Consider the following 44,287-nt stretch of genomic DNA (forward strand, 5'->3'; position numbering starts at 1 on the left):
AATCCGGCCCGGGGAGCCAGATTCAAAAGGGCTGCGTCACAAGCGCAGCCCTTCTTTTTTCCTGCGTTTACAAACACTTAGCGTCACGCCATCGAGCTGGATCAAGAGCTGCATTTGCCCGCCTCTTGCTGTTTTGGCTACATTTTGGGATACATTGCGGACTACATCGGGACTAAAGCCGAAGGAAGCCACCCCTCATGGCCAATGACGATATCTCGCGATACGTGGTCAAACACCCCACCAGCGGCATTTATCGGTACTACAGACGCGTTCCGATCGAGGTCGCGCCGCTCGATCGCCGCGTTCACGTCAAGCAATCCCTGAAGACGAAGAACCACAAGGAAGCGCTCAGCCGCGCCGAGGACGTCCACCAGGCGCTTGAGACGCTTTGGAAAGCCCTTCTGCATGGCGAGGGCAAGGAATCGTCTGTGGCGCGATACGAGGCCGCACTGAAGGCAGCCCAATCGCTCGGGTTCACCTACAAGCCGGCGGCCGACGTCGGAGAAGCTGACCTCGTCGAGTTCGAGCGTCGCATCGCGGTGGCCGAAGATGCCTTCGGCCAGTCCGAGACGATTGTGGACGCGGTCATGGGAACGGCCGACGAGCCCGCCCCTACCCTGAACGATGTCTGGACGCTCTACGAGGAGCATAACGAGGCGGGGATGACAGGTATGTCTCCCGACCAGTTGCGCAAGCACAAGAACTCACGCCTGCGTGCAATCGAATACGCCAAGAGCCAACTTGGCGAAGACATGGAGCTTGGCCGGATCGTTCGCGCTGACATTCTCCGCTACCGCAGCTGGTGGACCCAGAAGGTGAAGACAGAGAACCTGAAGGCTTATACGGCGAATCGCAGCTTCAGCGACATGCTCGGCATGCTGACGGTGATCGATGAAGCACTGCACACGAACTACAAGGAAGTCTGGACAAAAAGCCGGATTAAGGAAACCAACGCCAACAAGCTCGACAAGCGCCGGCCCTTCTCAGTCGACTGGATACAGAGCAAGATCCTTGCTCCCGATGCCCTGCAGACCATGAACCTCGACGCGCGCTGCATCGTCTACATCATGATCGAAACAGGTATGCGGCTCGGCGAGGTCTGCAACCTTCGCCCCCAGGACATCGTCCTCAATGACGAGGTGCCGCATCTGGAGGTCGCGGAGCGCACCGATCGGCGCCAGAAAACGGAGTATTCGATCCGCCGCATCCCGCTCGTTGGCGTCGCGCTATGGGCCGCGAAGCAGTATCCGGAAGGTTTCCCGCGCTACCAGGACAAAGCTGATGTCGCGTCTGCCCTGATCAACAAGATGATGAAGAAGGAGGAGCTGCGCCCTACCCGGCTTCATACGCTCTACTCCTTCCGCCACACGTTTCAAGATCGCATCGAGAACGCCGGCGTCTCCGATCGGATGCAGGCCGACCTCATGGGGCATGAGTTCGGCCGTCCGGTCTACGGCGACGGCTCGGAGATGGAGCGGCGCCGAGCGCTGCTAGAATCGATCAAGTTTGAGTGGGAAGAGCTCGAGCTGGCTCGCGATTAGCGGTGGAAAAGGCTCGCCTCCAGACGTCTATCCCGCTACCGGTGATGGCTCCAAATTGGTCAAGGCGTTCCAAACTCCGCTCGTTAGTGAGCTTGTGTGATGCGTTTTGCTTTATAATCGAGAAGTTGCGCGTTAACTTTTCTTCTGAGTTCGTTTCGCGTCCTCCATGTATCCAGCTCGGCCGCATCGGCCTCACTTGGAGTTACCGATACTAAAAGTGCGCCCCAAAAATCCATTTCCTTGACCTTGCTGACGCCCTTCGCGAAAAGATCAGCATCGCTTGTACTTGACACGTTGCCGTATGCCGTTGCCGCGTCCATCGTATCAAGCAGGGCGATAGCCTCTATTAGGCGCGCTTCCTGCGGCGTTGGATTGTCCGGCAGTTTCTCCCACGCGCTGGCTGGAGTTTTGTCGCCTGCAAGCAAGATCTGATTTATGTACGCTATTGTCGTAAGTCGATTTGAACGGTCATTTCGCGGCTGAGGGCTTTGAACCATTTGAGCGCGTTCCTTTTTACTCTTCGTGGAAACACGAGGTTTCGACGTAAATTTCGCCGATTCAGGTACGCTCAGAAGGCCGTCCACTAATTGATAGGTCTTCAAAGAGAGATCGAGAACTTGAAGACCCATCAGCACGTCGGCGCGCCAGCCCTCGGCCTTAGCCCGCTGAATCGCGTCCTGAAGCTTTGCATCCGCCTCCGCGATTGCCTCCCAGGCATCCTCGCGGTTCTGCTCCATAACGGAGATGGCTTTGACCGACGCTATCTCGCGATCAATCTGTGCAATTTTATTGAGTGAGGATTTCGGCGCATTGGTGTCTGCTAGTAGATCCGCAAGATTTGATGCCAAGCCGCTATCCCAATTCGCGGCGAGTGCACGGCTAAGCGAGACTACGGCCTCAAGCCCCCGAAGGCCTTGGATGGCCTCAGCTCGTAAATTGAACTGGTTGACCTCCTTCAACAACGTCTCATGATCAGTCCGATGCTGTTTGCTGGCGTCGTTGATATCCGGTGTACCGGGAGCGCCTGGCAAATCGCCAGCGATCACCTGGCCTCCATCTTCAGTCAATTCGATTTTGAAGAGATCTCCCGCTTCAATCGGCACCTTTTTTAACGCGCGGCTCCAACTTTGGTGCTCCACACGCCTGGTAACGTCTATATCTCCGGTGCAATCAATCCCCGGCAGGGGACCATCTAAAGGCCTATCCACCCGTAATCCTGATCGAGGTTCGCCGCAATCGACCTTACCCCTTTCACGAGTCGTGACTGTTCTTACGAAGCTCATCCAAGGGTAAGATCCGTCTTCAATTACAGAATCCTTCTTACCTGAAACTCTCTCCATGATGAGCTTCTCTTCTGCCGATTGTGTGCCCTCAAGTTGCCCTCTGATTGATACGAGGCTTCCGACGGTTGCGCCCTCAGCCAGCCGAAACCTCTGGTCATATTCGGAAACGATAACGCTTATCTCTTCGTCAGGCTCGTTGATTGACCGCGCCGCTGCTATTTCGATGAGCATTGCACTTGATATTGTCGGGACGACGAAATCACTTCGCCTGAATAGCGCATTCCGTTCGCTTCGAAGATTGAGCATAAGCGTTCGGATATCTGCTTGAAGCTGCGAAGCCCTTGCCTTCTTGCCCTCAGCCTTCGCGCGCTTCAGTGAATCAATGAGCCCGTGCATTGTGTCGAGCTGGCCGAAGACGGTCTCCGACCTGGAGATGTCTCGATCTTCGTTCATGATTTCTCTGGTCTGCTCGGGCAAATCCTGAACTAGAACGATTATAGTCTCGATCCCCTTCTCGATGCCATTCAGACGCTTGTGCACGGCACGCAACATTTCCAATGACGCGAGGGTGGCCTCAAGATTGAGATCCGGCCCCTTGTTTCCCATCGAAACGATGCCTTGGACGACGCTAATTCCCATCCCTACAGTCACAGGGTCGACGAAAGCTTGGGCTGGCGATGAGAAAAAAAATGGAGTGGTGGCGGTTATCATCGCCATAACCCATATGTGCCGTTTTAGCTGAGGAACCATTCTCCCTCCCCCTCAGAAGCCAAGTGCTCAGGAAAGCATGTTACCACTTCTCATCGAATTACCAACGTCACCTTTCTTGCTATGCGCGAAAGATCACGAAAGGCGCCACACGCTCGCATGACTTACGTTGGGGTTAGTTCCGACCAAGTTTTGGGACTTCCCGGTGCGATACCCAAAAGGAACGGTTGAGCACTTATCGCCCAGCAGCCTGCGTGATTGGACCACCGACCTGACCCTACTAATTGGAAGCACCAGTTTTCCTGAACGCTCAGCGCTGCCATCCGCGCAGTCCCGCATTGTACGCCGCTGCATGGCATGGCAGAACAATGCCATTACGCCTTCGACCCAAGATTGGAGCTGGTGAAGAGGGTTTAACTTTGAATGCGCTAATTGTTTTTCTTTAATAATTGGCCCCACTACAACGAATCTGTGGCTCAATTCGGGGCCCATTTTGGGGCTCAGCGCGCGCTATATAGTCGAACCCCAATTTCCTGCTTGGCAAGCTCGGTTGTGATCAATTGACTTTGTATGATAGCGCTTGATCAGGGACGATCACGGGGACTCATATGCCGGACTGGCTGACGAACATCTTTTCGCTAACACATCAGATCAGTTCGAGGGTAGCGCTGCCAATCCTCATAACGACGGCCTTAATCCTGTTTCTGCCGGATCCCTATGCCGGGGCGCTAGGGATAGATCAATTTCGAAATACCTATCGGATCTGGATTGGTGTTTTTCTCCTGCTATCTGCTGCCGCCCTCCTTACCAATTTCGCCTGGGCAATTTGGGATTTGGTGAAACGCCCTATCTGGGACTGGTATTTCATCCAAGCAAACAAGGGGCTGCTGCGCCAATTGACGGCAGATGAAAAGATTGTCCTACGACGGTTTATTCACGACGGAGAAGCCTCAGTCTCAGCGCAGTTGTCAAATGGCACTGTAAGCCTGCTTGAACATAAGAGGATCTTATCTCGAGCATCCTCGATATCCGCGCCGTTCGGGGCGTTCCCCTATATTATGCAGCCTTGGGCGCGGGAATATCTAACGAAGTATCAGTATCTTTTGGACTAAAACAACGCCTTCGATGCGATTAAGAAATCGAACCAGCTTATTTCTGTCCTCGATCTTGAGACGTAGCCCTGCCTTCAGCCAAGGCGGCCTCCTTCTCGGCAGCGATTTGTTTTACCTTAGCAAGTCGCTCCAACCGCTTTTCGCGTGCAACGTACCATTCCTCAAAAAGCATTTCTAAAAGGTCGATCAACGCCTGCGCCTCCCCTGGATCGACCTCAACAATTTGATTGATGTCGCGCTCCATATGGGCGCCGATGTTCCCGACGCCTCTGACTGCGTCGATGGCTTCGATCGTCTCAGGCTCAACCCCTTTCGGGGCATGGCCGTCATCCAATTGCCTTTTCAGCTCTTTGATTTCATCAACAAGCCGTGACTTGGTTATGCCACAGAAATCTCTGATCATTCCCTGTAGGCAACGCCGCGCTAGTGTCGCCGATGCCTTGGGGCTCGTATCCCGAATGAGGCACGCTTCATAGTAGTCTTCCCTGATCGGCCTTGGAATGTAGTCCGGTTGAGGCACCGACGAACTATCAGGCCGGAGATTCCAACTCTGTATAGGAGTGGCTATCTGCATTATGCCGTTCGGGTTTGATCTCAACGGCCCCATTTGCGCCTTCACGTAAATCTCGTTGCAGGCGGGATTGACGCACCGCAGCGCAGACACCTCAAGCCCAACATGGCCGTGCTTCGTCTGGCCGACCCTTAAGATGCTGACTTGGTGGTGGCTCGTGTCGTCTATCGCAACCTGGTGATGCTTGCAGAAAGGGCAGGTCCACTGAAATGGCTTCATATAGCAAATTTTTCTCTTCTGAATTTCCCGCGACAATTTCCACTTGATAATCATAGAAAGCAAGCGGCCACGGCGATAGCCTCCCGTCCCGAACGTCGACGGCTTCGGCAAAACCCAGCAAAACCGGGATAGGCGCATCTTGTTTGTTCGCGCCTGTTCCGCTTCTGTCCATTGAAACGGTCCGCAATCGGCCCGTTAAACTGCAGATAGCGCTCTTGCCTTAGGGGGTGGCGCAGATATGCCCGTTAGACCCCACACGAGGCCATCGAGTTCGTCTAGGGGGATTCCAAGTTCCCTACCGATATCATTTTTCGTAACGCGCTCGTGCCAAAGCTGAGCAAACACTTTCTTCCAGACAATTGAAGTTTCGCGTTGAATACCGTTCGGCTCTCCGTTTCGGTATCCCCTCTTCCCCAGTTCGATACATATGGATTTATATTGCCATTCGGACAGGCGCCCTAGAACATGAAGGCGATACGCCATGGCCATCGCCGAAACTCGCCATCTCGACTTCATCTTGATCACAACGCTCGTATCGATGAAACGAGGCGCTCTGGCACGAACGTCGTTCGCAGGCATCAAAAAGGCAGAGGCGAAAGCGTTTGCCTCACGCTCGGCAACCCTCGAATTTCCTTGTGGACCACCGTGCTGATGCAAGACTAGGTGACCTAGCTCATGCACAGAGTCGAACAGACTATGCTCAGCAGTCTTGAAATTGTTCAGAAAAATGTACGGGCGCTCATCTCGCCAAAACGAAAAGGCATCGACTGTCCTGGTATTTTCGGAGAGTGAGAGAACGCGAATGCCCTGTGTTTCCAACAGGCCAATCACATTTCCTATAGGCTTCTCACCTAGACCCCAATGTTCTCGCAGTGATCTAGCGGCAGCCTCAACGTCTGTCTCGTAGCTGAGGTCCAATAGGTTAGGTGCTGGAAGGGAAAAACGCTTCTCAACCCATTCGCTAAGCTGCAGTCCTAGCGACCCAGCAGAAATCGCCGCATCACGTTCCCTGGCGCTCATTTTCGTCAAGCTTCTAAAGCTGACGGCTTCGGTGTTGAGTTCTTCGGGGTCGTCTGCGTAAAAGAAACCTACCGGATAGGCGAGCGCAGCGGCGATGCGAGCGACTGTACCCTCATCGGGCTGATTGTCACCCTTCTCAAGACGCGTAATTGTCATCGCTGACAGCTTGGTTAGGTCGGCTAAGCCCTTTGCCGTGAGCCGCCGACGCATTCTGGCGAGACATAGCCTTTTACTGTTGAACATTCCCGTTCCCGACTAGCTTCGAGCGATCACGAACGGATCGAAATCGTCTGCCCGCTCTCCATCATCCAGAGCAAGTTTGTCAAGTTCCATGTCAGAGCCATCGGAGAGATAGATGCGCTCCACGTAAGCACTGAAGGTCCGGCCCTCCACGACGGGACGCGTCAACTCCGCAGCGCCGCGCTCGTCGACCATCAGATAGTACGTAGCAAGGCCATCCGCTTCGAGCTTGGCAAACTCGGGCAAATCAACGCCGAAAAGGTTGCCCATGCATGCCCGTTCTGCGCCAGCGCCTTTTGGCGAGCGCGGCTTGGGTTTTTTTTCATCGTGAGCGGCGATGTCCACGTTGGAAAAAACCAACCGAAGGCCACGCTTCGTGTTGCGAATGGCTTCGATACCCTCGCTGCGATCGACTTCCCACTCCTCGCCCACAAAGCGGTCCCGCAGGCCCCACGATCCCTCTTGATAAGCGAATGTGCCAGCAGCATTCGCTGGATGAAAATCTGTAGCGTTGGACGCCGCGCTCCGCGCCACATCGCGCACCTCAAGAAGGAGATGCCGGTCGAGGCCAAGCTCAACAAGGCGCGCATCTACACTCCACTCGTCACGTACAATGCTGGTTTCAACAATCATGCTTTTTCCGCCATGTTGATTTTCTTTCCCTACTAGTAGGTTACAAAAATCAACATGGCAAGGGGCTGATGGAAAATCGCCGACCTCTTTGTGGGGATAACATTGCGCTTGGAGCGGGCATAGCAGTCTGATATGCATCCTAAACGCACTCAGCAAGTCTAACTTAATGAACATTTCCGTTTGCAAACAATACGATATTGCATGTCTCGCGCTCGCAGACGAGACGTTGGGCGTCCTCGGATGGGTTGGCTTCGTCCTAGGGGTTTTGGGCCTCGGCGTTACAATTTGGCAGCTGCTCAAGTTAAAGAGCGCCTCGGAGCATGTGAAGCACGCCGTAGATAGGCTGTCTGCGCACGTCGATAGCGTCAACCTCGCTTATCTAAGCGCTCAGATGAATACCATTACACATCTCGTTCAGCGGGGAGACTATGGACTTGCACAGGTCGTATTCATTCCGATTAAGCGGACACTCAGACTGCACGCGAATTCTAGGGATTTGGACGCCGACAGTCTTGATTCGCTTAAACGAACGCTAGGAAAAATCGATAAGCAGATCGAGTGGGGCAGGATCAGCCACCCGAAATTCAGCCAAACAGCGGCAAATAGACTTATAGACGACCTCCTTTCCGAAGTGACCCTTTGGGAAAGCGCGGTTTCCGGTAAAAGTCGGAAGGAGATTCAAATTGAAAACGCTTGAAGACCTCATCCCAAAGCTGTCCGACAAGACGCGCGACGGCTCGATCAGGTGGATGCCCGGACCCAATACACAATACAAAACCGAATTCGGGAAATTCCGGGTGCATGTATGGAAGTGGCAGGAACCCGAGGACGAAACAGAAGGCATTTCTATAGGGCTTAGGACCGGCGACGACAACAATCCATTCCTCGATGTGATTGCCTTTGATACCTACTCTTCTCGTTACTCGCGCCTTGATGATCTCTATTCAATGGCTCGGAGAAGTGCACTGCAGATTGACCTCATCATCGAAGATGCTGATGCTGAACTGGACAAGATGTTTCCGTCTTAGGGCACTTTAGATGGCGCCCCATGCCGGAGTGCGACAAGTAAGCGAAATCATGACGTTGCAGAATTGTGAGGCATCATAGATGCCCTTTTGATAGTTATCCGTTTCTTTCGTGATGTCTCACAGATTTACGGACCATGAGCACTTACGATCCGAAATATAAATGGCGCCGAACGAAGATCGACGACAACGACGTGCCGACCGATAACGACTGGTCCGGGGTTGACGGGGAGATTGACGTTGGGCGAATTCAGAAGCAGCCGCACGGCCCGATGAAAGGCAAGTGGCTCTGGTCGGCTCATGGGCCGAGAGTGGCTAAGAGGCTGCTACCGCATCAGGGCTATGAAGCCCAAGGCCGGGAGGCGATGCGGAAGGTCGAGGACTATTATGATCGGCTGCTGGCAGCCAATGGCTTACGGCCGTGTGTCTAGCGACCGCTGCCCGCGATTGGCCTTGGGACGCCTCTCGCCCCGTAACTGTATGTATTCTTCCTTGACCATCAGCATCTCAGCGGCCAACGCTGCGGCTACGAAAGCCGCCCGTGCTTGCTCTGGATCTCTGTGCCCTTCCATCGCCTCAAGGCACATGGTCTGCGCAACCACCCATTCCTTGCCACGATGATCTTCCGGCCACCGGTAAAGCAGGCTGTAGGCCAGATCGCTTAGCGTGCAGTGCCGGCGCATGTTGATGCCCTGGCGCTTCTCGACGCACACCAACACGTCGCGGATTGAGATATGTTCACCTACGTATTCAGTCATCCCGTCACCTCTGGCCGAATCAGTTGAGCATTAAATCCGGACAGTCAAGACTCGTTTTTAAGATTGTTCTAATTTGTCTATTAGATGACAAGACAACGCTTTGGTTGGCGTTTGCGGAAGGGCTCGCCAAGACATGGCACCCCGATCGCCGAAACGATTGGTGCGACTATCAGGAAGAGGTACCCTGCTTTTCGATACAGGAAACAATCGCAGAGCCAGACGTAGTTGAACCCTTGGCGGTCAGAAGGTGCGGTTTATCGGCAATGCCGTCATCAATCGCGATCTGTTTCTTCGCTGAAGCGAACGCCTCGACAAACAGCTTGGCCTGATCACCTTCCAATTCGACTTCGGATGCAGCGAGATTATTACCGACTGAACCCGTTTCGCCTTCAGCGGTGAAGAGCAGCTTTCCGTCGAATGCAAATTTCATCGTCGGCTTGAAATCAGCGAGACGCTGATCGTAATCGAATCCCGGGATTGCACGAACCCTCAGACCCTTCTTGGCGCTGTCGCAAAGCACGAGAACGCCGGAGCGAAAGGTTGTCATGAAGTTCACCGAAACACTCTCGCCGCCCGAGAAGGGATCGGATTCCTTTTCGACAGACCAGCTTTGAAGGCCAGCCTGACTTTGGAAAGTTGTCGCGAAAATGATTGCTGCTGCCAGCGGAAGAGTACGAAACATCAAAACCCCCTATCGATGTATCCGCATAGTGCGCTAGTGGTTCTAATAAAATCAACTACCAATAGCAGTAAATTCTCGATACTCACCGGCCCAAAGCAGCCATCAAGACGCGACGGATTACATCTGCGAACGTCACGCCGAGCGCTACACCGGCTATACCGATAACGCCGAGCGCCCCAAGACCCATCAGCTTCCAGCGCTGAACTTCCTCGACGGTTGGTTTCATTTCCTTCACGTCGTCTTGAACTGATGCCGTAGAGAGTTCCATCTTACTTACGCGGTCGACAATCTCATCCATGCGCCGATGCGTCGAGGCGCGGCTGACGTCCGCCTTCTCTTCCGATCGCCGGATACCCTCCAGGATCATGTCGACCTTTGCGGTTAGCATGCCGATCTCGCGATGCATCGTACCTTCGTCCGTTGGCGTCAATTCCCCTGCCCCTTCAAATGCAAATGCTATGGGTTCAGCGAGTGCCGAACTTCGTCTGGATGTCTTCGTATAAGGCCGCGCAGCGCCCTGTCCGAGCGTTCTGCCGATCGAGCGCGCCTCGTTCCCGAACAAGCACCGACCGCAATTCAGAGCCAACCTCAATCGAAGCATGAGGCTCCTGCTTCCGGCAGTCATCAGGCCATTCAGGTAAGGCAATGCCGGCCTGGATCTGGCCCTGAGCCGTCACTGCCTTGTTCAGGCGCTCAGTGGTGCAGGATGAAATCCCGATCGGCAGCATCAGCAAGGCAAGCACGGTTCTTCTCGGATAGCTGAAGCTCATAGGCTTTGATCTCGTTCTCGAGGGTATCTTTGGCAGCTTGCTCGGAAGCCTCGGCAGCAGCCAGCCGTTTGCGGTGATCATCCAGCGCCTGGGAGGCAGCGTTGCGCTGTCGTTCCATCTCGGCGGCTTTTGCATCCGCCGCTGTCTTCTCGGACAGCAGGACATATCCAGAGAGGATCGCCTTATCGTGCGAGAAGAGCCACAAGCGGAAGCCGAGGAAAGCTGCCGCGACGATCAGAGCAACCCCGGCGATCTTCCCCAATGGGCTGGCGAGAAACGCAAGCATCAACCCGCCCCCTCATCTTTCTTGGTCGCCTTGGGACCGGCGATTGTCGTCTGCTTGCTGATCCAGTCGAGACCGAACGCACCGGCGAAGATGATGCCGATCGGATAGATGAAACTCTCAAGGATCTGAACCTTGATCGGCTCGCTGCTGACGATGATGACATAGGTCGACATGCCGAGCAGCCACAGCATGAGAATTGAGGACGCCTCACGCTTGAGGGTGCTGCGCCTGATGTAGCTAATCATGGAGCGCTGCCTCGAACTTCTTTGCATATGCGGCGATCTCCTGCGCCCGATCCAGGCCATTGATGATGCGGCGAGCGTTCACGTAGTCCGTGCCAGCGTCATTCAAATAGTCGGCCAGCTTCTTGGTAGTGAACGATCCGTCGCGCATCCCGCGAACCATGATGATGGCTGCTGTCGGGAGGGTTGCGGCACGATCAGGATCACTAACCACGCCGAACTTGGCGTAGTTCGCGCGGCCGGTTATCTGGCAAAGCCCTCGACCCCGGAACGTCCAACCATCGGTGCTTGCGTTATTGCCGAGATGCATGCGACCCCAGTCACTGCCGTAGATGCGATTGGCGATCTCGAGCTGATTCGCCGGATGCTGTGACGTTCGTCCAAAGCGGTCGGCGTCCGCGGCCGATATGCGGCCCGAGAACTTGCTCTTCAGCACCGCGGCAGAATAGTTGAGGCTTTCGACGCCAGGCACAAACGAACCGCCGGTCTCGATCATTGGGGTGGCGAGGATATAGGCAACGTGGCGCTGATCGGGCACCTGCAACTCGGCGCAGGCATCCAGCAGCGCTTCCATCCCCTGAACTTGAAATGACGTAAGCGAGCCGCCAAAGATCGACGTTCGCACAGCACCGAAGAAATGCTTGCGGTCCATAGGACGCTCCAGATTGTATTGGGTGTTAGAGAGGCTTGGCCTTGAGCAGATAGCGACCCGCAATGGCTTCGTGCTCCACCCGAACCAACGGCCCTTGTGCCGATAGCCAAAGATGCGGCGACCGCTCTTCAGTTCGATCACGGTCCAGTAGGACACAGGCGGGTAAGGCTCGCCGCTCTTGAAGATCAGCTTTGAGCCGTCCGAAAGATAACCGAGCACGAACCCATTGAACCGGCCACCGGGATTGCGGCAGATCCAGCAGACCCGTTGCCACCAAAGCTTGAAGCCCTTGGCGCTCGGATCGTAGCCGTCGATCGACTGCTCTATCCCGCCATCGAGGCTGGCGTCGTGGGTGTAGAGATAGGCGAGCAAGCCGCCGACCTCCTTCTTACCGGTTGCCATGGAGATGCCTGATATCACCGGGACAGAGCCCACGCGGTCAGCGTCACCAGCCAAGAGATAGGCATAAGGAAGGGATAGGCCGCGACCGAGAACGGCGCGAGCCGGAAGATTTTCCAGAACATGGCTTGAACTCTCAGTTGGTTATCGGCCAGCCGCTATCAAGGTCGACGGCGGCGAGCGCTTCTTCAGTCGCAGCCGCCATGACCGCGTCTTTCAAAGTGCGTCCGTTTTGGCGAATCCGTGCATAATAGTCACCGACGCCAGCCGCCAATGCGAGCCCATCTGATGGTGTGGGAAGCGGTATGCGAGTATTCTCGATGCTTATCCAGCCTTGCACATAGCTGTCGGGCCACGGCACTGCGCCGCCAGCGGCCGCCAGGGCTGTCGTTGCCATGGCGCCCATGTCGGCTCGGCTGCTGTCGTCGAGAGCAACGTGCAAGCTATTGGAAACCGGTGCGCCCTGGTTCAAAAAGGCGGAGACCCTGGCGTTCGTCAGCGATTCTTTCGACGCCTTTAGATCGTCAAGCGTGGGAGGCTCCGAAGTCGGAACAACAAATGCGCCGTTCTCGAAAGCCCATCCGATCTGCGCTTCGTCGTCCTGATGCCAGGTATCGCGGTCGGGCCAATCGTCCGGCATCTCCTCATCGAACACCGCCCGGTTCGTCACGACCCCATTTTCAACTTTGCAATAGAACATGGCGCGACCTCTTACGCGTAGCAATATTCGGTAATGATGACGATACCCGCGAATCCGGCTCCGCCAGCATTTGCTCCGGCGCTGTTGTAACTGGACGCTCCACTACCCCCTGAACCAGGCGTCCGACCTGCGGAACCAGGTGTGCCCGGTGGGCCGCTTGGGGTCTGCGTTCCGAATACCGGAGAGGCACCGCCAAAACCGCCAGCGTTGAAGAATGCGGAGACAGACCCGTTTCGACCATTTGAAGCGTTACCGCCTTGCAAAGTAATATCACCAACTGCGCCTGTTGTGCTCGCTCCGGGGCCGGAACCGCCAGCACCGCCATCCGCTGCGCCGAAACCACCCCCACCGCCGTTTGCGACACACAAGGTGCCCACACTTGAGGCTCCACCATTGTTGCCATTGTTATTTCCTGCCGCGCCATTGGCACCCGCCGCACCCACGGTAACGGCTTGTGAGGCGCCAATGGTCGCTTTTGTCACAGTCTTACGAGAGTAAGCACCGCCACCTCCACCGCCCGAGGCATTCCACGCACCGGTTTGAGTGTTATTAGCTGCACCGCCAGCGCCCCCGCCAGCACCGATACACTCGATTACTGCGTAAAGAAGCTTAGAATCCGGGGTGTACGTGCCGGACGCGTTAAAGACCTGGGTCTTGACGACGCCAACCCTCGCAAGCCCAAGCGCGGAAAGCGCAGCTTGAGTTTCGTTGTCGAGCTCTTGAAGTGCCGCTTGCACATTCGCCGCTGCTATAGTGCCGGCCGGCGCGAAGGTGACGTCCGCCGCCCCGAACTTCGAAATGAAATCGGCTTTGATAATGAGACCGATAATTTGCGCCACCGACAGCTTGACAGTGGTGTTGTCCTTCATCGCCGCCAGTTCGTGCGTACGCGACGGGGAAATGGTCGGATTCAGGTCCGAGATTATTTTTCCCATGGTCACGCCCTCGCTGCCCAGGCGATGCGCATGTCACTATCCCCCTGCGCCCAAAGCTCAACCTGGTACCGGTTGCGAGCACGAACGCCAACGTTACGCTCATCGGCCGCGACTGTCGTATCCTTGACCCAGAAGTCGTTGAAGGCCGAGAGATACGCATCCGGCCTACGAGCAAAGTTGATTGCGACGGGCGTGAAATTGACAATCGCCGAGGGCATAGTCGCATCTTCCCAGCTGCCGAAACCCGCTCCAAACGTACCAGGAGCCAATGCCTCGCCACTTGCCGTCAAAACGTTCTTGTTGATGAGATTGGTGATCGTCGGCACGTTACCGGCGGAGGTCACGACGCGCGCCACTAACATGTCGTCGTATGTCGAATCGAAGGTGACCGCAGTCTCCGCCGCAGCTGAGGGATTGTAGGCCACATCCGCCAGATCTTTGAGGACAAAGCCACCCGATAACCGCCAGCGCAGATGGTAGGTTTTACTGGCAACCGTCGCGAAGTCGGTCTGTGCCGTCGTGGTGACATAGATGCCGCGATGGAGAAAATCATAACCTGCAGGTACCCGAACGGCGCCGGCCGCCGGCGAGATGACCGGAATGATGCCATCAGATGTCAACACTTCCGGAAAGATCGGCAGGCGAGCCCGCGCCTGCGGCATCAGCACGAAATTGCTCGTGTCACCACCACCGGTCGCCGCCGAAATCAGATGCTGGATTGCCTGCAGCAGTTGCGTCAAGTCGGCCCTAGACGGCGTTAAGCCGCCGGCTGCGATGACAGCGGCGATCTCGCGCATAGGATGCTCGATGGCAGCGGCCGGCACCGCCGAACCAGCTTGGCCAGCCGAGCTGTTGCGGTCGATATAGGATGCATTCGTGTCGGGGTTTCCGAAAGGCTGGATATATTGCATGCGGGATATCCCTTGCGATTAAAGGGTGATGAGAATTTCGTTGCCGTATTCGTCGGTCAGCGGCGTGCCGTTCTCGTCAACGAGCGGCGCCGTTTCGACCCATTCGCCGAGCACTGGCAGGCTCCAGGCGGGAGCGTATTTGCGAAGCAGGCAGAGGAGTTCTGCTGTCTCCCCCAAGGAGAACAAGAGATCGTCGCCACACCGCCCGGCGCCAGCCTCGAAATAGGAGATGCCCTGTCCTGGAACGCGGACAATCCAAAAGGTTTCGTCGGTGTAACCGCCGACATGCTGGCCGCTCGCGCACTCGGAAAAACCGCAGCGGAAGAGCGCCGGCTCCTCGATCTCAATTGTGAAGCCGTAGTCCGCCGCCAGCGTTACGAACTCCGCCGGGTTTAAGGTGGGTATGCCGGATACCTTTCGGGCCAGCGCTTGCAGCCGTTGTGCTGTCGTCTGGGTGCCAACGAAACAAGACTCCGGCAGCCCATAGTCCCTTTCCCATTCGGGAAGCGTCTCGCTGACGCCGGACATCGTCGCCTGTCGCGCAAGCTGCCATGCGCGGCCATAGAGCCAGACGAAGCCGTCAACCATGACGCGCGTCAGCCCGGCAAGTGTGGACGAAAGCGACATCGCTTGCCCGTCCGGCGTGCCCCAGGCTGCACCAGTCGGCCACATCGACAACGATGCACCGAGCAGGTCGTCGTTTTCAGGGCTCGCCAATGCGTCATAGGGATCGGGAAGCGCCATCACTCCCGCCGGTGAAGCCCCGACTGTGGTGACGACGCTTTGATAACTGTTACGCGCCATAGGTGATTGCCCCGAGGACTGGATACTTCCCGTTGGTCAAAGTGACGTCGTCGAGCGGCCACGCCAGCACGTGTCGATCCTCTCCGGTTGCCGTCGAGATGGCTTCCTCAATCCACGACAAGGACAGGGTGAAGGTGTCGCCAGCAATGCCGGGCCTGCCTCTGTCGTAAAGCATGTCCGTCAGCCCGGCAGCGATTGCCGCGCGCACATCAGCCGTGTCACTCCTAAGACCGTTGATGGTGATATCGATCGGAAAAGCGACGGGAGCTGCTGCAACACTGTCATCGATCCTGATCAGTCGCTTCGCATCGATCGCCGACTGCACGACCAGGACGTCACCCGCCGTTGGTATGAGATTGGGCCGACCCTTGAACAGGAAGAGGACGACAAGAAACCCCGGCGCATAAGGATCACGGAAAGCCCAAGCCTTGAGCACACCGGGAACCGACAGAACGACATCTTCATAGTCTGTCAGCTTGCCGCCACCTGGCGGGTTCTGCTTGCGGTAGAGACCGCGCGCCTTCATTTCTTCGATGCTCTCGACATCGGCGCCACCGCCGATCCCTGCGTCACCAACCGTCCAGATGGTGGAAAGCTCCGGATAAAGAACTGGGTCTGCCAGAGCGAGCAAACCGCCTGCGTCGCGGTTGGCTGTCGCTCCGACCGTCTCGGAAACGACCGGAAAACTCACATTGCCGAGCGTGTCCGCCGTCGCAGGATTGGACGAAAGATAGGTGTTGCTACCCGAGATAAAGCGAATACCTGCCGGGTAGGTCGCCTCCGGCAAACCCGTACCTGTCACTGAAAGCCCGGTCGCCTTGGAAGCCGCCTTTCGATAAATGCCTACATCGGAACAAAGCTGGATGATGAACTGCTCCGACGTCGCGGAGGAAAGAAACATCTGTTTGGCGAGCCAAGCCATGCGCAGTTCAAACTCGTGCGCCATGCCGGCAAGCACCTTGCCGAGCACAGTCACGAAGTTGTTCAGAAGCGCAGAGTCTGTTCCTGGCATGTACTTGCGGAACGCACCTCGCACACGAGCAGAAGCATCAGGGAGCGAGCGGATTTGCCACGCCATCAATCTGTCTCCAAAGTAGTTCGAATTGCGAGTTGTAGACATGCGAGCCGTTCTGCCCGTAGAGGGAGACGGACAGGTCGAGGCGGTTGCTGCCGGCGATGGCCGTCACCTCCACCCGTGTGGCGGCGCCTTGGTCGAGCAGCGGCTGCAAGGCTTCTCTTGCGTAGTCCTCGGCCTTGACCTCGATTCCGGGGTAAAGCGCCGAGCGGCGCAGCAGCCAGAGGCGGGAGCCGAGCGGCGTTTCGCCTTCCATCATGTCAAAGCTGTCGCCAAACCAGCCGCGGTTCTCGTCACCGTCTCGCAGCTCACTTTGCTCAACCCGCCGATCGGTCATCAGGCAGATCAGCACTTGTGTCGCGAGACCCTGTTCAGAACGCAAGTCGCCAGGCGCCTCAGGATGCGAGAGCGGATTGAGGATGACGTCGCCGACGGCACCGTCCCAGCCGAGATCAGGTGCGCGGTATGACTCCTCGGCGTCGTCGACCGGAATGATCTTCAGCATGGTTTAAGTCCACCTTAGACAGGAACGTCTGTCGTGCCGCCACCAGGAACGACGCCGCCATGGATATGCGTGTCCCCGATGTTCTTGCCGTTATGGGTGATCGTGCCGCCGGTGATGGCCACGCCATCCGGAGAGATGACCATCTTCACGCCGCCGGACTGGATAACGATCCCCGATCCGATGAGCTTGATGATATTTCCGCTCGAGTCGTAGATGGCCGTCGCTCCGCTAGGCAGATCGGATGGCCTCAATCCAGGATGCTCTCCCCCGAAAACAAAAGCCTGATCCGCGTCACCGTTCGGAGCAACCAAGAGCGCTTTTGCTCCCTTGACCGGCATGGAGGAAAATCCGTGCGGCTCAATCCGATGGATGTTCGTATAGCCGTCGGACTTGAGGGCTCGGCCAGTGACGAACTGCTGCCCGCCCTTCTCCACATTGTTGCCGTCGAGTTCGATGCGTTTGCCGATCATTCGTCTTCGTACTCCACCGAGATAGCACCGGGCGCAGAATAGGCACCGGCCGTCTTGCCACGCGGGTTCTCTCCCCCAAGCGCACGAGGATCAGCCAGTGAAAGAACGGCAACTGTGCCTTGCCCTTCACTGTCCTGCGTGAGCGAGACTGCTTTGATTACCATCATGCCCTCGATGCCGATCCAGCTGTCACGGACATAGACGAGCCAGTTTCGGTTCCAGATCATCCCGCCCTCGTCGCGCCATCCGGTGACGGTGATAGTGGCGGTCGAGGCAAAGCCTGCACCGCGCTTGACGCCCCAGTCGGCACGCTTTTTCAGGCGATCGACAGTCGTTTCGCCCTCATGGGGCAGGATCAGTGGCCGCGGGCGGGACACGCTCACGTCGCGGGCCGTTGTCTCCGCCCGGAGCTGTTGCTTGCTAGTTCCTTCGCTGGCCTGGCCACGCACTTTGACAGCGCTGTAGCGACCGCGCTCGGTCAATTCTGATGATGCCTGCTCGATATTGACGCCCCAAAAAAGTCCTCCGCGATGGGTTCCCTCGGGCTTCGTCGCGAGCTTCAGCTTTCCCTTTGGCGTATCGTAGATCAGGATGCCGCGACCGCGTGCGCGTCGCTCGATCGTCGAAAACAATGTCTCGCCGACATGCAGCTTGTGGCGCGGCTCTGTCGGCAAGGTGCCATCGCTCTCCACGCCTATCCCGAGTCCGTCAAATTCTTTGGCGATCGCTGCGAGGTCCTTTTCCAACACCTCGCCAGTTGGGTGCTCGACCGAACACTCTGTCGCATCCACAGTCCGCGAACAGATCGTCACTGTCAGCGATCGCTCGTCGGCACTATGCGACGGACGAACGTCACGGACGTAACCGGTTAGCAGAAGATCCTTGCCAGCCTTGATAATGGTCGACAGCCCCGGCACCACTGGCACGCCGTCGCCCTGCGGCACGAGGGTTACTTCCGCCGTCCGCACTGCCTCCTCGGCTGACATATTGATGGTGACGGACTTGAAAAGCGGGAAGCCGTCGATCGTGATCTTCTCAAGCATCAGGAGGCCAAAGCATCAAACAGAACGGGCATGACGAACGGCGTTGCGGAGCCGGCGATATCGACAAGCCCCTCGGCCCGGTTCGCGTCGCCGTAGAGCTGGTAAGCCAGCACCGTCGACGGCATCGAAATGCCTGTCTCGACCTTGATTACAGGCGCGGCATCAGCGGCGAGATCGGAAATCACCCGAACGGAAATCGCGGTAACCGATGTCGACCAGGTGTAAAGGTCAGCACCGTCACCGCCGAGCTTGTCGATCGCGACAGTCGCAGCTTCGCCTGCAGCAGAAACGCGAGAACGAGCCCGGCGCGCCACCGGCCGAGATGGCCAATCAGGACGGCAACCGGCGACAGCCAAGCCCAAGCCAACCATGACGGCAATAGCATCGGCTGTTAGTCCGCCAGCAACAACAGGCTGGGCCAGTCGATCGAAGTCCGCAGGCTCGTCGACACTCTCGGCGATCACCCGCATCAGCGACAACGCCTCAGTGGCGAAGGCATCGGCGTCGAGATCCGGAGCCATCGCAATGCGTGCCGAGACATCTGCCAGATCGTCGATATCCGTGACGATGGCGACAGAAAGGTCCGCCAGCCACGAAAGGATCGTGTCTCTATCTGCCGCCATCATCAACCTCTAAGATCAGAAGAGTTTTGCGAACTGGGCTGCGGCCGCAGCAAAACCGCTGGCGACTGCCGCACTGACATCTCCGATCGACAGCGCCCGGCCACCATCTGTCAGAGAAGGAATGAAGGTCACATCGAAGCCGATGTAGCCGTTTCGCAGCTGCTCTCGCGAGCGGCGGAAGTCTTGTGCTGTCGCCATCATCCCGCCGTCGATCGGCAGGATCAGGTAACCGGGACCATCGGATAGCATGGCAGCCGAGAACAACTTCGCCTCGGCATCCGCCACGTCACTCACGAAATAGATCGTCAGTCCGTAAGCGGTGGTCGCAAGCCCAAGCTCCTCGACAAGAGTTTGCCGGCCACCTGCATATTGGTGAATGGCGAGCCGCTTGCCTCCGGACAGGTCCTCGTAGTCGACCCAGAATTCGACGCCACGATAGCTGGCGCGGCGCAGGGTTTTTGTCCAGTCGCGCATGACGCCTCCTTAGTACCCACCACCGCCGCTGCCACCAGCCGGTGCACCCGCCTGCGGCGGCATGGAGCGGCCCGTGTTCGCGTTGACGCCGGGCCTGTTATAAGCGCCCGCCCGCGCGAGCCCCGACACCGCTGCAGCAAGCTCTTTCGCCGCTGCCAGAATGGACGAGCTGACGCTGTTGCCGGCCTCGGTCAATGAGGCTGCAGATTGCTTGATCGAATCGCTGGCCTCACGGCCACCGTCCGCCACCTTCTGCCTTGCTTCGTCGCCACCTTCCTTAAGACCAGTAGCATCGACCTTCAGGGCATCCTGGAATTCTTCCTTCGAGGGCATGCGGAAAAACTTTTCCATCCACGACGACAGTCCAGGAGCGATCGGCGACGCCATTCCCGCGACCTGGGGGCCCACGCCGGAAGACTGCTCTGCCGTCATGCGGCTGCGGGCATACTGTCCATAAATATCCACAATCGAAGGCGATACCGAGGGTCGCGCGCCAGGCATAGGCACGCCTGTAGATGGCAGCTTGCGAGGATCGAGATTGCGGTCACCGCCGGGAAACTCCGGCATATGCGGCCCCTGTGGCATGTTCGGGCCCTGGCGCATCCGGTGCAGAAAGTCCGGATCGCGATAGCCACCCGCCAACGCCAGCTTGTCCGCATCGGCGCTATGCGAAAACGAACCGAATGGAAGGTTCATCGCCATCCACGTTTCCGTCGCCCAGTAGCCTTTACCCTGATCCTTCAGCGAGGAGCGCACCGCGTCGCCGTAATCGACATCCTTCGAGATCGCATCCATGACCGGAACAGCGGGCCGTGCGACGCCCTTGCCAATGCTGTTCATCAGCTTGTCCCAGCTGCTCGACAGCTTGTCGATGCTGGACTGCGTGTCGCCAGTGACGCGCGCCAGGTCGCGGAAAACCGTGCCGTCGACTTCCGAACTGTTCACTGTCTTGAGGAACTTTTCATAGCTGTCGGCGCTCGTCATCAGCGACTGCATGCCAAGGCGAAACTGTTCATCGGTGAAGAGCAACGGCAGCTTGCTGAGATCGCCGTCGATTGCCTCCTTCGAGATCCGGACGAAGGCAGCAACGGTATCCTCGCCGTTTTTGCGGGCTGCATCGAGTTCCTTGCGGAGGTCGACACCCATTTTCGAGAATTTCGTCGCGGTGTCCTGCGAATAGATCTTTCCGAAGACGTTCTGCGCATAGGTCGCCGCAGATGAAGCAGACCCGGTGTCCTCGCGGATCGTCTGCAGGATCGAGACTAGCTTCTTCAGGCCGTCCTCGCCAGTGTAACCAAGCGACGAAAAGGAATTGGCGAGATCCGGGATATAGGTCGCCATATCCTTCAGTTCGAACTGACCGGCCTTGCCGCCCGCTACCATGATGTCGAAGGCGTGCTGCATCTGGCTGGTTTCCAGCTTCAGCGCAGAAGCCGCCTTGATGGCGGTATTGGCGATATCCTCCGTCGCCGCACCCGAGGCTTGCGAGGTCTTCAAGACGGACGGCAGGAAATCCATCGCCTCTTTCAGGTCGAGGCCCGAAGCCACCAGCGTATCGAGCGCCGTGATCGCGTCGTCGACCGGCAGAGCGACCTGCTTGGAAATATCCTGGAGTCGGGTGAAGGCAGCATTGGTTTCTTCGACGCTGGCATTGGCGGTGATGCCGATGCGCGTCATCTGTCGCTCGACAGCTGCGAAATCGGTCACCGCCCGCTTGGCGCCATAAGCCAAAGCAGCGGGCGCGGCATAGCGGAGCATGGCCCCATAGGCAGCTTGCGAACCTCGGGCCAGCGCGCTTTGCTGGCGATTGAGCGCGTCGGCACGACGATTGATCTCGCCCATCTTGCCGGCGACAGACTTGAACACCTGCCCCGTCTTGTCGACGGCGGAGATCCGCAGCTGCGCTTCAACCGTACGCGTCACGACTTGATCCTTTCAGTAAAATCCTTGAGACGCCAAGCCCAGTAGTACAGTTGGCTCGGGGTCATCATCTCAACCCGCTCGGCCGGCCAGCCGAACTTGAAGACCAACCCGTCGGCAACCTTGTCGAGGTCGCCTAGATTGGAAAAAAATCGAGAACTGCTTTCTCCAAAGCCAGAGAGTCCACCGGGTTGAGATTCGCGATGCAATCGTAGCCAGGCTCGACGATGATCTGTTGCAGATAAGAATCAACGACCGCAGGATAGGTGACGACGACAGGACCATGCGGGCTAGGCTGCCACTCGCGCGGCTTTCCACGGCCCTCCATATAGATCTCATGATAGCGGGGCTCTCGAAGCGTGATCTTCGAGAACTGCTTGTCATGAGCGCTATATGACTTGGAAAGCGGAACCTCGACGTTCGCCATCAGCCGTTATCCCGGTTGTAGTTTTCAGCCGAGATCGAGCAGCCGGTGACCTCGCCATTCATGCGATTGATCTGCGGATCGCCAACCACGAAGGTGTTCGTGTAGTAGTGCGTCACGCCGGTGAAGTCCTCGATGAAGGTGACGTTGAACCGATCCGACTTCATGAGAGCATCATAGTCGATGCCCTTGCCGAGAAGTTCAGTTCGGCGCGTCGTGCCTGCACGGTCCCGACCCGGTCGACGGAGGCATCCTGATTGACGATAGCTTCGTTGGATTGACCGGACGGGTTGAGGTTGAGGGTGCCGCGCAGCGATAGCGTCTGTCCGGTAGAAAGGCGCACCGTCATGCGCCCGCCGAAATCATTACCCATGGGATATGCCCCTTAAAAAGAGAGTTGCCGAAAGGATGCGAAGGGAAACGGCGTCAGAGAGACGCCGTCGCTGCAGAGGTCGTGAACTGGCTGTAGACGTTGGCGAGACCCGCGAGGATATCGAGGGCGTTGACGCGATCCATCGGCAGCTGCGCATTGACCCGGTTCGGATTGTCCTGGTCGATGTTGACGACGATGTAAGGCAGGACCGACACCGAGTTCTTCAGAACACCTGGCATCGACTGGTACGTATGGAACAGCGTCGCCTTGATATCCTTCGGCGTGGTGATCGCGTCGAGGTTAGCCGGATTGTCCTGCGCCAGCGCCTTGTTCGAATGCTCGAAGGCAAGGTCGGCGCGAAACTTCTTCAACGCGTATGTCACCTGATAGACCGACTGAATGTCCCGGAACGTCGTGTCCGGCGCACCGTTCGTCGTCTGCTGGTGGGTGATGATCTTGTCGATCGCCACGTCGCCATTGCGATTGACCGACCAGGTGGAAACGCCGTTCTTCAGCATCGCGTCGCGCGTGGCGTAGTCCATCCAGTAAGTACGGTCGCGCGGGGCAAGGACATCCTGAACGACAAGTCCGGTCTGGTTGCGCGACACATCGCCGTTGGCGCCACCGCCAAGCCACGGCGCGATCCTCGCCACGAATGCTGCAACCCACTGATAGTCGGGCGTCCCGTTCCCCCCGCCGGCCAGAGCCGGGATCATGGTCAGGTGCCAGGTATCACGTGCCAGCGCGAAGGTCGCGAGGTTCGACGTGGTATCCGCCTTCGGATAGAACGCATGGCCATAGAGCTGCTGCGCATAGGACCAGCGTCCGGACACCGTATTCAGGAAAGCGTCAAGCAAACCAAGGTTGGTTGCATCGCCGAAAGCCGAAACGATGATCTCGAAGGGATCATCGTTCATCGCCGCGAGGACGTTGGCCACGGACGGCACCCCAGCGCCGGGCGTCGTGGTGGCAAAGGTGAACAGACCGGCAAAGGCGTTGGCGGTATCGAGCACCGGCACATAGATGTCGAGGCCCGTTGCATAGGTGCCTTTGTGTCGCGCCGTGATCGTGACGACATTGGTCGCGGCGGTCGCCGTGAACGGAAGCGACCGGCCAGTCAGGCGATTGTAGTAGGCATTGATAGCGGCAGAGAGCGATGCCGCGACAGCGTTTGCGTTAGCGCCGGCCGGGATCTCGACCGAGACAGACTCCCCGGCAATCTGCAGTACGCCATGACCACCAGCCGCGGGAACTGCGCCGACCGTGATGGTGCGAATTTCAGCCGTGCCCGTATCGGCGACGCGGCCAATCCAGATCTCCTGCGCCGGCGCATTTCGACGGGCGGCGATGAACTGGGATTCCAGCATCGAGCCAGCACCGGCGAGACGGCGTGCGTCCTCTTTTGTGTTGCAGAGCGCAATGCTGTCGGCCGCAAGCGAACCGCCCGCAAGGCCATGACCGAGGATGATGAATCGGTTCTCGGCCTCGAAGTTGCCACCGCTCTGCACGTCGAAGGTGAAGAGTGGTGCCGTCAGATTGGCAGGAATGTTGGATGCCATTTATTTCGAGCCTCCGGTTTTGCCGGCCGGGTCCTTCGGCGCGGGTTTGGTTTCGACTTTGACGAGGTCGCCAGACTTCACAAGCCGCGCTTCGTAAGAACTGGCGAAATTCACGGGATGCCCATCGGCTGGCCAATCGCCCTGCTGGCCGGGCATAGGGATACGCAAGCCCTCTTCGCGGGGCTTATAAAGAGTGGTCATCGGGCCCTCCGAATGATCAGGTGAAATCGACTTGTGCGGTGGGCGAGTTCGGCCCGGTATCGATGGTGACGAGATCCAGCGGTGGAAGCACGTCTGGAGAAAAGTGGCTTGCTAGCGCAGCAAGCTTGGCCTTCGCATAGGACTGCGCCGGCAATTGTGCGTAGACGCTTGCAAGAGGTTCCGGCAGGCCCGCAACCTCGAAATTGTCATCGCGGATCTCGCAGTGAAATCGCATCGTCGTGCGCTGAAGGCGCAATCCTACATCCGGAGCTGAGAACGACTGATACTCTATATTGATGATGCGCCGAACCAGACGCCGCCACATTACTCCCGCCTGGCTCTGTTCGAGCAGATATCGAACCTGCGCACAGAGCGCGGCCAGAACGAGACGTGACTCCGGGTCTGTTTCCGCGACAAACGCAAACTCGCTTTGAGCATCCCGCTCGACCACAGCCAGCTCGGCGACCACGTCAAGCACGGCGTCTGCGTTCACATCACCGGCCGAAGCCAGCGGGCCCCGAAGCGCAACGCCGGCCTCCGTCGTGTGAAGAACGAGGATCGGCGTGTATGGCTTGCTGCGATCGATGTCCTCGACGGCGACTTCGCGGCTATCCAGCACATTCAAGCCCGCCAGTGTCGGAAACCCCGTGCCTGCCTCAACCGCCGCAGTGGGTCTGAGGACTTCGATTGCGGCAAGTCTCAGGGCTTCAGCTGCCAGCATTTCACGCCTCGGGCAAAGCTTGCTCGGTTACGAGAACGGCCAGAACCGTCCCAAGCCCATCAGGGTCAAACCGAGAAATTGAAAAGATCGCTCCATCCTCCTCACGGCGAAGGAAAAAGCCTGGTCTGAGCGGCATGCCGTCGATGAGGCGAATGGACGCCTGAATCTGCAGCGCGCGATTGGCGAGCCTTCCCATGCCGGTCAGCGGCTGCGCTTTGGCATCGTTCTCGATCAGCGTGTTTTCGAAGAAGCATGCCGATGAGAGATAAGAGGCCTCGGAAGATGAGAGCCGCCTTGATGCGTTGGGATCTTTCGCGGAGATCGGAAAGATCGTCACATCCTTGCCGTGGACGCGCTCGACTGTGGAGCGGCTGACTTTTGCCAGCCGCTCAAAGATGTTGGACATCGGATTAAACCGTGGTCGCGCCGAGCTTGATCTTCGCGGTCGCGGAGGGGTTTGCCGCATCCGCAACAGCGATGCCGACAAGCGTATTGCCCGCCGACGTTTTGTTTACGTTCTTGGCTACAGCATCCCAGTAGACCTTGTCTCCGGTAGCGATGGCGAGCGCGGAAACCTTCGGCAATTCGAAGACGCCTTCGGTGGAGATGGCCACCAGTTCGCCTTGCGCCACCGTTGATGCTGCAACGCCGACCAACGAACCGATGACGACGATGTTGCCGGATATAACGCCACCGGCAGGCGCGGCGACGTCGATCGACTTCCCCGGCTGGATCAAATTCTTCATGTCTGAATCCTCTTGATTTCAGGAATGCCTCAATGAGGCGAGGAAGGAAGGGGGAGCCCGGCTTAGTTGCCGGGGTCCTTGTAGCCGCCCTGGAAGCCGACCGCACCGACGCCGAAGTCGTGCTCGACGGTCATGGCCTGCCCCTGCGTGCCAAAGGGCTCGTCGAAGCGAATGCGGGGAGCGCCATAGCCATCGAGAAGGCCCCACTGATAGACGGCAGCCTCGTCCGGATCGGCGAACAAGTACCATGCATTGCCGGCCAGCTCCGCCGAAACCACGGGATCGAGCGTGCCGACATGCGGGTTGACCTTGATGGAGTCATTCGCATTGATCGGGGAGAGATACTGCAGCGCCTCGGTTTCCTTGTCGGGCGAGACGAGCAGAATGGAAGGCTGGACGTTCATCGTCGCGCCGTCGAGGTTCTTCTGCTTGCGCATCGCCGCCTTGCCAACACCGATGCTGGCGACGGTGATGGCCGAGCCGGCTGCAGCCAGGTTGGCGTGGCCTGCGTGGAACACAACCTTATTGTCAGACAGCACCGTATTGGCCGAGAGCATCATGGCGTAGAATGTGACTTCCTCGAACCGAGCGACCGTTCTGCCGTATCCGCCGAGAAGCTCGCCGATCGCATTCAGGCGATCATTGACCATCATTTGACGGCTAACCCGGATGCCCTTCGCATATGGCAAGACGGCGATAGTTTCCTTGCCTTCGCCGAACGTGCCGAATTTGATCTCGCCGGACTCGGTCATCTTTTCGAGCATCGGGAATTCACCGACCGAGACCGCGTAGTGCGGACGGAAGTCGACGAAATCACGACGGCGAGAAATGCGGCGGTAGCTTGGCTGCGCCAGCGCATAGCGCCGCTCCAGAACGGTGTTGATGGCGCTGGAGAAAATTGCCGGGAAGTCGCTGGTTGCATGAAACGCACGTTCCAGCATCTCTTCGCGTTCGCGCACGGTGCGCAGCATTCCGCGATAACCCATCGCGGCAGCCGCGAACTCGACAACATCAAAGTTGTCCATGAACCCGCGAGCCTGCGAAGCCTGGTCCCCGGTCGGCTGGTCGATACCGCCAAGGCGGAATGCCATTGCCGTCGTCAGGCCGGCGCGGCGGGCATCTGCTTCATCCCGAACAACGTGAACGCCGCTGGTCGGTGTGCGGGCAGACTGCGCGGTCATGTGGTCGAAGGCCTGTGCGCGGAAGGCGTCAACAGCAGTGCCATTGCGGAGGGCAGCTTGGATGGCCTCATTGGTCATTCCGGCACGCGTTCCGATGTCGTAGATGTCAGCTGCGCGAGCACCATCCACGTTGGCGGTCGGATTGGCAGGAGTCGTTACAGTTCCTGCTGCTGCTTCTTCCTGCTCGGCCTTGCGGATATCGCCTTGCAGCGCATCGATCTCGTCGAGCAACTTCTTGTGATCGGCCTGGATCGTTCGGGCGGCATCGGGCGCCGTATCGTCCTTCAGCTCCGCGATCTTGTCCGTCGCGCGCTTCTGCAGATCGGCGAGATTGGCTCGCATGACAACGAGCGGGATCGCCAGGTGCGGACCAAATTCCCGAACCGCGTCGACCAACGAGGCGGCCAGATGGACGGGAGCGTGTGGCATTGCGGCAAAGGCTTCGGAGACGAGCCCGAAGCTCATCACAAATGCGGTAGCGAGCGTGCAGGCTACCGCCAGTACGGTTTTCATCTTCATGGATATCTTCCTTGAAAGGGCCTTGCCCAAAGGCGTCAGATGGGCGACCGCCGAGGCGGTTTATGGCGGTAGCCTGCGCTAGCCTGCCAATTGCTGTTGCCGCATCTGCATCTCCATGCGCATGCGGCGAATTCTGTTTGCTGTCGAAAGATCGGGATCGACGCGGCAGGCGAAGAGCGCACCTTCATCTTTACCACTCCGGATCTGCGCGCCGGGGTCAGCCGGGATGGGAACCGCGGAGATTTCCCACGGCTCCCAATCGATCACCCGATGCACTGGGGTGCGGCCTTCGCGCTCGGTCTTTTCGACCGCATGGATGCGGTAGCCGACTGAGATGTTGGTGACGCTGCCTTCCTTGATTTTCGCCACGCGGTCGATCGCGTCGGCTGCAGTGGAAAGCCGGATCTTGGCTACGCCAACGCCGCCCTCTATACGCGCCGAACCCTTGACCACAGAGCCAATGACATCGGCAAGGCTCCATGTGCCATGGGTGTCGAGGAACGGAGCGCCAGCATTGAGACGATCGAGGCGGATGGCCGACGGCGAAACGACAAGCTCTTCGTCGAACTCGCCATCGATCCAGTTGACACGGCGAACCGCAGCACCTGTCGTCCACACAACATCGATCGTATTGTCAGCCTCGTTGAACGATGCGGCCCTCACCTCGGCATTGCGGCTGAGCTGCGGCAGGCGGATGATGTTAGTCATTCTGCGCTCCTTCCGCCGTTGGTCCGGCGTTGGTTCTGGCGCCGTTCGCCGGCCGCCTTGGATCGATATCGAGAGGTACGTTGTTCGCATCGGCGAACTTGAAGAAGGCGTCGAAGTCGCTGACGACCTTTCGCCAGTCATGACCCCAGGCCGAGATGAAGGTCTGCGGCGACATGCGGCCCGCACGCACGGCAAGAATGTCGGCCTCCAGATCCTTCTTTGGATCGATCGGTTCAACTGCCGGCATGACATGGTCGACTCGGTAGCCTTCCTTGCGGGAAGGCAGCTTGCCAGACATGAGGGCGTATTCGGCGAACCGTCGATCAACCTTTCGACAAACCATCGGAACGAAGATCTGCCACTGGATTTGCTCGACTAGTCGCCGAAACTCGATCTTTCCCGCCCGCAGCGACGAGTAGTTCGCTTGAGTAAGGTCGCCGGTCAGCTGGTCATACGAAATGCCTGCGCCCGCAGCCATTGCCCAGAGACCGGCTTTGTAGGCTTCCCCGAAGACGGACTGTGACGAAGGGTTTGCGAACGTGATTTCGGACTCGCCAATATCCTGTATCTGGCCTGGCTCGATGCGAGTGACCTTCGTTCCATCCTCTTCCCTCTTCGGTACCAGCGGGTTGCTTGCACCTGCAGCGCGCCTGAGGAAGCCAGCAAAGCTCGCCTGCGTTCGCTGCTGAACGATGGCGGCCTCCATCAGATCCTGAATTTCTTTCGCGTTCAGAAGGATGGGTGCGAACCAAGAAATACCGCGCAGCTGGCCGAGGCGCAGAGGGCGATACAGGTGGCAAAGGTCATTCCATGCAACGAGCTTCGATGCCTCACTTCCGAACGAGACACCCCCGTCTCCGGGATGCGTTGAGTGGAGGTAGAGGCCTTCTCGCAAGTTCCATTCGCCAATCTGGACGCCTAGCCGGACATTGCTTTCCCGGCCAAGCAGGCTATCTCGCGACGTATCGATGAGGTCGCCTTCGAGCCCCTGAAGTCGCAATGGAATGCTGGAGCCTGCATCCGACAGACTGATGGGCAGCATCCGCAAGACGCTGTCACCACCTTCGGCCATGGACCTCAAAATGAGCGACTGCTGACCGCCATAATCAAGGACGCCCTCGATATCCGAACGCTCCTCCCACTCTTCTCGAAGCAGGCGATAGCGATTATCGGCACGGTCGTTCCCGGTATTAGGGACAGTCATGATCCCCGTACCGATGACATGAGACGTCAGAACATCGAGGATTCGCTGTCCCGCCCAGCCGTTGCGCACGAAATCGCGAGCGCGATCGCGCAATGTGGTGAGAGCGCCGGCCACCTCGGTCGTAGCTGACGTGCCGCGACCGCGCCACGCCTTGTTGCGCCGGCCGAACTGAGCAGCAGCGTAGTCGCGCTTTTCAGACGATCGCAGCAGCTGACGAGCCGCGGCACGATTGACGCCCGACACCGGGTCGAAAAACGATATGACCTTGTCAAGGACGTTCATCAGTAGCCGCCCCCGTACTCAACAAAGATCGCACCGCCGCGATCGTCAGCCCCCAAGACCTCTGCTTTGATGAGATCACGCGCCGTTAGCATGTCCTTCAGGCTCTGGTACTCGACTTCGTGTGTCTGGAACCGGACGCGCTTGGCGCCCGTCGCGATAGCGGCGTTGATGGTGTCCAGATCTGTTTGCGTCCACGCCATATTTTACCGATCCCAGAAGGAGTCATTGGGGTTGTACCAACCGCCCTCAGTATCGGGCGGAGGCGTGCGGCGATCGACTGTTTCAGATTTCTGCACTTGGTCTTGCTGGATCGCCACGTGCTTTGCAGCCAGCAGCGGTGCGGGTGCGAACATGTCTGCATCTAGGACGCCATCCGGTAGCCCTCTCATGCTCGCGAGTTCCCGCCATTCATCAGGCGTCATGCGCGAGATGCCCAGATAGTCGCCAAGGGCATCGCCATAGATCTCGCAGTCAAGAAAGTGGTTCTGCTCGCCTGCGCGGGGCATCCAGATCCGGCGGGTTCGCCCCTTGACCTTTTCCGTCCCCAGATATTCCGAGGTAATCTGCCGGAAATAGACCTCGTCCATCCAGCTGCCGAAGTGACAGTAACCAGGCGGATCTGCCGGCTGTCCGGCAGCAATTCCCTGTTTGTGAAGGTTGGCATAGAAACCGCCCTTCAGCGACCAAGTGCCAACACCCCACACCATCGCGCCATTGCGAATGCGCTGGCCGTTGAAGTCGATATCCACAGATGACGGCTGACCAATTGGTGGCCGCGACCAGCCATCAAGGCCCTTAAGTGCGAAGGTGGCGGCCTTGCCACGAACCCAGGTATAGACCACGTGACTGCGATAGCCGGAGTCGATACCAAAGAGATCGACGGCACGGCGCCGGCCGTAGGCGTCTGGCCATTGCTTCGTGCGCAGCTCCTCAAGCTTAAGGAACGCGCCAGCATGCGGATCGTCGGTCGCACCCTCGATGAACCCAGCATCAACGCGCCACGATTGCCTATCGGGACCGTAGGCCTTGAACAGATAGTAGATGCCGTTGAGCTGCACGTCGGCCGTGGCGACAAAGACGAGGCCCATTGCCGGGATGCGGCCCCTGACCACGTCCTCCTCACGCCGCTCCATCAAACGAACATGATCGGGTGCGTCGCCCTTCATGTCGAAGGAAAGGCCGAGCGTCAGATTGTTGAAGGTCTTCAGCTTCAGCGGATCTTGGTTCGCTTCGACAAAGCGAGCAGCGATCTTTTCCCACGGCACAAACGGCGACGTCAGGGCATCGAAATGGTAGGAAGGATAGGCCCCCGGTCGCGAAGCCTCCGGAACCCAGCCGCCCTTCTTCATGAGCGAGACCTTTTCGTAAGCCTCGACAATCGCGCCGCAGCAGGGCGTCGCGTAGTGGGGCTCATGCGGAAATTCGTCATTAAAGCGGAAGTGCTTCCGTTCGAAGACGAACTTGAATTTCTCGCCGCAGCCAGGGCACGGCATATACCAGTAACGCTGATCACCGCCCTCGAAATAGCTATCGATCTTCGATCCGCCCTTGATGGTTGGCGTCGACACGTAAACTCGCAGCCACTCGCCCGACATCAGGAAAGATTCCTGACGTGCTTCGACCATCCCGAACGGATCGCCCTGTCCATCTAGATCGTCGGGATATTCGTCGATCTCGTCGAGGAAGGCTTTCTTGATCGTCGAGGAACGTAGATCCGCAGCCGAGCTGGCTATGGCAAGCTTTAGGGAGCCGCCGCGAAACTTCTTTCGAACTGCAGTCGAGCCGTCCCCGGAACGGGATGCCTGCTCCTTGACCAGCTTGTTGAGTGCCGAAGAACCGGTAATGGCGACATCGAGCTTTTCGGCGTTGAATTCCTTCAGCGCGCCTGACGTCGGCTGGACAATCATGGCGCGGCATGGATCGGTCGCAATCAGATGACCTATTGCGGCGATCATCAGCGTGGTGAAGCCGGTCTGCGCCGACTTGCGTACAGCAATCTCGTTGACGCCGCTTTCGGTCGCACACATTTCCAACGGTTCGGCGATGTAGGGCGTTAGGCTATCGTCCCACAATTCACCAGCCCGCGGCCCATCTGGAACGACCAGGTTCTTCCGTGCCCACTCGGCTGCTGACAACTGAGGAGGAGGCACGATACCGCTCGCGAGGATGCCGGCGACGATTGCAACCGCCGACCGTTTCATCGTTACCTTCATTCCTCGCCCCCGAAGTCGAGATCCACCTGCACCCCCGACCGCTCGGCTTCCGCTGCCTCACCGGCAACGGCGGTCAGCCTGGCGGCGATCGCTTCGCGCTGCTCATGGATCTTCCGGCGCAGAAGCCGGCGCAACGCAGGCTCACCCTCACGCACCGTCTCAAGGATCTCGTTGACCCAGTTGAGGGGCGCATTCATCTCGCGAAGGATTGCCTCCGTCGCCTTCACCAAAGCGGTCTCGACGCCGTGCTCCCCCTTGATCGGTACTAGGGCGCCGGTTCGCTCGGCATAGTCGAGCGCCTTCAGCTTCGACTCATACTGCGCGCGTTCGGTCTGGGCATCGCGCAGCGCGGCACTGACGGGCGTCGTGGCAGACGATTGCGGCTCACTCGCTTCCCGCTTTGTCTGGGCGCCTTGTTCGCGAAACGCGTTTCCGGTCTGGCCGACGACACGATCAAAGGTCGCCAGTTCGACCATTCTAGATCGTCCGACATGCCGAGTTGCGATCAGGCCATCTTGCTCAAGCCGATTGATCCGCTCTGACGCCGACTGACGGCTGATGCCCTTCCGCTTCGCCAGCTCGGCGATCGTCAACCAGACGCCGTCGCTTCCCGGCGCTGCCACTGCCATTGGTTCGAAGAGATCGGTCATGGTTCGTCAGGTCTTGTCAGGCCGAGTCAGGGTTGTCAGGTCAGTTTTTTGACCTGCGTGACTAGCGAAATTTCGGGGTCGTCCCGGCCCGTAATGGGGTATGCCCGAGGGAGGACCCGTTAGGGGGGTGGGGGTCCGCGGGGGTTCCCCGAGGGGTCGACTGGCCCGCCCGACCGTTACCGGGGAAGGAGGCGATCGATCTCGTGCAGCACGCGAGGAGCAAGATGCTCCTGTATGATCTCGGCCAGAACGTCGAGGTAGACGTCAGGATTGTTCGTGATCGCGTGCGCAGGGTTAGGGCCGAACAGCTCGCGAATAGGCAACCGCTTATCGCCAACCCTCAAGGCCACGGCCCTATGCCCACTGTTCATCTCAGCAAGGAACGCGTGAGCGTATGATCCCCTCGCTCGAACCCGAACGCCTCTCGATGTCTGTGTTGCACCGAGCTTGTACAGAGGCACCCAACCCGACTTGACGATAACGTCCTGCGTGTTCCCGCCCGCATTGAAGCGGGCGGTCGTCGCCTTTCGAACAACACCAGGCGGAAGCCTCGTATGTTCGGCGCTGCGCTTGACGATGCGGGATCGAGCCATTTCGCGCATGCGGCGCATCGCGCTGGCCATCGCCTTCGTCTTAATGCCTTCCGGCAATGCCCGGATCGCACGCGACAGGTTGAGGATTTCGCTTGCGTCGAAACGAAGCTCCGCTGTCATTCGGCCAGGGCCTTAACGACTTCGCCGGCATCTTTCGCGAGCCTCTTGGCCTTTGAGACTGTATACGGCTCTGAACGGTCGATGAGCGCGCCGCCAAGGGTTACAACGTCCACGGCCACCGAGACAGGAAGAGTAGCGACATCTACTACCGCCTTGATAAGACGATCAAACATTCAGTGCCCTCAGAGACGAGATCATATCCCTAGAACAGAAAAGGCGACCGTAAGGCCGCCTAGTTGGGATGCAACAGAGAAGTCAAAGCAGTAGCACTGGCCTTGAGTCGGCGCCTCGATATTGAGGCAATCAAGGCTGGGGCCAGTAGCGGTGTTCCCTGAGGCTCTTGGCCTTCTCTGCCCGATATCGCTGCATCGGGGATCGGAGGGTCCGCTGGTCTGGCTCGTCCAGTTGCGTAATTGCTGTCACAGCTTTTTGAGGAACGCAAGAGGCATACTCTCGATCTGAAAAGGCTTGCCACCGACATCGATCAGCACGCGCGCCCTCGCCTGCCTGCACCACTTTACAGCCAATACCGTGCATGTGAACCCGACGAATGGTCCGAAGGTAATATCTGCCTTATCACCATCTGTCATTGTCTTGTCAGTCGCCACGCGCGGCAGATCTGCTTCTGACTTAAGTGCTTTCAAACGCTCAACATCTTCGTTTCTGACGATGTGATATCCGTTCGGTCCGCCGACAATATCGATCACGTGCTTGACGTTCTTCAGCCCTTCAAATGCCTCGCCTGATGGCACGAACCGGACGAGCATGTACGACGGGAAGAATGGTCTCGTGCCCTCTATTTTCGTTCCCTTGTGGATGCGAACGACCTTTTCCGAGGGCATGAACGCCTCGACATCCGCGTCCTGAAGAGACTTTTCCACAATGATCTCTCTGCCACTTTCCACACGAAGGCAGTACCATTTCGCCATTTTCGGCTTCCTTTCACACATTTCCTTGGATGCCGCCCGCAGCCTGTCCGCTGCGATTCGTGCGATTCGGTCCGCGCGTGTCGAACGCTCATAAGCTCTTGCACGCTCTAGAGATGACAGATCGGCCTCGATCATCGGCCGATATTTGATCTTCGTTCCGGTGATCCTACGCTGCATTGTCATTGCCCCTGCCCTCTCTCAGTGCCGCTTCAAATTCGCCAAGTGCCAGTTCGCATGCTTCGTCGAGGTCTTCGATTCCATCTGGCAGACTTGGAAACTGCATCCATTCCAGACCTTCTGGAGCCGGCAACCAAGGCCAGCAACGACGGTGGTGGAGGCGCTGCCATGCCTGCCATAACTCGCCACCGACCTTCACCTTGTCGAAGCCTTGTCCAATCGACACGATGCGCGCAGGGACGTTGAAACGCTTTCGCTGCTGCGTCGTCTCGATGAGCTTCGATGCCTCTGGCCAGCCCTGCTTCTCGCGCTTGTCACGCCAGATCAGATCGCGCTTCTCGGGCTTGTCATCGATAATCTTCTGCTCGATCGGATTGAGGGTCAGATAGCGCTCTGGCTTCAGCAGCTCCGACAGCAACAGCGCACGCCCTGCCCGTGAATACGCAGTGTAGGGCTCCGGTACGCTGGCTTGCGCTGCAGATCCGGCCCTTTCGCCCAATCGCTCCCAAGCACGTTCCGATAGGTACGTTGCCGCTGCCTTCGAGAACTTGCGACCAGATGCCTTCGCCGCGGCGAGGTATTCGGCAGTCCGGTCCTCGCAAGCCCTCCGTTGCTCAGCCGTCAGATCCAGCCAGGCGCGTCGCGTCGTGGCTTCCGTGTCGGTCGCATAGGTTGGCCACGTCGACCACCATTTGCGGAATCTCTTTTCCAGCGCCTTGGGATTTTCTTCCCCTTCATCATCGCGATCGCGCTCTCTCTCTTCTTCGTTAAGATTGGAAGTTAGAGAACTGTCGTTAATAGGTGCCGGTCCAGAACCGGCAGGGGGTGCCGCCTCAGGACCGGCAGGGGGTGCCGGTATACCGGCAGGGGTCGGCATGAAGGACGCAGCTGAAATAGGACCGAATTCCTGTTCGTCCTCGGCTTCCCATGCACCAAACGCATTGCTGGAGGGCACACGATCGAGGATGACGCGATACCAGTGAGCGCTGTCGCGACCGTCCGCGCTCTCGACCTTCCGCTTTTCAACGGCGCCTATATCTGCAAGCCGATTGAGCGAATCCTGCACGGTTGAACGACCGCAGCCGAGCTGCTCGGCCATCTTTACCTGGCTGCGGCGGCACCAGCCTTCCTTGTTCGTATGCGTCCCCAACAGGCAAAGCACCTTCAGGTCGCTGCCTTTCAATCTGCCGTCCGTGACGATCCACGCCGGGATGATGGAGAACCGTGGATTGCTCATGCTGCCCCCGAGGCGCCCGCCCGCGCCGCTTCTCTGAGGTCGTGCGCGGCGATATGTACCGGCATGACAATGGTCTGAGGAATTGAACCGTCCGACAGCCGCCGCGCGCTCGTCAGCGAAAGCATCGCATCGAGGTAGGCAATCCCCGCCTGCAGCCCTGCCCTCTGCAGGATCTCCCGGATGTTCATGTGTTCTCGATTGATTACCCAATATGGGCATCGAAACAGCCAATCGGCGCGCTCCGCATCGGTCGCGGCATCGGCAAGAATGTCGACGAGAGGAAGCATGTTGCTCATCGCCTCCCCCCATTTTCACCGACCAGCGTCACACCGACCTCTGCTGGGTCTATCCAGAGCGCCGCCCAGATCTTTCGCCGAGGCTCGGTCGCGAGGAGGTCACCTTTGAAGGCAAGCTCGAAGTCCTCCCGCGACACGCCGCTGCGCATCCGCAAATCCGCCTTAGCCCCGCGCTCTGCCGATCTACCGAAGGACGGGTAGGAAGCGCGCGCTATACTGGCGACACGAGAGCGCAGAAAGCTCTTCAGGGCGTCTGGCGAGAAATCAGGAGTCATGGCGCCTCGCTTTCCGGCGAACCCGCCTGATTTCCCCAGAAGGACCAGTTTCCCCGAAGGCGAACATCGCCGTCCTCAAGGCTTTCCTTGCGTTGAAACATTTCAAGTTTTGGAAGATCCGAAAACAGACGTTCAAGCTGCTCGGCAAACCACACAGGCTTCTTCGAGTGACCCTCGACGGAATGATCTGTGCATTTGATCGGCTGCGTCCCCTGCAAAGGCGCGGGGAATCCGCCCCTGGTGCCGATTAGCAGCAGTTCAAGATTGTCAAACCCCCAGTATCCGGTACCCGTTTGACGGCCGGGATAAATCTTCTTCCAGCCCCAAAAGCTTTTGTATTCGAAACCCCACTCCCGGAGAGCGCGAATGCCGTTCGCCAGGTCCGTAACCCACATGAATAGAACGGCCTGCTTAGGTGCCGGGCACCCGAGAGCGCAGATCTCGTCGATCGACATCGTCGGATAGTGGTTTTCGGCACTCTTGGCACCACCTGTCACTTCCGAGTATTTAGGGAAATGCCAAGGCGGATCGGCATATATGACCGGATACGATGCTCCCTCATGAAGTCCGGCAGACCGCCACCACGGCGTCGCGTCAGCCTTCGCCGCGATTTCTGCAGCGAGCGATGTCCTAACGGCGTGACTTTGCTCCTGCTCCGCTCGTCTGATCGATTTCACGACATGCTTCATTTCCGAAACGTTCGCCCGCTCAGGCAAGAACATCGTTCGGATCGTCTTGCGCGCCGGCTGGTTCACACCATCGCGCCCCTTAACAGCTGACTGGTGGGGAATTTCCCCACCATCTTCGAGCCGTTTCCTAGCAGCGGCGACCGTCTTGTGATCCACTCTCAGCCGGTCCGCTATGGCTCTGGAAGAAAGTTCCGGATTGTCTTTAAGCTGCGCTTCGATGACCTCGCGCTTCTGGATCGTCGATAGATGGCGCCGTGACAGATTTAGCGACCTAGCGTGCGCGCGCTTCTCATCTTCGGATAGGCCTTTGCGCACGAAACGCGGCCAATCAACAAGACCGAGGCTCTCGCATATTGCAACGCGGTGATGACCGTCGAGGATATTGCCAGCCTCGTCATATTCAACTGGGACAAGAACACCATGCGCAATGATGTCTGCTTCGAGCGTGTCGTAGTCCTCCTTCGAGAGCGGAGGCAGGAGTTGGTAGGGACCGGAGGCGATCAACCGTCATCCTCCGATATCATCCCGAGCGCATGCAGATAGGTATCAAGCATCGCCTCTTCTTCTCGACGCTCCGACTCGTCCTTGCGCCGCAGTGCGATCACCTTGCGGATGATCTTCGGCGAGAAACCCATGGCCTTTGACTCGCCGTAGACACCCTTGATGTCATCGGCGACCGTGCGTTTCTCTTCCTCAAGCCGCTCAATACGCTCAACGAAGGCGCGCAGATGGTCACCAGCAAGACCGTTGGGCCGCGATGCCTTCTTGATTGTCCCGAGAGTTGTCCGGACTTCTTCTCCGCCGGCACTAACTATAACTTCGGTATCATCGCCCGCCGCCGCCATCTTGCCGCCTGCAACGCCCATGGGATCAAATTCACTGGCCATTATTCAGCCCTCATCAGTCGATCGAGAAAGGCATTGCCCTTCTCAGTAATTGTCACGAAGTGCGGGTCATCATGGAGCCGGACGAGGTATCCTCCCTCGACGGCCGACCCGACACCGCGGTTGTCGCACTCAAATGAAAGCGGATACGCCCGGCTGTTTTGCTGGGCGTGGAGGCGGACGCGGTAGAGAAGACGGCATCCAGCGCTATCGAGGCCGGGCTCCATGATCATTCCCCAACCACTCTCAAACCAGCCTTCGTCGCGCCGTTCGCCTTGATGACGGCCAGCGCCTGGCGAAAGCTCGAAAGCCCGCGCTCGATGTTTGCCGCCTCTCGGTCCATCGAATGGGCTTCGGTCGGGGTAACAATGCCGTCCGCCATTGCGCTCGCGCCCGCCGCCATTAGCGCCGCCGCCTTCTGCATCACGTCCGAGTACGAGGTGAGAACGTTGACGTTCGCCTTGTGCTCAGCATCGGGATCAGACAATCGACGACCGCTCAGCTCGGCCATCGCCTGCGTGACAACTGGCACACCGCATTCGCTTTCGAGCGCAAATACCACCGAGAGCGGCATCAGGTCGGTATCGCGGGGGTTATTCATACGGCCGATATGGCTCGGCGAGACCGAGGAGATTTCTGCCGCCCGGTCGATCCCGCCAGCAAGCTTGATGAGATCGCGTTGAGCAGCTTTTACGCGGTGGAACCATGCATCTGACGACATGACAAAACCTTTCCCGCGCCGGGAATTCCGTGCGGTTTTTCCCGTAGTGGGAATTGATCGAAAATGTGAGTTTCAGTCCGTCAGCAGATCACGGAGGTCCGCATGCCTGGACGAAACATTGAAGATAAAGAGCACCGGACCACAGAGGTCCGCCGGTCCGGTGCGAGGTGGCGCGACGACCAGTTGGCCCGCGCAGGGAACAACGGGAAATCATGCGGCCTCCATCACAGGCTGCGGGCGGCCAACATCAGTCGGCCACTCTGCGCCCTCAGGCCAGTTGTCTGAAAACCATTGCATCGCGCGCTCGAAGGTCCCGGTCGTCACATCCTTCTCACCGATCGCGACGCCATCTAGCGTCGATCCACGATTGAGAACGATTGTCGAAACACGCTGGCGGCCAAGGCCTCGGGCTTGACCAAACGTATCGGAGACAAGAATGAGCTGTTCGCGTAGTGTCATGGCGACGGAGAATGCGGAAATCTTTCCGCCGCGTCAACAGAATTTTTTCCCCCTTACACAGAACGATGGTGCGGATAGAATTCCGCACATGAGCGAAACACTGCACGATCGCATCCGTAAGCGATTGGAAGAATTGAATTTAACCCCCGCGGCGGCGTCCCTGAAGGCGGATCTGTCGAAGGAGATGTTGCGCAAGCTGCTTGCTAACCCCGATGCGATGCCGTCGGGAAAAAGCCTCACTGCACTAGCGAACGCGCTTGAGGTTTCCGAGCAGTGGTTGTTAAGTGGAGGCGAAACCACCTCGGCGGTAAAGACGGATGTTCGGCCCGCTTCATCGACGCCACCCATGCGCCATGAAATGTCGAACGACGTCCCTGTCAGAGGGACAGCTGCTGGGTCACACCTGGGCGGCGCGTTCCAAATTACGAGCGATACCATTGATTTTGTTAGACGACCGCCTGCATTGATAAACGTCGTAAATCTATACTCGTTGTATGTTGAGGGCTCTTCCATGGAGCCACAATACTCGCCCGGTGACCTGATTTTCATCCACCCAGACAAGCCTCCTCGCCTAGGCGACGCAGTCGTCATTCAGTGCCAGGTCGATGCTGAAGGCCACGCCGAAGCAACAATCGGCATCTTGAGCAGGCGCTCTGCTGAGAAAGTCACAATCAGGAAACATAACCCGCCCGCCGAGATTGATCTGCCCCGTGAGACCGTGGTGACAATCCACAAAGTTCTCACTAACAATGAGCTGTTCGGCATCTAATCCGAACGGAAAAAGCGGAGATTGATTCGCAGCCCTGCCTCAAGCAGGGCTTTTCTTTTGACGCTACTACGGAAATATTTCCGCCATGGACTTGACCACGGAAATATTTCCGCTTTATGTTCCGCTCATCCGGCGGATCTCCTCCCAACCCGGATCGTCCACAAAGGGCGCGCCGCTGCTCTCTACTCCTCCCGGAGCAGCGGCGAAACCGGGGGGCGAAGGAGAGCACCGTGCAGACACAGACATATCCCGCAGTCTTAGCCCGCAGCATCGCCCACGAGATGGCAGATCTCGCTCTTGAGCGCGGCGAAGGCCTGACGCGCAAAGACTTCCAAGACCTTGGCTACACCAATGAGCAGATCGACGCCTACAGCCAGCAGGCGGCCCAGATCCATTCGCGTCGCTCGACACGGCGCGTCGCCTGAACCTTCCGGTTTTGGCTCCCGCTCCGATCAGGAACGGAGCGGATGCCCAAACGGAAGCGAAAGGGCTCCTCTCATGCATACAATTCGGACAGTTCGTCCGGTAGCTATGTCGCTGCCGGAACCGGGATCGCTTTACCTGCGCCTGACGCGGATGCCGGTCAAGGATCAGCGCATCGCCGAGTTCGCGTTGCTGCTGGCGATCGCGATCGTGTTGCCAGTCGTCGCAATCATGCAGGTGCCGGCATGACGCCAACCACCGCCATCCTTGCCGGGGTAATCGCCGCCTTTTGCGCCGGCATGCTGTTCGGGACCGCGGTTCTCATTTGCAGACTTCCGCAGGCCGTAAGGCGGTTCGTCGAGTGGCGTCGACTGCGCTCCCTGCGGGCGGATGACACGTGGGAGAACGCACCATGGAGGGATATGTGATGGCCGACATCCTGTCTTTCCCGCCGACGATGCGCGTCGTCTCGAATGATTTCAGCCCAAGCATCGCCGAGGAAATCGAGATCGAAATGGGGCGCATTCGCCGCCGCAAAGTTGCGCAGGCACTGGAGCACGTGGCGAGCGTCAACATCGATCTCGCCGTCGACAATCTTTGTGGCACGTCCGGCTTCGAAGGCCTGACCGACGAGACGATGATTGGTCTCGCTCACGCGGTGATCTGCGTCATCGACGCGCTCGGCTGCCGCAACGCGGATCTGCCGCTGCGCCGCCTCCTGAACGAAACGATTTTGCGGATGGAGAACGCCCATGCAGGCTAAGCTGAAGAAGCTAACCGGCAGGGAACTCCGCCGTCAAACGCTCGACCGACCGCTCGTCATCAAGACGATCACCGTAAACCGTCGCGTTGTGGCCGGCGACCACGGCGGCATTGCCTACGTCGATTTCAAGATGCCTTGGACGGCGATGTACGCTGCAGCCCTGCAGGAGCGCGGGCTTTGATAAGCGCTCCGATCATCGTTGACAGTTTTGCAGGTGGCGGCGGCGCTTCCACAGGCATTGAGATGGCTCTCGGCCGATCGCCAAATATTGCCATCAATCACAATGCGGCTGCACTGGCGCTGCACGCGGCCAACCATCCGGAGACGCTCCATCTCTCAGAGAACATCTTCAAGGTTGATCCGCTGGACCACGTTGCCGGCAAGCATGTCGGCCTCGCCTGGTTCTCGCCGGACTGCAAGCACTTCTCCAAAGCCAAAGGCGGCAAGCCTGTCGAGCGCAACATCCGCGACCTCGCATGGGTGATTGTCCTCTGGGCGGAGCGTGCGAAGCCAGACGTCATCATCATGGAGAACGTCGAGGAGTGGAAGGATTGGGGTCCGCTGATCGAGACCGAGCGCGGCCTTATGCCGTGCCCAGACAGCCGCGGCGAGACATTTCAGAAGTGGTGCAAGGCAATGCGCCGGGCTGGCTACAAGATCCAGCACAGAGAGCTACGCGCCTGCGACTACGGTGCACCAACTATCCGCAAGCGACTTTTCCTCATAGCCCGCCGCGACGGCAAGCCGATTGTATGGCCAGAAGCGACCCACGGCGCACCAGACGACCGCGAAGTGATTTCCGGCCGCAAGAAGCCATGGCGCACAGCCGCGGAGTGCATCGATTGGTCGCTGCCTTGCCCGTCGATCTTCGACACCACCGAAGAGATCTGGGAAAAGTATCAACTCAGGGCCATTCGTCCCCTCGCCAAGAACACAATGGCTCGAGTTGCTCGCGGCATGAAGCGCTACGTCCTCGATGCCGAGCGTCCATTCCTCGTCCAGACAGGGTACGGTGAGCGGGCTGGGCAGGCCCCGCGAGCTATGAGCGTTGACAGGCCCCTCGGCACGGTGGTTGCCAGCGGAATTAAGCACAACGTCGTCACGCCGCACCTTTCGGCATTCTATGGGCCTGGCGACGGAGGCAAGGATCGTTCCGCCAGCGTTGAAGAGCCGGTCAGGGTTGTAACGACCGAAAATCGCCATGCGATTATCGCTCCCATCCTCACCTATGCCCAGCAAGGCGGTGCAAATAGATCGGTCGAGGAGCCTCATCACACGATCTGCGCCAGCAAGAAGGACCAGAATTCCGTCATCATCCCGACGCTTGTCGGATGCGGCGGCCGAGCGGGGCAAAGCCGTCCACGTGGCGGGGACGAGCCATCGGCAACCATCACGGCGAAGGCAGATACCTGCGCAGCCGTCGCTTTCGTGGCGCAGAACAACAACGACAGCAGGCGCATCGGTGGCGTGAACCCCGGCCGCTCTGCCGAAAAGCCAATGTCGACCGTAACGGCATCTGGAGCGCAGCAGGGCGCCGTTACTGCATTCATTTCTCGCCAGTTCGGCACTTCGACCGGCCATGAGATAGGAAAGCCGCTCGGCACCACGACAGCCGACGGTGGCGGCAAGTCTCTCCTTGTCGCTCCCTACCTTCAAGCCTACTACGGCACTGGCGACGGCGGAGAAGAAGATCAGCCTTGCCGCACAATCACGACGAAGGACCGCCATGGCCACGTCGAGGCGACGATTGAAGCTCCCCCCTTCATATCCGATCAGGAAGTACGTGCTCGCCAGGTCGCAGACTTCATGCGCTCCTTCGGGTTTTGGGATGACAGGGAGTTCGTGACGCTCACGATCGGTGGCACTGAGTTCGTCATCGTCGACATTGGCATGCGGATGCTATCGCCGCGCGAACTTTACAATGCGCAGGGTTTCCCGCCCGACTATCAGATCGACACCGACGCCATTGGCAAGCCGTTCCCCAAGAACGTCCAGGTGTCCTGCGTTGGCAATTCAGTCTGCCCACCAGTCGCCGCGGCAATCGTTGGCGCCAACTGCCAAGATCTCGTCGAGTACCGGGAGGCCGCAGAATAATGGCCTCGACAGCAGACGCGCAACGTTTGGCGATCATCCGCACCAGGCACGCCGAGGCCAGCACCAACTGGCAGCTAGGCAGCACCGGCACGGAGCTCCTTGCTGTCATCGTGCCGAACACACAGCCTGTCGCGGTCGCACAGCTCACCGTCGAGTGCGGATACATCGATCGCGACTTCATGCTTCACGCCCACGACGATCTTCGGTTCGTTCTCGGCTTGCTTCAGGAAGCATTCGCCGAGATCCGGCGCTGGAAGCCGCAACAGCTTCAGCAGGCAGAGCGCGCGCACAAGAACGCGAACTATGCGGCCGAGTGCGCTATGCGATCAAACGATCAGATGTTCCGTCGCTTCCTGCTGGAAGCGAAGGGAGCGACCGAAGTCAGCGACGCGGTCCGCGTGGACTCGCACGTTCGCTACCTCCTGAAGATCGACAGCCGCAACGAATTGAATACCGACGCCGGCGCCCGCAACCGATGGTTCGATCTGCGCGCCGAGTTTGAGGCTTGGAAGAGGAATGCCGCATGACCGTGGATATCTACAACATGTCTGACGCCGATCGGCAGTCGCACGCAACCGCCGCAGCTCACCAGGCGTCAGAAGCCGTGACTGAGCTTCTGCGCTTCAGCCGCGAGGGAGCAGACATCAACGGAACCTTCGGCGAGATCGATGTCGTCGAGAAGCTTCTGGACGCCGCGAAGATTGCAACCGAATGCCTCACGGAGGAGGACGACGGCCAGCGCTACTCGTCGATCTATGCCGATCTCAAGCACGAACTGGAGTTCTGGGCCTGATGAGCCGGCGCGACAACATTCGTGAGAAGGTCATGGCTCGCGTGCGTACGGACGAAGATACCGGCTGCTGGATCTGGACGGGCCCTACGTCGGGAACAGAAGGCCGCGGAGCCGGATATCCACGAATGGCTTTAGCCGGACAGACAGTCGCGGTTCACATTGTCATGTGGACCAACGAGCACGGCTACATCCCCGGCAAGAAGGAACTGGACCACGTTTGCCGAAACCGGCTCTGCGTCCGTCCCCATCCCGATCATCTGGAAATGGTGACCCGAAAACGCAATGCCATTCGTCGCGAACAGGCAAAGCGAGCACTGATTTGCGAGGAAGCTTGATGGCCATTAGAGCCCCAGCGAAAGAGATCACGATTGAGCGGCTTGGCGAGATGCTCATCTTTGCCGCCAAGCTCGTAGATCGAAAAGGCCCGATCGCGCAGCCAATCCTCGATCGCTGCGAGCGGGAGTATCTGGCAGCTAAGCAGAGGCAGGAAACCAGATCCGGCAGCCAACTGGAGCGCATCCAAAAATTGTTGGGAGCAGCACCGCAATAATCAGACTACTTTTCGTCCTACTTTTTGGACTACATATCAGGCGCCAGCAGATCAGAAATTGTCGAAACAGGCCGCAATACAAGGAAACTCCACCGGCTTACAAAGAGGAGCCAAATCCGGCCCGGGGAGCCAG

Annotated in this window: 60 protein-coding genes; 15 read left to right on the plus strand and 45 right to left on the minus strand. The window is 58.4% G+C overall.

What is annotated here, in order from left to right:
- The first annotated feature begins 197 nt into the window (after nucleotides 1-197).
- Nucleotides 198-1,541 (plus strand): site-specific integrase, encoded by a 1,344-nt coding sequence (locus AF71_RS28045; RefSeq protein ID WP_169683951.1) that lies wholly within the window; start codon nucleotides 198-200, stop codon nucleotides 1,539-1,541.
- Between the two features lie 83 nt (nucleotides 1,542-1,624).
- Here the strand turns inward: AF71_RS28045 and AF71_RS28050 are convergent, their stop codons facing one another.
- A complete protein-coding gene (locus tag AF71_RS28050; RefSeq protein ID WP_169683952.1) occupies nucleotides 1,625-3,574 on the minus strand; it encodes a hypothetical protein in 1,950 nt (649 codons plus the stop codon).
- Nucleotides 3,575-4,140: 566 nt separating this feature from the next.
- On the opposite strand from AF71_RS28050, the gene AF71_RS28055 reads away from it, so the two are divergent.
- Entirely contained in the window at nucleotides 4,141-4,644 is a 504-nt protein-coding gene (locus AF71_RS28055) for a super-infection exclusion protein B (RefSeq protein WP_169683953.1), read from the plus strand.
- A gap of 37 nt (nucleotides 4,645-4,681) precedes the next feature.
- On the opposite strand, the gene AF71_RS32315 is transcribed toward AF71_RS28055, so the two are convergent.
- Genes AF71_RS32315 through AF71_RS28070 form a run of 3 tightly spaced genes read right to left on the minus strand, consistent with a single transcriptional unit; the run spans nucleotide 4,682 to nucleotide 7,327 of the window.
- Nucleotides 4,682-5,572, minus strand: a complete 891-nt coding sequence (locus AF71_RS32315) for a DUF4145 domain-containing protein (RefSeq protein ID WP_348644152.1) — start codon at nucleotides 5,570-5,572, stop codon at nucleotides 4,682-4,684.
- A gap of 57 nt (nucleotides 5,573-5,629) precedes the next feature.
- Nucleotides 5,630-6,697, minus strand: coding sequence for an ImmA/IrrE family metallo-endopeptidase (locus tag AF71_RS28065; RefSeq protein WP_169683954.1), 1,068 nt, complete (start codon nucleotides 6,695-6,697; stop codon nucleotides 5,630-5,632).
- Between the two features lie 12 nt (nucleotides 6,698-6,709).
- Nucleotides 6,710-7,327: a hypothetical protein gene (locus AF71_RS28070; RefSeq protein WP_169683955.1), complete on the minus strand. Its 618-nt coding sequence runs from the start codon at nucleotides 7,325-7,327 to the stop codon at nucleotides 6,710-6,712.
- A 166-nt stretch (nucleotides 7,328-7,493) separates the two neighbouring features.
- Here AF71_RS28070 and AF71_RS28075 point away from each other — a divergent pair, with 166 nt between their 5' ends.
- The 3 genes from AF71_RS28075 (at nucleotide 7,494) to AF71_RS28085 (ending at nucleotide 8,783) form a co-directional block, all read left to right on the plus strand.
- Complete coding sequence (locus AF71_RS28075) at nucleotides 7,494-8,024, plus strand: hypothetical protein (protein WP_169683956.1); 531 nt, start codon at nucleotides 7,494-7,496, stop codon at nucleotides 8,022-8,024.
- Nucleotides 8,011-8,355 carry a hypothetical protein gene (locus tag AF71_RS28080; RefSeq protein ID WP_169683957.1) on the plus strand — a complete coding sequence of 115 codons (345 nt, stop codon included), beginning with the start codon at nucleotides 8,011-8,013 and terminating at the stop codon, nucleotides 8,353-8,355. Before AF71_RS28075 ends, AF71_RS28080 begins: the two co-directional genes overlap by 14 nt.
- A gap of 134 nt (nucleotides 8,356-8,489) precedes the next feature.
- Nucleotides 8,490-8,783 (plus strand): hypothetical protein, encoded by a 294-nt coding sequence (locus tag AF71_RS28085; RefSeq protein ID WP_169683958.1) that lies wholly within the window; start codon nucleotides 8,490-8,492, stop codon nucleotides 8,781-8,783.
- Here the strand turns inward: AF71_RS28085 and AF71_RS28090 are convergent.
- The 41 genes from AF71_RS28090 to AF71_RS28290 form a co-directional block, all read right to left on the minus strand.
- Nucleotides 8,766-9,110 carry a DUF982 domain-containing protein gene (locus AF71_RS28090; protein WP_169683959.1) on the minus strand — a complete coding sequence of 115 codons (345 nt, stop codon included), beginning with the start codon at nucleotides 9,108-9,110 and terminating at the stop codon, nucleotides 8,766-8,768. The genes AF71_RS28085 and AF71_RS28090 overlap by 18 nt on opposite strands.
- A 169-nt stretch (nucleotides 9,111-9,279) precedes the next feature.
- Entirely contained in the window at nucleotides 9,280-9,792 is a 513-nt protein-coding gene (locus AF71_RS28095) for a hypothetical protein (protein ID WP_169683960.1), read from the minus strand.
- 82 nt (nucleotides 9,793-9,874) lie between these two features.
- Nucleotides 9,875-10,198: a DUF1515 family protein gene (locus AF71_RS28100; RefSeq protein ID WP_169684004.1), complete on the minus strand. Its 324-nt coding sequence runs from the start codon at nucleotides 10,196-10,198 to the stop codon at nucleotides 9,875-9,877.
- 287 nt (nucleotides 10,199-10,485) lie between these two features.
- On the minus strand, nucleotides 10,486-10,848 hold the full coding sequence (locus tag AF71_RS28105) for a hypothetical protein (protein ID WP_169683961.1): 363 nt from the start codon (nucleotides 10,846-10,848) through the stop codon (nucleotides 10,486-10,488).
- Complete coding sequence (locus AF71_RS28110) at nucleotides 10,848-11,093, minus strand: hypothetical protein (protein WP_169683962.1); 246 nt, start codon at nucleotides 11,091-11,093, stop codon at nucleotides 10,848-10,850. The genes AF71_RS28105 and AF71_RS28110 overlap by 1 nt, the downstream gene beginning before the upstream one ends.
- Nucleotides 11,086-12,144, minus strand: a complete 1,059-nt coding sequence (locus AF71_RS31955; protein ID WP_246733837.1) for a hypothetical protein — start codon at nucleotides 12,142-12,144, stop codon at nucleotides 11,086-11,088. The genes AF71_RS28110 and AF71_RS31955 overlap by 8 nt, the downstream gene beginning before the upstream one ends.
- A gap of 133 nt (nucleotides 12,145-12,277) precedes the next feature.
- Nucleotides 12,278-12,841: a hypothetical protein gene (locus tag AF71_RS28120; protein WP_169683963.1), complete on the minus strand. Its 564-nt coding sequence runs from the start codon at nucleotides 12,839-12,841 to the stop codon at nucleotides 12,278-12,280.
- Between the two features lie 11 nt (nucleotides 12,842-12,852).
- Complete coding sequence (locus AF71_RS28125; protein WP_169683964.1) at nucleotides 12,853-13,776, minus strand: glycine-rich domain-containing protein; 924 nt, start codon at nucleotides 13,774-13,776, stop codon at nucleotides 12,853-12,855.
- A gap of 2 nt (nucleotides 13,777-13,778) precedes the next feature.
- Nucleotides 13,779-14,687, minus strand: coding sequence for a hypothetical protein (locus AF71_RS28130; protein WP_169683966.1), 909 nt, complete (start codon nucleotides 14,685-14,687; stop codon nucleotides 13,779-13,781).
- Nucleotides 14,688-14,705: 18 nt separating this feature from the next.
- A complete protein-coding gene (locus AF71_RS28135) occupies nucleotides 14,706-15,491 on the minus strand; it encodes a putative phage tail protein (protein ID WP_169683967.1) in 786 nt (261 codons plus the stop codon).
- Nucleotides 15,481-16,569: a baseplate J/gp47 family protein gene (locus AF71_RS28140; protein WP_169683968.1), complete on the minus strand. Its 1,089-nt coding sequence runs from the start codon at nucleotides 16,567-16,569 to the stop codon at nucleotides 15,481-15,483. Before AF71_RS28140 ends, AF71_RS28135 begins: the two co-directional genes overlap by 11 nt.
- Nucleotides 16,541-17,071 carry a phage GP46 family protein gene (locus AF71_RS28145; protein ID WP_169683969.1) on the minus strand — a complete coding sequence of 177 codons (531 nt, stop codon included), beginning with the start codon at nucleotides 17,069-17,071 and terminating at the stop codon, nucleotides 16,541-16,543. Before AF71_RS28145 ends, AF71_RS28140 begins: the two co-directional genes overlap by 29 nt.
- A gap of 14 nt (nucleotides 17,072-17,085) precedes the next feature.
- Complete coding sequence (locus AF71_RS28150; protein WP_169683970.1) at nucleotides 17,086-17,541, minus strand: phage baseplate assembly protein; 456 nt, start codon at nucleotides 17,539-17,541, stop codon at nucleotides 17,086-17,088.
- Nucleotides 17,538-18,584: a hypothetical protein gene (locus AF71_RS28155; protein ID WP_169683971.1), complete on the minus strand. Its 1,047-nt coding sequence runs from the start codon at nucleotides 18,582-18,584 to the stop codon at nucleotides 17,538-17,540. The genes AF71_RS28150 and AF71_RS28155 overlap by 4 nt, the downstream gene beginning before the upstream one ends.
- Nucleotides 18,584-19,207, minus strand: coding sequence for a hypothetical protein (locus tag AF71_RS28160; protein ID WP_169683972.1), 624 nt, complete (start codon nucleotides 19,205-19,207; stop codon nucleotides 18,584-18,586). The genes AF71_RS28155 and AF71_RS28160 overlap by 1 nt, the downstream gene beginning before the upstream one ends.
- Before the next feature lie 15 nt (nucleotides 19,208-19,222).
- Nucleotides 19,223-19,681, minus strand: a complete 459-nt coding sequence (locus tag AF71_RS28165) for a DNA circularization N-terminal domain-containing protein (protein WP_169683973.1) — start codon at nucleotides 19,679-19,681, stop codon at nucleotides 19,223-19,225.
- Between the two features lie 9 nt (nucleotides 19,682-19,690).
- Nucleotides 19,691-21,604 carry a phage tail tape measure protein gene (locus AF71_RS28170; protein ID WP_169683974.1) on the minus strand — a complete coding sequence of 638 codons (1,914 nt, stop codon included), beginning with the start codon at nucleotides 21,602-21,604 and terminating at the stop codon, nucleotides 19,691-19,693.
- A 133-nt stretch (nucleotides 21,605-21,737) separates the two neighbouring features.
- Nucleotides 21,738-22,028, minus strand: coding sequence for a hypothetical protein (locus AF71_RS28175; protein ID WP_169683975.1), 291 nt, complete (start codon nucleotides 22,026-22,028; stop codon nucleotides 21,738-21,740).
- Nucleotides 22,028-22,192 carry a hypothetical protein gene (locus tag AF71_RS28180; protein ID WP_169683976.1) on the minus strand — a complete coding sequence of 55 codons (165 nt, stop codon included), beginning with the start codon at nucleotides 22,190-22,192 and terminating at the stop codon, nucleotides 22,028-22,030. The genes AF71_RS28175 and AF71_RS28180 overlap by 1 nt, the downstream gene beginning before the upstream one ends.
- Nucleotides 22,189-22,398 (minus strand): hypothetical protein, encoded by a 210-nt coding sequence (locus AF71_RS28185; RefSeq protein ID WP_169683977.1) that lies wholly within the window; start codon nucleotides 22,396-22,398, stop codon nucleotides 22,189-22,191. Before AF71_RS28185 ends, AF71_RS28180 begins: the two co-directional genes overlap by 4 nt.
- Nucleotides 22,399-22,451: 53 nt before the next feature.
- Nucleotides 22,452-23,957, minus strand: coding sequence for a phage tail sheath subtilisin-like domain-containing protein (locus AF71_RS28190; RefSeq protein WP_169683978.1), 1,506 nt, complete (start codon nucleotides 23,955-23,957; stop codon nucleotides 22,452-22,454).
- Nucleotides 23,958-24,158 carry a hypothetical protein gene (locus tag AF71_RS28195; RefSeq protein WP_169683979.1) on the minus strand — a complete coding sequence of 67 codons (201 nt, stop codon included), beginning with the start codon at nucleotides 24,156-24,158 and terminating at the stop codon, nucleotides 23,958-23,960.
- A 16-nt stretch (nucleotides 24,159-24,174) separates the two neighbouring features.
- Nucleotides 24,175-24,879: a hypothetical protein gene (locus AF71_RS28200; protein ID WP_169683980.1), complete on the minus strand. Its 705-nt coding sequence runs from the start codon at nucleotides 24,877-24,879 to the stop codon at nucleotides 24,175-24,177.
- 1 nt (nucleotide 24,880) lies between these two features.
- Nucleotides 24,881-25,285 (minus strand): hypothetical protein, encoded by a 405-nt coding sequence (locus tag AF71_RS28205; protein ID WP_169683981.1) that lies wholly within the window; start codon nucleotides 25,283-25,285, stop codon nucleotides 24,881-24,883.
- A 4-nt stretch (nucleotides 25,286-25,289) separates the two neighbouring features.
- Nucleotides 25,290-25,625 (minus strand): DUF2190 family protein, encoded by a 336-nt coding sequence (locus AF71_RS28210; RefSeq protein ID WP_169683982.1) that lies wholly within the window; start codon nucleotides 25,623-25,625, stop codon nucleotides 25,290-25,292.
- A gap of 62 nt (nucleotides 25,626-25,687) precedes the next feature.
- Nucleotides 25,688-27,325, minus strand: coding sequence for a hypothetical protein (locus AF71_RS28215; protein ID WP_169683983.1), 1,638 nt, complete (start codon nucleotides 27,323-27,325; stop codon nucleotides 25,688-25,690).
- 78 nt (nucleotides 27,326-27,403) lie between these two features.
- A complete protein-coding gene (locus AF71_RS28220; protein ID WP_169683984.1) occupies nucleotides 27,404-28,033 on the minus strand; it encodes an HK97 family phage prohead protease in 630 nt (209 codons plus the stop codon).
- The gene (locus AF71_RS28225; RefSeq protein ID WP_169683985.1) at nucleotides 28,026-29,519 is read right to left on the minus strand and encodes a phage portal protein; all 1,494 of its coding nucleotides are present in this window, start codon (nucleotides 29,517-29,519) and stop codon (nucleotides 28,026-28,028) included. Before AF71_RS28225 ends, AF71_RS28220 begins: the two co-directional genes overlap by 8 nt.
- Entirely contained in the window at nucleotides 29,519-29,719 is a 201-nt protein-coding gene (locus AF71_RS28230) for a hypothetical protein (protein WP_062374750.1), read from the minus strand. Before AF71_RS28230 ends, AF71_RS28225 begins: the two co-directional genes overlap by 1 nt.
- Nucleotides 29,720-29,722: 3 nt before the next feature.
- The gene (locus AF71_RS28235; RefSeq protein ID WP_169683986.1) at nucleotides 29,723-31,732 is read right to left on the minus strand and encodes a terminase gpA endonuclease subunit; all 2,010 of its coding nucleotides are present in this window, start codon (nucleotides 31,730-31,732) and stop codon (nucleotides 29,723-29,725) included.
- Nucleotides 31,729-32,382 (minus strand): winged helix-turn-helix domain-containing protein, encoded by a 654-nt coding sequence (locus AF71_RS28240; RefSeq protein ID WP_169683987.1) that lies wholly within the window; start codon nucleotides 32,380-32,382, stop codon nucleotides 31,729-31,731. The genes AF71_RS28235 and AF71_RS28240 overlap by 4 nt, the downstream gene beginning before the upstream one ends.
- A 176-nt stretch (nucleotides 32,383-32,558) precedes the next feature.
- On the minus strand, nucleotides 32,559-33,095 hold the full coding sequence (locus AF71_RS28245) for a hypothetical protein (protein WP_169683988.1): 537 nt from the start codon (nucleotides 33,093-33,095) through the stop codon (nucleotides 32,559-32,561).
- Nucleotides 33,092-33,268: a hypothetical protein gene (locus AF71_RS28250; RefSeq protein WP_169683989.1), complete on the minus strand. Its 177-nt coding sequence runs from the start codon at nucleotides 33,266-33,268 to the stop codon at nucleotides 33,092-33,094. Before AF71_RS28250 ends, AF71_RS28245 begins: the two co-directional genes overlap by 4 nt.
- A gap of 246 nt (nucleotides 33,269-33,514) precedes the next feature.
- Nucleotides 33,515-34,201: a transcription termination/antitermination NusG family protein gene (locus AF71_RS28255; RefSeq protein ID WP_169683990.1), complete on the minus strand. Its 687-nt coding sequence runs from the start codon at nucleotides 34,199-34,201 to the stop codon at nucleotides 33,515-33,517.
- On the minus strand, nucleotides 34,191-35,438 hold the full coding sequence (locus AF71_RS28260; protein ID WP_169683991.1) for a helix-turn-helix domain-containing protein: 1,248 nt from the start codon (nucleotides 35,436-35,438) through the stop codon (nucleotides 34,191-34,193). Before AF71_RS28260 ends, AF71_RS28255 begins: the two co-directional genes overlap by 11 nt.
- Nucleotides 35,435-35,734 (minus strand): hypothetical protein, encoded by a 300-nt coding sequence (locus tag AF71_RS28265; RefSeq protein ID WP_169683992.1) that lies wholly within the window; start codon nucleotides 35,732-35,734, stop codon nucleotides 35,435-35,437. Before AF71_RS28265 ends, AF71_RS28260 begins: the two co-directional genes overlap by 4 nt.
- Nucleotides 35,731-36,009, minus strand: a complete 279-nt coding sequence (locus AF71_RS28270) for a hypothetical protein (RefSeq protein ID WP_169683993.1) — start codon at nucleotides 36,007-36,009, stop codon at nucleotides 35,731-35,733. The genes AF71_RS28265 and AF71_RS28270 overlap by 4 nt, the downstream gene beginning before the upstream one ends.
- Entirely contained in the window at nucleotides 36,006-37,202 is a 1,197-nt protein-coding gene (locus AF71_RS28275; RefSeq protein WP_246733838.1) for an MT-A70 family methyltransferase, read from the minus strand. Before AF71_RS28275 ends, AF71_RS28270 begins: the two co-directional genes overlap by 4 nt.
- Nucleotides 37,199-37,468, minus strand: a complete 270-nt coding sequence (locus AF71_RS28280; RefSeq protein WP_348644153.1) for a DUF2312 domain-containing protein — start codon at nucleotides 37,466-37,468, stop codon at nucleotides 37,199-37,201. The genes AF71_RS28275 and AF71_RS28280 overlap by 4 nt, the downstream gene beginning before the upstream one ends.
- 343 nt (nucleotides 37,469-37,811) lie before the next feature.
- Complete coding sequence (locus AF71_RS28285; protein ID WP_169683994.1) at nucleotides 37,812-38,303, minus strand: phage regulatory CII family protein; 492 nt, start codon at nucleotides 38,301-38,303, stop codon at nucleotides 37,812-37,814.
- Between the two features lie 210 nt (nucleotides 38,304-38,513).
- Nucleotides 38,514-38,762 (minus strand): hypothetical protein, encoded by a 249-nt coding sequence (locus AF71_RS28290; RefSeq protein ID WP_169683995.1) that lies wholly within the window; start codon nucleotides 38,760-38,762, stop codon nucleotides 38,514-38,516.
- On the opposite strand from AF71_RS28290, the gene AF71_RS28295 reads away from it, so the two are divergent.
- The 10 genes from AF71_RS28295 (at nucleotide 38,761) to AF71_RS28340 (ending at nucleotide 44,154) form a co-directional block, all read left to right on the plus strand.
- The gene (locus AF71_RS28295) at nucleotides 38,761-39,531 is read left to right on the plus strand and encodes a LexA family transcriptional regulator (protein WP_192240741.1); all 771 of its coding nucleotides are present in this window, start codon (nucleotides 38,761-38,763) and stop codon (nucleotides 39,529-39,531) included. The two genes, AF71_RS28290 and AF71_RS28295, sit on opposite strands and share 2 nt — an antisense overlap.
- 230 nt (nucleotides 39,532-39,761) lie before the next feature.
- Complete coding sequence (locus tag AF71_RS28300) at nucleotides 39,762-39,956, plus strand: hypothetical protein (protein WP_169683997.1); 195 nt, start codon at nucleotides 39,762-39,764, stop codon at nucleotides 39,954-39,956.
- 73 nt (nucleotides 39,957-40,029) lie between these two features.
- A complete protein-coding gene (locus AF71_RS28305) occupies nucleotides 40,030-40,203 on the plus strand; it encodes a hypothetical protein (RefSeq protein ID WP_169683998.1) in 174 nt (57 codons plus the stop codon).
- A 163-nt stretch (nucleotides 40,204-40,366) separates the two neighbouring features.
- Nucleotides 40,367-40,717 carry a hypothetical protein gene (locus tag AF71_RS28310; protein ID WP_246733841.1) on the plus strand — a complete coding sequence of 117 codons (351 nt, stop codon included), beginning with the start codon at nucleotides 40,367-40,369 and terminating at the stop codon, nucleotides 40,715-40,717.
- Nucleotides 40,707-40,898, plus strand: a complete 192-nt coding sequence (locus AF71_RS28315; RefSeq protein ID WP_169683999.1) for a hypothetical protein — start codon at nucleotides 40,707-40,709, stop codon at nucleotides 40,896-40,898. Before AF71_RS28310 ends, AF71_RS28315 begins: the two co-directional genes overlap by 11 nt.
- Nucleotides 40,895-42,811, plus strand: coding sequence for a DNA cytosine methyltransferase (locus AF71_RS28320; RefSeq protein ID WP_246733843.1), 1,917 nt, complete (start codon nucleotides 40,895-40,897; stop codon nucleotides 42,809-42,811). Before AF71_RS28315 ends, AF71_RS28320 begins: the two co-directional genes overlap by 4 nt.
- Nucleotides 42,811-43,338, plus strand: a complete 528-nt coding sequence (locus AF71_RS28325; protein ID WP_169684000.1) for a hypothetical protein — start codon at nucleotides 42,811-42,813, stop codon at nucleotides 43,336-43,338. Before AF71_RS28320 ends, AF71_RS28325 begins: the two co-directional genes overlap by 1 nt.
- Nucleotides 43,335-43,604: a hypothetical protein gene (locus AF71_RS28330; RefSeq protein WP_169684001.1), complete on the plus strand. Its 270-nt coding sequence runs from the start codon at nucleotides 43,335-43,337 to the stop codon at nucleotides 43,602-43,604. The genes AF71_RS28325 and AF71_RS28330 overlap by 4 nt, the downstream gene beginning before the upstream one ends.
- The gene (locus AF71_RS28335) at nucleotides 43,601-43,939 is read left to right on the plus strand and encodes an HNH endonuclease signature motif containing protein (protein ID WP_169684009.1); all 339 of its coding nucleotides are present in this window, start codon (nucleotides 43,601-43,603) and stop codon (nucleotides 43,937-43,939) included. Before AF71_RS28330 ends, AF71_RS28335 begins: the two co-directional genes overlap by 4 nt.
- Entirely contained in the window at nucleotides 43,939-44,154 is a 216-nt protein-coding gene (locus AF71_RS28340; protein ID WP_169684002.1) for a hypothetical protein, read from the plus strand. The genes AF71_RS28335 and AF71_RS28340 overlap by 1 nt, the downstream gene beginning before the upstream one ends.
- Nucleotides 44,155-44,287 lie beyond the last annotated feature (133 nt).

The organism is Rhizobium sp. 57MFTsu3.2 (genome assembly GCF_012932765.1).
GTDB lineage: Bacteria > Pseudomonadota > Alphaproteobacteria > Rhizobiales > Rhizobiaceae > Rhizobium > Rhizobium altiplani.

Excerpts from the sequence above, each read along its gene's own strand:
- AF71_RS28045 (WP_169683951.1), top strand. The coding sequence starts at position 198 with ATGGCCAATGACGATATCTCGCGATACGTGGTCAAACACCCCACCAGC.
- AF71_RS28050 (WP_169683952.1), bottom strand. The coding sequence starts at position 3,574 with ATGGTTCCTCAGCTAAAACGGCACATATGGGTTATGGCGATGATAACC.
- AF71_RS28055 (WP_169683953.1), top strand. The coding sequence starts at position 4,141 with ATGCCGGACTGGCTGACGAACATCTTTTCGCTAACACATCAGATCAGT.
- AF71_RS32315 (WP_348644152.1), bottom strand. The coding sequence starts at position 5,572 with ATGCGCCTATCCCGGTTTTGCTGGGTTTTGCCGAAGCCGTCGACGTTC.
- AF71_RS28065 (WP_169683954.1), bottom strand. The coding sequence starts at position 6,697 with ATGTTCAACAGTAAAAGGCTATGTCTCGCCAGAATGCGTCGGCGGCTC.
- AF71_RS28070 (WP_169683955.1), bottom strand. The coding sequence starts at position 7,327 with ATGATTGTTGAAACCAGCATTGTACGTGACGAGTGGAGTGTAGATGCG.
- AF71_RS28075 (WP_169683956.1), top strand. The coding sequence starts at position 7,494 with ATGAACATTTCCGTTTGCAAACAATACGATATTGCATGTCTCGCGCTC.
- AF71_RS28085 (WP_169683958.1), top strand. The coding sequence starts at position 8,490 with ATGAGCACTTACGATCCGAAATATAAATGGCGCCGAACGAAGATCGAC.
- AF71_RS28090 (WP_169683959.1), bottom strand. The coding sequence starts at position 9,110 with ATGACTGAATACGTAGGTGAACATATCTCAATCCGCGACGTGTTGGTG.
- AF71_RS28095 (WP_169683960.1), bottom strand. The coding sequence starts at position 9,792 with ATGTTTCGTACTCTTCCGCTGGCAGCAGCAATCATTTTCGCGACAACT.
- AF71_RS28100 (WP_169684004.1), bottom strand. The coding sequence starts at position 10,198 with ATGCATCGCGAGATCGGCATGCTAACCGCAAAGGTCGACATGATCCTG.
- AF71_RS28105 (WP_169683961.1), bottom strand. The coding sequence starts at position 10,848 with ATGCTTGCGTTTCTCGCCAGCCCATTGGGGAAGATCGCCGGGGTTGCT.
- AF71_RS28110 (WP_169683962.1), bottom strand. The coding sequence starts at position 11,093 with ATGATTAGCTACATCAGGCGCAGCACCCTCAAGCGTGAGGCGTCCTCA.
- AF71_RS31955 (WP_246733837.1), bottom strand. The coding sequence starts at position 12,144 with ATGGCAACCGGTAAGAAGGAGGTCGGCGGCTTGCTCGCCTATCTCTAC.
- AF71_RS28120 (WP_169683963.1), bottom strand. The coding sequence starts at position 12,841 with ATGTTCTATTGCAAAGTTGAAAATGGGGTCGTGACGAACCGGGCGGTG.
- AF71_RS28125 (WP_169683964.1), bottom strand. The coding sequence starts at position 13,776 with ATGGGAAAAATAATCTCGGACCTGAATCCGACCATTTCCCCGTCGCGT.
- AF71_RS28130 (WP_169683966.1), bottom strand. The coding sequence starts at position 14,687 with ATGCAATATATCCAGCCTTTCGGAAACCCCGACACGAATGCATCCTAT.
- AF71_RS28135 (WP_169683967.1), bottom strand. The coding sequence starts at position 15,491 with ATGGCGCGTAACAGTTATCAAAGCGTCGTCACCACAGTCGGGGCTTCA.
- AF71_RS28140 (WP_169683968.1), bottom strand. The coding sequence starts at position 16,569 with ATGGCGTGGCAAATCCGCTCGCTCCCTGATGCTTCTGCTCGTGTGCGA.
- AF71_RS28145 (WP_169683969.1), bottom strand. The coding sequence starts at position 17,071 with ATGCTGAAGATCATTCCGGTCGACGACGCCGAGGAGTCATACCGCGCA.
- AF71_RS28150 (WP_169683970.1), bottom strand. The coding sequence starts at position 17,541 with ATGATCGGCAAACGCATCGAACTCGACGGCAACAATGTGGAGAAGGGC.
- AF71_RS28155 (WP_169683971.1), bottom strand. The coding sequence starts at position 18,584 with ATGCTTGAGAAGATCACGATCGACGGCTTCCCGCTTTTCAAGTCCGTC.
- AF71_RS28160 (WP_169683972.1), bottom strand. The coding sequence starts at position 19,207 with ATGGCGGCAGATAGAGACACGATCCTTTCGTGGCTGGCGGACCTTTCT.
- AF71_RS28165 (WP_169683973.1), bottom strand. The coding sequence starts at position 19,681 with ATGCGCGACTGGACAAAAACCCTGCGCCGCGCCAGCTATCGTGGCGTC.
- AF71_RS28175 (WP_169683975.1), bottom strand. The coding sequence starts at position 22,028 with ATGGCGAACGTCGAGGTTCCGCTTTCCAAGTCATATAGCGCTCATGAC.
- AF71_RS28180 (WP_169683976.1), bottom strand. The coding sequence starts at position 22,192 with ATGAAGTCGGATCGGTTCAACGTCACCTTCATCGAGGACTTCACCGGC.
- AF71_RS28185 (WP_169683977.1), bottom strand. The coding sequence starts at position 22,398 with ATGGGTAATGATTTCGGCGGGCGCATGACGGTGCGCCTTTCTACCGGA.
- AF71_RS28190 (WP_169683978.1), bottom strand. The coding sequence starts at position 23,957 with ATGGCATCCAACATTCCTGCCAATCTGACGGCACCACTCTTCACCTTC.
- AF71_RS28195 (WP_169683979.1), bottom strand. The coding sequence starts at position 24,158 with ATGACCACTCTTTATAAGCCCCGCGAAGAGGGCTTGCGTATCCCTATG.
- AF71_RS28200 (WP_169683980.1), bottom strand. The coding sequence starts at position 24,879 with ATGCTGGCAGCTGAAGCCCTGAGACTTGCCGCAATCGAAGTCCTCAGA.
- AF71_RS28205 (WP_169683981.1), bottom strand. The coding sequence starts at position 25,285 with ATGTCCAACATCTTTGAGCGGCTGGCAAAAGTCAGCCGCTCCACAGTC.
- AF71_RS28210 (WP_169683982.1), bottom strand. The coding sequence starts at position 25,625 with ATGAAGAATTTGATCCAGCCGGGGAAGTCGATCGACGTCGCCGCGCCT.
- AF71_RS28215 (WP_169683983.1), bottom strand. The coding sequence starts at position 27,325 with ATGAAGATGAAAACCGTACTGGCGGTAGCCTGCACGCTCGCTACCGCA.
- AF71_RS28220 (WP_169683984.1), bottom strand. The coding sequence starts at position 28,033 with ATGACTAACATCATCCGCCTGCCGCAGCTCAGCCGCAATGCCGAGGTG.
- AF71_RS28225 (WP_169683985.1), bottom strand. The coding sequence starts at position 29,519 with ATGAACGTCCTTGACAAGGTCATATCGTTTTTCGACCCGGTGTCGGGC.
- AF71_RS28230 (WP_062374750.1), bottom strand. The coding sequence starts at position 29,719 with ATGGCGTGGACGCAAACAGATCTGGACACCATCAACGCCGCTATCGCG.
- AF71_RS28235 (WP_169683986.1), bottom strand. The coding sequence starts at position 31,732 with ATGAAGGTAACGATGAAACGGTCGGCGGTTGCAATCGTCGCCGGCATC.
- AF71_RS28240 (WP_169683987.1), bottom strand. The coding sequence starts at position 32,382 with ATGACCGATCTCTTCGAACCAATGGCAGTGGCAGCGCCGGGAAGCGAC.
- AF71_RS28245 (WP_169683988.1), bottom strand. The coding sequence starts at position 33,095 with ATGACAGCGGAGCTTCGTTTCGACGCAAGCGAAATCCTCAACCTGTCG.
- AF71_RS28250 (WP_169683989.1), bottom strand. The coding sequence starts at position 33,268 with ATGTTTGATCGTCTTATCAAGGCGGTAGTAGATGTCGCTACTCTTCCT.
- AF71_RS28255 (WP_169683990.1), bottom strand. The coding sequence starts at position 34,201 with ATGCAGCGTAGGATCACCGGAACGAAGATCAAATATCGGCCGATGATC.
- AF71_RS28260 (WP_169683991.1), bottom strand. The coding sequence starts at position 35,438 with ATGAGCAATCCACGGTTCTCCATCATCCCGGCGTGGATCGTCACGGAC.
- AF71_RS28265 (WP_169683992.1), bottom strand. The coding sequence starts at position 35,734 with ATGAGCAACATGCTTCCTCTCGTCGACATTCTTGCCGATGCCGCGACC.
- AF71_RS28270 (WP_169683993.1), bottom strand. The coding sequence starts at position 36,009 with ATGACTCCTGATTTCTCGCCAGACGCCCTGAAGAGCTTTCTGCGCTCT.
- AF71_RS28285 (WP_169683994.1), bottom strand. The coding sequence starts at position 38,303 with ATGTCGTCAGATGCATGGTTCCACCGCGTAAAAGCTGCTCAACGCGAT.
- AF71_RS28295 (WP_192240741.1), top strand. The coding sequence starts at position 38,761 with ATGGCGACGGAGAATGCGGAAATCTTTCCGCCGCGTCAACAGAATTTT.
- AF71_RS28290 (WP_169683995.1), bottom strand. The coding sequence starts at position 38,762 with ATGACACTACGCGAACAGCTCATTCTTGTCTCCGATACGTTTGGTCAA.
- AF71_RS28305 (WP_169683998.1), top strand. The coding sequence starts at position 40,030 with ATGCATACAATTCGGACAGTTCGTCCGGTAGCTATGTCGCTGCCGGAA.
- AF71_RS28310 (WP_246733841.1), top strand. The coding sequence starts at position 40,367 with ATGGAGGGATATGTGATGGCCGACATCCTGTCTTTCCCGCCGACGATG.
- AF71_RS28315 (WP_169683999.1), top strand. The coding sequence starts at position 40,707 with ATGCAGGCTAAGCTGAAGAAGCTAACCGGCAGGGAACTCCGCCGTCAA.
- AF71_RS28325 (WP_169684000.1), top strand. The coding sequence starts at position 42,811 with ATGGCCTCGACAGCAGACGCGCAACGTTTGGCGATCATCCGCACCAGG.
- AF71_RS28330 (WP_169684001.1), top strand. The coding sequence starts at position 43,335 with ATGACCGTGGATATCTACAACATGTCTGACGCCGATCGGCAGTCGCAC.
- AF71_RS28340 (WP_169684002.1), top strand. The coding sequence starts at position 43,939 with ATGGCCATTAGAGCCCCAGCGAAAGAGATCACGATTGAGCGGCTTGGC.